The organism is Ottowia sp., assembly GCF_046348305.1.
Lineage (GTDB): Bacteria > Pseudomonadota > Gammaproteobacteria > Burkholderiales > Burkholderiaceae_C > Ottowia.
Genome location: NZ_JAXMEM010000011.1, coordinates 110,967 through 159,072 on the forward strand (window position 1 = coordinate 110,967; position 48,106 = coordinate 159,072).

Here is a 48,106-nt window from a genome sequence, read left to right on the forward strand (position 1 = left end):
CGGCGATGCCGACCGGCTGCAGATGGTGGACGCCCAAGGCCGCCTGTTCAACGGCGACGAACTGCTGTACGTGCTGGCCAACGACCGCTTGCCGCGCGCGGGTGCGGCGCGCGAGCCCGGCCTGGCCGGCGTGGTGGGCACCTTGATGACCAACCTGGCGGTCGAGCAGGCGCTGCGGCACCGCGGCTTCGACTTCGTGCGCGCCAAGGTCGGCGACCGCTATGTGCTGGAAGAGCTGATCCAGCGCCGCTGGCTGCTGGGCGGCGAGGGCTCGGGCCACCTGCTGATGCTGGACAAGCACACCACCGGCGACGGCCTGATCTCGGCCCTGCAGGTGCTGCAAGCCTGTGTGCAGCAGCAGCGCAGCCTGGCCGAACTGCTGGCCGACGTGACGCTGTGCCCGCAGGTGCTGATCAACGTGCGCACGCAGCCAGGCGCCGACTGGCAGGCCAATGCGCGCCTTGCGGCCGAGACCGCCGCCGTGCAGGCCGACTTGGGCGCGGGCGGCCGCGTGCTGATTCGCGCCAGCGGCACCGAGCCGCTGCTGCGCGTGATGGTGGAGGCGCAGGACGGCGAACTGGCCCGGCGCAGCGCCGAGCGCCTGGCCGCCGCCGTGGCTTGATCGCGGATCGAAACGCCGTCGATCAGCGGGCCGCCGCCGGTGCGCTGCGGTAGGCCACGGGCGTTTCCGGCACCGGGTAGCCGGCGTGGCCAAAGGTCTCGACGATGGCCTTTTGCGTGTCGAAGTAGACCTGCCAGTAGTGGTCGGTGTGGGTGTAGGGGCGCACGCACAGCTTGGGGCCTTCGGGCGTGAACTCCAGGATTTCGATGTCGGGCGCGGGGCTGGCGGCCACGTTGGGGATGGCGGCGATCACGGGCTTGAGACGCGCGATGGCGTCCAGCGGATTGACGCTGTTGGCCACCTTGGCCACGCAGTCGACGCGCCGCACCGGCAGGGCGCTGAAATTCTGGATGTTGTCGCCGAACACCTTGCCGTTGCCCACCACGGTCATCACGTTGTCGGGGGTGATGACGGTGGTGGCGAACAGGCCCAGCTCCTGCACCGTGCCGGTCACGCCGCCGGCGCTGATGAAGTCGCCCACCTTGTAGGGCCGCAGCACCTGCATGAAGATGCCGGCGGCAAAGTTGCCCAGCATGCCGCTCCAGGCCGCGCCAATGGCCAGGCCGGCGCCGGCCAGCAGGGCCGCGAACGAGGTGGTCTTGACGCCGAAGATGTCCAGGATCGCCAGGATCAGGACGACGTTGAGCAGCACCGACACGACCGACTTGAGGTAGTTCGCCAGCGTGGCGTCGATCTTGCCGCCGCGCTCGAACACCTTGCCCATCAGGCCGACGGCCAGTGCAATCAGCCAGCGCCCGACGATCCAGGCGACGATGGCCGTGAGCAGCTTGATGCCCAGGTCCGTGCCCTGGGTGGAGATGAAGTGCCAGATTTCTTGCGTGTTCATGATGGCTCGACAAATGCGGGGCCTGCAAGGATAGCGCGTGTCGTGTCCCCATTCGGCCCCGGCGGCGCGCCGGCCTGGGCAATCGTTCACGCCGGGCGGGCCGGTGGCAGCGGTCGCAGGTGATACGCTCGATCGATGGCCAAACGCAATGCACCCGCCCTGAGCGAAGTGAACCTGTCCGAATGGGACGGCGTGCGCCATTTGCACCTGGGCAGCGAATGGGTGCAGGGCTCCATGCGCATCGATGCGCCGTTCGAGCTGGAGCTGGAATACGTGCAGCGCATGATGGCCTGGCTGCTGTTTCGCCCCCTGGATGCAGTCGCCGGCCGTCACGCCATGCAACTGGGCCTGGGGGCCGGCGCCATCACCAAGTATTGCTACAAAAAGCTGAGGATGACCTGCACGGCCATCGAACTCAACCCGCGCGTGGCCGACGTGTGCCGGGCCTGGCTCAAGCTGCCGCCCGACGACGAGCGCCTGCGCGTGGTGATCGCCGATGCGGCGCAGGAGATCCGGCGCGATGAATGGCTGGGCACGGTGGACGCGCTGGCGGTGGACCTGTATGACGACGAGGCTGCCGCGCCCGTGCTCGACAGCGCCGACTTCTATGCCGACTGCCGCCGCCTCTTGAGCGAGGACGGCTGCATGACGGTGAATTTGTTTGGCCGCAGCGCCAGCTTCGAGCGCAGCCTGGCGCGCATCGCCGAGGCCTTCGGCGCGCGCGCCGTGTGGGCCTTCAAGCCCACGCGCGAGGGCAATGCGGTGGTGCTGGCGCAGCGCGCGCCCACGCGCCCGAAGCGCGCGGCGCTGCAGGCCCAGGCCGATGCCATCGAGGCGCGCTGGGGCCTGCCGGCCAGCAAATGGCTGCGTGTATTCAAGGCAATCGAGAAATGACCCGACACTCCCGCTCCGCGCCGCTGGCTGCGCTGACCCCGACCCACACCGGCCCCGTCTCGTGGCAGCGCCTGCTGAAGTGGCTGCACGAGGACGGCGTGATCAGTGCCGAGGAGTCCGAGCGCACGGCCCAGCGCTGCTCGCACGCCGAAAGCGCGCAGCCGGCGCTGGAGCGCCTGGCCTCGGTGGGCGTGGCGCGCGCCAGCGACGGGGCGGCGCTGGACGTGGAGGAGCTGACGCGCTTTCTGGCGCGCCGCGCGCAGCTGGAGTATTTGCGCATCGACCCGCTCAAGGTGGACGCGGGCAAGGTGGCCGACAGCATGAGCGCCAGCTATGCCGAGCGCCACAAGGTCCTGCCCGTGCAGGTGACGGCCGCCGAGCTGGTGGTGGCCACCAGCGAGCCCTTCGTCACCGACTGGGTGGCCGAGGTCGAGCGCCAGGCGCGCCGCTCGGTGCGCCGCGTGGTGGCCAGCCCGGCCGCCATCCGGCGCTACACGGCCGAGTTCTTCGCGCTGGCCCGCTCGGTGCGCGCGGCGCAGAAAAGCGGTGGTGCGGCGGGCACGGCCAGCTTCGAGCAACTGGTCGAGCTGGGCAAGTCGGGCCGCCAGCTGGACGCCAACGACCAGGGCGTGATCCAGGTGGTGGACTGGCTGTGGCAGTACGCCTTCAACCAGCGCGCCAGCGACATCCACCTGGAGCCGCGGCGCGAGCAGGGCGTGATCCGCTTTCGCATCGACGGCGTGCTGCACCCGGTCTACCAGGTGCCGCCGGGCGTGATGAACGCCATCACCGCGCGCGTCAAGCTGCTGGGCCGCATGGACGTGGTCGAGCGCCGGCGCCCGCAGGATGGGCGCATCAAGACGCGCAACCCGGCCGGCGAGGAGGTGGAGATGCGCCTGTCCACCTTGCCCACGGCGTTTGGCGAAAAGCTGGTGATGCGCATCTTCGACCCCGAGACCGCCGTCAAGGACCTGAAGCAACTGGGCTTTACCCCGCACGACGCCGAGCGCTGGCAGGCCCTGGTGGCGCGCCCGCACGGCATCATTTTGGTGACCGGTCCCACCGGCTCGGGCAAGACCACCACGCTGTACTCCACGCTGCGGCGCGTGGCCACCGAGGAGGTCAACGTCAGCACCATCGAGGACCCGATCGAGAACATCGACCCGCGCCTGAACCAGACGCAGGTGCAGCCGCAGCTCGACTTCGGCTTTGCCGAAGGCGTGCGCGCGCTGATGCGCCAGGACCCGGACATCATCATGATCGGCGAGATCCGCGACCTGGAGACCGCCGAGATGGCGGTGCAGGCCGCGCTGACGGGCCACCTGGTGTTCAGCACCCTGCACACCAACGACGCGCCCTCGGCCTTCACCCGCCTGATGGAGCTGGGCGTGCCCTCGTACCTGCTTGGCGCCACCATGCTGGGCGTGCTGGCGCAGCGCCTGGTGCGCACCCTGTGCCCGCAGTGCAGGCAGCCCGACGAGCAGGCCGGCACCGAGCTGCTGGCCGAGGCGGTGCGGCCCTGGAAGATCAACAAGGGCAACTACCGGCCGTTCAAGGCGGTGGGCTGCGTGGACTGCCGCATGACCGGCTATCGCGGGCGCATGGGCATCTACGAGCTGCTGACGGTGAGCGATGCGTTTCGCGCCGTGGTGCATGGCGACACCAGCATTGCCGCGCTGCGCAAGCAGGCTGTGCAGGACGGCATGCACCCGCTGCGCCTGGCCGGTGCCATGCGCGCGGCCGAGGGGCTGACCACGTTGGCCGAGATCATCGCGGCGACGCCGCCGCTCCAATGAAAAGAAGCCGCTTGACGAGGGCGCAAGACAAGGACGGGGATCCGGGAAATCCCTAGGTTGGGTAGGTGGAATCCACATGGCTTGGGCCCCAACCGCTGGGGACAATGCGCCCGTGTCTGGTTACTTGAGGAGAGGACTCGTGCGCATCAAGAGTCAGAAGGACTTTTTCGGCGGCCTGCTGTATGTCGTCATCGGCGGCGGCTTTGCCATCGGGTCCACCAACTACACCATTGGTGATTCGGCCCGCATGGGGCCGGGCTACTTCCCCTTGCTGGTCGGCATCCTGCTGGCGATCCTGGGGGCCGTCATCGTGTTCAAGTCGCTGGTGGTCGAAACGCCGGACGGCGACCCCATCGGCAAATGGGCCTGGAAGCCGCTGGTCTACATCATCCTGGCCAACTTCCTGTTCGGCATCCTGCTGGGCGGCATGCCCTCGCTGGGCATTCCGGCCATGGGCATGATCGTGGGCATCGTCGTGCTGACCATCATCGCGGCCATGGCGGGCCATGAATTCAAGCTGCACGAGGCCGTCATCCTGGCCATCATCCTGGCCATCGGCAGCTGGGTCACCTTCATCTGGGGCTTGAACCTGCAATTGCAGGTGTGGCCGAGCTTCATTTCGGGCTGAGCGCCAGGAGAGCGAGATCATGGAACTGTTCGAACACCTTGCCCTGGGCTTCAGCGTCGCCTTCACGCTGCAAAATCTGCTGTATGCCTTCATCGGCTGCGTGCTGGGCACGCTGATCGGCGTGCTGCCGGGCGTGGGCCCCGTGGCCACCATCGCCATGCTGCTGCCGGCCACCTACGCGCTGCCGCCGGTGTCGGCGCTGATCATGCTGGCGGGCATCTACTACGGCGCGCAGTACGGCGGCTCCACCACCGCCATCCTGGTCAACCTGCCGGGCGAGACCTCATCGGTGGTCACCGTGATCGACGGCTACCAGATGGCGCGCAAGGGGCGGGCGGGGCCGGCACTGGCCTCGGCAGCCATCGGCTCGTTCATTGCCGGCTGCTTTGGCACCCTGGTGCTGGCGGCGTTCTCGGGGCCGCTGACCGAGGTGGCCTTCAAGTTCGGCCCGGCCGAATACTTCTCGCTGATGGTGCTGGGCCTGATCGGCGCGGTGGTGCTGGCCTCGGGCTCGCTCATCAAGGCCATCGGCATGATCGTGCTGGGCGTCTTGCTGGGCCTGGTGGGCACCGATGTCAACTCGGGCGTGGCGCGCTACAGCTTCGACATCCCCGAACTCACCGACGGCCTGGGCTTCATCGCCATCGCCATGGGCGTGTTCGGCTACGGCGAGATCATCACCAACCTGGGCAACGCCGGCAGCGAAAAGCGCGAGGTGTTCGACGTCAAGGTGCAGCACTTGTATCCGAGCAAGGAAGACTGGAAGCTGATGACGCCGGCCATCATCCGCGGCACACTGCTGGGCTCGCTTTTGGGCATTTTGCCGGGCGGCGGTGCCGTGCTGTCGGCCTTCGCGGCCTACACCATCGAGAAGAAAACCAAGCTCAAGCCGGGTGAAGTGCCCTTCGGCCAGGGCAACATCCGCGGCGTGGCGGCGCCCGAGTCGGCCAACAACTCGGGCTCGCAAACGTCTTTCATCCCGCTGCTGACGCTGGGCATTCCGCCCAACGCCGTGATGGCGCTGATGGTGGGTGCCATGACCATCCACAACATCCAGCCGGGCCCGCAGGTGATGACCAGCAACCCGGACCTGTTCTGGGGCCTGATCGCCTCGATGTGGATCGGCAACGCGATGCTGGTGATCCTGAACCTGCCGCTGATCGGCATCTGGATCAAGCTGCTGACGGTGCCCTACCGCTGGCTGTTCCCGGCCATCGTGCTGTTCTGCGCCATCGGCGTGTACACCACCAACAACAGCACCTTCGACATCTGGCTGCTGGGCTGGTTCGGCATCATCGGCTACATCTTCAACAAGCTGGGCCTGGAGCCCGCGCCCCTGCTGCTGGGCGTGGTGCTGGGCCCGATGATGGAGGAAAACCTGCGCCGCGCGCTGCTGCTCTCGCGCGGCAGCTGGAGCGTGCTGGTCACGCGCCCGCTGTCGGCGGTGCTGCTGGCGCTGGCGTTGGTGCTGCTGATCATCGTGGTGCTGCCCTCGGTCAAGAAAGGCCGCGAGGAAGCGTTTGTCGAGGACTGACTTTCATGCACCCGCGAGACGGCGCCCCGACGGGCGCCGTTTTGCTTGGCGCGCGCACAATCCGCGGCTGTTGCCTTCTTGCCTCACTCCATGACCATGTCCGCTGCCGCCGACGTCCTGACCCCCGAACTGCGCCTGGCGCTGCACCAGGAGCTGCATGCGCGCCCGCCGCAGGCGCTGGTCGCGCCCCTGGCGGTGACGCACTGGGTGCAGTGGATCGACGAGGCCGAGCGCGCCGCCAGCCGCCAGTACCTGAGCGAGCTGATGACCGGCGCCGGCCTGCCCGCGCCGGCACCCGAGGCGGCCTTCGTGCAGGCCGACCTGGGCGCCTTCACGCTGCGCTGGGAGCTGCACACCGAATACGTGGCCTGGACCGTGACGCGCGTCCTGAGTGCCGAGGAGCTGGTCGCCTTCGTGCACGGCGAGCCGCCCACCGCCGCCGAGCGGGTGCCTGCCGCCTGGCGCCGGGGCATGCCCGGCACGCCCCTGACCGGCGTGCATCTGTGGGCCTTGCCGCGCCCGCGGGGCGACACCGCGCCGCTGGTGCGCCAGCTGTTTGGCGAGCAGGTGGTGGTTACCGGCTCGCGCGTGATCAGCCACAGCAGCGATTTGCACACCGACCTGCGCCTGCGCGATGACGGCTGCGTGCGCGTGCTGCTGCTGGCCGGCGCCAGCGGCGCCGACGCCGTCACGCCGCGGCGCCTGGGGCGGCTGGTGCAGCGCGTGCTGGAGATCGAAACCTATCGCATGGCCGCCCTGCTGGGCTTGCCGGTGGCGCGCCGCGTGTCGCGCTGGCTGGCCGAGGGCGAGGGCGAGCTGGCCGCGCTGGCGCAAGCCGTGGGCAGCGCCCGGCGCGCCGACGAACCGGCGCTGCTGGATCGCCTGACCCAGCTGGCCGCGCGCCTGGAGAGCCTGTACGCCGGCACGCACGCGCGCTTTTCGGCCACCGCCGCCTATGACGACCTGGTGCGCCAGCGCCTCGTGGACATCGCCGAGGTGCGCATCGAGGGCATGCAGTCGCTGCGCGACTTCATGGAGCGGCGCCTGACGCCGGCCATGGCCACCTGCCGCTCCACCGATCGGCGCCAGGCCGCGCTGTCGGCGCGCATCGCCCGCGTGGGCGAGCTGCTGCGCACCCGCGTGGAAGTCGAGCAGCAGCAAAGCAGCCGCGAGCTGCTGGCGGCCATGAACCGACGCCAAGGCTTGCAGCTCCAGTTGCAATCCACGGTGGAGGGCCTGTCGGTGGCAGCCATCACCTATTACGTGGTCGGGCTGATCGGCTACCTGGCCAAGGGCGCGCACGGCCTGGGCTGGCCGCTGGGCGTGGAAGTCAGCATGGCGGCGGCCGTGCCGGTGGTGGCCCTCATTGTCTGGAGCTCGCTGCGGCGGCTGCACCACCGCCTTGTGGACACCGACGCCGTGCCATCCGCGAAACCACAAGAAAAATAGGCCACAGCCAGCGCCCAGCAGGCGGCAGCCGCTATCAAAACAGTTGCATTGCTGAGCCGCGCCCGGCGCAGGTCTGGTCAACCGGGGCGTGGGTGCATCGGCCAGCGCCAACGCGCCGGCCAGCGCCGTCCGCTATGCTTGACCGGGTTTTCACCCAAGGATTTTTCCCTCATGTCCCTCAAGCTCCACGTCATCATCTGCAGCACTCGCCCCGGCCGTGTCGGCCCCGCCGTGGCGCGCTGGTTTCATGGTTTTGCGCGCCAGCACGGCGGCTTCGACGCCGAGCTGGTGGACCTGGCTGACTTCAAGCTGCCGCTGTACGACGAGCCGGTGCATCCGCGCATGCAGCAGTACGAGCACGAGCACACCAAGCGCTGGAGCGCCAGCGTGGCCGCGGCGGACGCCTACGTGTTCGTGATGCCCGAGTACAACTACATGCCCTCGCCGGCGCTGACCAACGCGCTGGACTACGTGTACCGCGAGTGGAACTACAAGCCCTGCGGCTTTGTCGGCTACGGCGGCGTGTCGGGCGGCCTGCGCGCCGTGCAGATGGCGCGCCTGCACGCCACCACCCTCAAGATGATGCCCATGGTCGAGGGCGTGGCCATCCCCATGGTCGCCAGCCTGCTGGACGACGGCGGCACCTTCGGCTCCAACGAGCTGATCGACGCGTCGGCGCGCAGCCTGCTTGACGAGCTGCGGCGCTGGGCCGACGCGCTGCGCCCCATGCGCGGCTGAGGCCTGGTGCCACCCCAGAGCAATTCAAGCCAAACATGCCTGAAGCGCCTGCGCTGCCTGCGCAACAAGCTATCAATAAAAGAGCAACCGGCATTGCCTTTGCCACCGTGGGCGCCATCGGCTTCAGCGGCAAGGCCATCATCGTCAAGCTGGCCTACCGCTACGGGGTGGACGCCATCACCCTGCTGATGTATCGCATGCTGATGGCCTTGCCCTTCTTTTTTCTGATGGCTTGGTGGGGCGGGCGCGGGCGGCCGGCGCTGAGCCGCAGCGAGCGCTGGGCAGTGCTGGGCTTGGGCTTTTGCGGCTACTACCTGGCCAGCATGCTCGACTTTGTCGGCCTGCAGTACATCACCGCCGGGCTGGAGCGGCTGATCTTGTATCTCACGCCCACCCTCGTGCTGGTCTATGGCTGGGCGTGGCGCGGGCGCGCCATCACCGCCGGCCATGTGCCGGCCACGCTGGTGAGCTATGGCGGCGCGCTGCTGGTGTTCGGCGTTGAGGCGCGCCAGGCGCCGGGCGGCGCCACGGCCTGGGGTGCGCTGTGGGTGCTGGGCTCGGCGGCGGCCTACGCGCTGTACCTGTTTTTCAGCGGCGAGTTCGTGCAACGCATCGGCAGCCTGCGCCTGGTGGGCCTGGCATCGACGGTGGCCAGCGTGTGCTGCATCGTGCATTTCGGAGTGGCCAACCCGCTTGGCGCGGCGCGCGTGGCCGAGCCCGTGCTGTGGCTGTCGCTGCTGAATGCCACGCTGTGCACCGCCGTGCCGGTGCTGCTGGTGATGCTGGGCGTGGAGCGCATCGGCGCCAGCCTGGCCGCGCAGGTGGGCATGATCGGGCCGCTGTCCACCATTGCCATGGGCATCGTGCTGCTGGGCGAGCCCTTCACGCCCGGACTGGCGGCGGGCACGGTGCTGGTGGTGGCGGGCATTGCGCTGTTCAGCCGCGCGGGCCGTACACGGCGTGGTCTTCGTGGGGATGTATCGGCGAGCGCGATCGAAAAATCGACGTGAAGCGCTGGCGCGAAATCCGCCTCTGATGTCGCGCCATCGAGAGCGCGGCGGGCGACCTAAATGGCAGTAGGGTTTCTTGCCCATGAGCCATTGCGGGATTCGGATCGGATTGATCTGGGCGCCCGCATTCGGCTGCGCCATGGCCCCGCCGGGGCCACTGCAACTGGGGCGTGGCGGCGGCCATTGCGACGCGCGAAAACGAGGAGACACACCATGCTGCCCTTGCTCGGACTGGTCACCATTGTCGTGCTCTTGGCAGTCATCCTCACCAAGCGCATGTCTCCGCTGGTGGCGTTGATCGTCGTGCCGGTGGCCGCGTCCCTGATCGGCGGCTTCGGCTTCGACACCGGCAAGTTCGTGGTTGCCGGGCTCAAGAGCCTGGCGCCGGTGATTGGCATGTTCGTGTTCGCGATCCTGTACTTCGGCGTGATCACCGACGCCGGCATGCTCGATCCGATCATCAACCGCATCCTGGCCACCGTCGGCACACGCCCCACACGCATCGTGACGGGTACCACATTGCTGGCGCTGCTCATCCATCTGGACGGCTCGGGCGCGGTGACCTTTCTCATCACCATTCCGGCCATGCTGCCGCTGTACGACCGCCTGGGCATGGACAGGCGCGTGCTGGCAGCGGCGGCGTCGTTGGCGGCTGGCGTCAATTTCTTGCCGTGGACAGGGCCGATGATCCGCGCCTCAGCCGCGCTGCACTTGCCGATCGGCGATATTTTCAAGCCCATCGTTCCGGTACAGGCGGTAGGCTTGGTCTTCATCTTTGCGGCTGCGTGGTGGCTCGGCCGGCGCGAGGAAAAACGGCTGGGCATCACCGGCGCGGCCAGCGTGGACGTGGTGGTCGAGCGCAAGCTGAGCGAGGCCGAGCTTGCATTGCGTCGTCCGAAGAACTTCTGGTTCAACATCATCCTTACGGTGATCGTGCTCGGCACCATGGTGGTCATGGGGGAGAAGGTTCCTCCGGCGCTGATGTTCATGGCCGGCACCTGCATCGCGTTGCTGGTGAACTACCCTGACGTTGACATGCAGCGCGCCCGCGTCGATGCGCATGCCAAGGCCGCATTGATGATGGCCGGAATCCTGCTGGCGGCCGGGGTTTTCACCGGCATCATGCAAAACAGCGGCATGCTCAAGGCCATGGCGCAGCAGGCCGTGCATTTCGTGCCGTCCGGCGCGGCCTCGCACATTCCGTTCGTGCTGGGGCTGATCGCCATGCCGCTCAGTTTGCTGTTCGATCCGGATTCGTTTTATTTCGGCATGCTCCCGGTCATTGCCGAAGTGGGCCAGCAACTGGGCGTGCCATCGCTGCAGATGGCGCAGGCCGCGCTGATGGGTCAAATGACCACGGGCTTTCCGGTCAGCCCGCTCACGCCGGCGACGTTCCTGGTGGTGGGGCTGGCCGGGATCGACTTGGCGGATCATCAAAAATTTTCCATCCCGCTGCTGTGGGGGGCATCCGTCGTGATGACGTTTGCCTGCGTGCTGTTTGGCGTGTTTCCGCTCTGACCTTGTTGCACTGGAGACGATCATGCGTTGCATTCGATTGGGCGCCGGCGCCGGATACGCCGGTGATCGCATTGAACCGGCCGCCGAGTTGGCCAGGGACGGTGACATTCAATATCTGATTTTTGAATGTCTGGCTGAGCGCACCATCGCATTGGCGCAACAGGCCCGACGGCGCGATCCGCAATCTGGCTTCGATCCGCTGCTGGAGGCACGCATGCGCGCCGTGTTGCCGACTTGCGCCGCCAAGGGAATACGGATCATCACCAACATGGGTGCGGCCAACCCGCTGGGCGCTGCACGCAAGACGGCAGCCATTGCGCACGAACTGGGACTGGCTGATCTCAAGATCGCAGCCGTGCAGGGCGACGACGTCCTCGATACCGTGCTGGCCGGCAACTATCGCTTCGAGGAAAGCGGCACACCCGTGGCGGAACTGGCCGGGCGCGTCATTTCGGCCAATGCGTACATGGGGGCTGGCGGGATGCGCGATGCGCTGGCGCAAGGCGCACAGGTGGTCATCACCGGGCGCGTGGCTGACCCGGCGCTTTTCATCGCGCCGCTGCTGCACGAGTTTGGCTGGTCGCTGGACGATTTCGAGCGGCTTGGGCAGGCCACGGTCGTCGGCCACCTGCTGGAGTGCGCGGGCCAGGTCACGGGCGGCTACTTCGCCGACCCCGGTCTCAAGGACGTGCCGCAGCTCGCGCGGCTGGGTTTTCCCATCGGCGAGGTGAGCGAGGACGGCAGCGTGATCATCACCAAGGTGGCGTCGGCCGGCGGCAAGGTCACGCCAGCCACCTGCAAGGAGCAATTGATCTACGAGATTCACGACCCCAAGCGCTACCTGCAGCCCGACGTGGTGGCGGACTTCAGCGAGGTGACCGTGGAATCCGTGGGCGACGACCGGGTGCGCGTGACCGGTGGGCGGGGCCATCCGCCCACCGGTTTGCTCAAGGTTTCGGTCGGCTACGTGGACAGCTACGTCGGCGAGGGCCAGATTTCCTACGGCGGCCCGGGCGCGGTGGCGCGCGCGCGGCTGGCGCTGGAGATCGTGCGTGAACGCCTGGCCAGCACCGGCGTGAAGACCAGCGAGCTGCGCCTTGACTTGATCGGCATCGATTCGCTCTACGGGCCGACGATCTCGCGACGCGCCGCCGAGCCCTACGAGGTGCGGTTGCGCGTAGCGGGCCGCTGCGACTCGATGGCCGAGGCGGTGCGCATCGGCAACGAGGTCGAGACCCTCTACACCAATGGGCCGGCCGGTGGTGGCGGCGCCACCAAGTCGGCGCGCGAAATCATCGCCGTGCAATCCGTTCTGCTGCCCAGCCATCTGGCGCAGGGCAGCGTGGTCATGCTGGGAGCCACATCATGAAGCTGCGTCAACTGGCCCACTCGCGCACCGGCGACAAGGGCAACACCTCCAACATCTCCGTCATTGCGCACGACCCCGCCGATTACGAGCGGCTGTTGCGCGAGGTGACCCCCGAGCGCGTCAAGCAGCACTTTGCCGACGTGGTGAAGGGCACGGTGGTGCGTTACGAGCTGCCGCGCCTGGGGGCATTCAATTTCGTCATGACCCTGGCGCTGGGCGGCGGCGTGACCCGTTCACTGGCGCTGGACGCGCATGGCAAGTCGCTCAGTTCGGCTTTGCTTGATCTGGAACTGCCGGATTCTTGAGTGGCAGCCGCCGAAGCTGCGCATGCGCTGGCCGGCGCGCTTGCGGACGAGACTGCATTGAAGTTGGCTTGCGGCGCCTCCTGGACGCGGTCTGGAGGGTTGCTTGACCAAGAATGCGGACGCGGAGCGCTGGCTCTCGCGTGTTGGATGCTTTCGATCAGGGCTGGCGCGCGACAGGTGCTCAAGCAGCGTGCAACCGATCCTCGAACGCGCCCCATGGACAATCCGGGTTGAATGCAATTTGGCATGAAACCAGAAGGACTTTGAATCATGGACTTGGGAATAGCCGGCAAATGGGCGCTGGTGTGCGGCGCCAGCAAGGGCCTTGGGCTGGGCTGCGTGCAGGCGCTGGCGGGCGAGGGCGCCAGCGTGCTGATGGTGGCGCGCGGGGCCGAGGCGCTGCAGGCGTCGGCCGCGGCCTTGCGCCAGCAGGTGGGCGCTGGCGTGCAGGTGCAGGCCGTGGCCGCCGACATCACCACGCCCGAGGGCCGCGCGGCGGTGTTTGCGCAGCGCGCCGATTTCGACATCGTCGTCACCAACGCTGGCGGCCCGCCCATGGGCAGCTTTCGCGACTGGGACCGCGCGGCCTGGATCAAGGCGGTGGACGCCAACATGCTCACCCCCATCGAGCTGATCAAGGCCACCATCGACGGCATGCTGGCGCGCGGCTTCGGTCGCATCGTCAACATCACCTCCAGCGCGGTCAAGGCGCCGATCGACGTGCTGGGCCTGTCCAACGGCGCGCGTTCGGGCCTGACGGGTTTCATCGCCGGGCTGGCGCGCAACCCGCAGATCGCGGCCCAGGGCGTGACCATCAACAACCTGCTGCCCGGCAAGTTCGACACCGACCGCCTGGCCGGGCTGATGCAGGGCATGGTCGACAAGAGCGGCAAGAGCCTCCAGGAGGTGCGCGCCGCGCAGGCCGCGCCCATTCCCGCCAAGCGCTTCGGCACGCCGTCCGAATTCGGCTCGGTGTGCGCCTTTTTGTGCAGCCAGCAGGCGGCCTATCTGACGGGGCAGAGCATCCTGCTGGACGGTGGGGCGTATCCAGGGACTTTTTGACCCCCCCAGTCTCCACTCGCGGCGCGATGTTTCGCCTCCCCCTCTAGTACTGCGACCCGAAAGTATCGAAACATGAAATCGCGCCTTCGCACGCATGGCGGCGTTGCAAATCCTCGCAATAGCTTCGGCTATTGCTGCGGTTTGCGCCTTGCCCTGCGCGCGAATTCATCGATTTCATCTTGTTCCTCTACTTCCGGGTCGCAGTACTAGGGGCATCGCCAGTGACCGGGGAAATCCGGGCCACGGCGATCACGGGTGTGGCCTGCTCCGCGGCCGTTGGGCCCTTTGCGTTTCATCGGCTGCGGGTGGCGCGCTGTGCCATGGATCACTGACCTGTGTTCAGCGCCGCGCCGCCACCCAGATGCCCGCCACGATCAGCGCGAACGCGAGGCCGTGATAGGGCTGGGGCGCCTCGCCCAGAAACAGCGCCGACAAAATGGCGGCAAAGACCGGCGTGAGGTTGGAGAAAAACCCGGCGACGGCCGGCCCCGCGTGCTGCACCCCCAGGCCCCAGCAGCGATAGGCCAGCACGGCGGGGCCCAGCGCCACGAAGAGCAGGGCCGCGGCGAGCGGCCAGGACGGGTGGATGAACGCATCGCCCGCGGCCCACTCGGCACCGGCAAACAGGCTTGACCAGCCCAGTCCGAAGACCACCTGGCCCAGCAGCAACGCGGCCCAGTTGGCGCGCAGCCGTGCCGGCTCGCCGGGGCGCGCGGGCAACAGCCACGAGTACCAGGCCCAGAAGAGCGTGGCCAGCACCATGTACAGGTCGCCCGGAACCAGATGCAGCTGCGCCAGCTGTTGCCAGCGCCCGCGTGCCAGCACCACCAGCACCCCGGCCATGGACAGGCCGACGCCGACCATCTGCATGCGGGTCACGCGCATGCCGAAGAACAGACGGCCCAGCGCCAGCATCCACAGCGGCATGGTGGATGCCACCAGCGTCACGTTGACGGGCGTGGACGTGCGCAGCGCCAGGTATTGCAGCGCGTTGTAGCTGCCCACGCCCAGCAGGCCCAGCAGTGCGTAGCGCCGCCACAGCGGCCACAAGCCGCTGTCGCGCCGCAACACCCAGGGCGCCAGCGGCAGCAGGATGCAAAACGCCAGGCACCAGCGGATGAAGTTGAGCGTGATCGGCGACACCAGGCCCACCACCGCGCGGCCCACCACGGCATTGCCCGCCCACAGCAGGGTCGAGGTGGTCAGCAGGGCGGCGGTGGCGGCGTTCAGGCGCATGGAGCAGAGCAAGGAGATGCCATGGCCCTGCGCAACACCGATGCCGCGCGCCGTGGCACCATCGGCGGATGTTTGGAGCTTAAACGAGGACAAGGACCCATGCCGTTTGCCGTTCAAATCGCCCGCCAGGGCGGCCCCGAGGAGATGAAGCTGGTCGAGCTGCCCGTGGGCGCGCCCGGCCCGGGCGAGGTGCGCATTCGCCATCACGCCATCGGCCTGAACTTCATCGACGTCTATCAGCGCAGCGGCCTGTATCCGCTGCCCGTGCCGCTGACGCTGGGCATGGAAGGCGCGGGCGTGATCGAGGCGGTGGGCGAGGGCGTGACGCACCTGCGTGCGGGCGACCGCGCCGCCTACGCCAGCAACCCGCCGGGCAGCTACAGCCAGGTGCGCGTGCTGCCCGCGCTGGCGGTGTGCAAGCTGCCCGACGGCATCGACTTCGACACCGGCGCGGCCATGATGCTCAAGGGCCTGACGGTGCAGTACCTGCTGCGCCGCACGCTGCCGGCCGAGGGCCTGCAGCCGGGCGACTTCGTGCTGTGGCACGCGGCGGCCGGCGGCGTGGGCCTGATTGCCTGCCAATGGGCCAGGGCCTTGGGCTACCGGCTCATCGCCACCGCGGGTTCAGAAAAAAAATGCGCGCTGGCGCTTGCCAATGGAGCGCAGGCAGCTATCAATTACAGAGCAGACGATTTTGTGGAGCGGGTGCAGGAGATCACCGGCGGCGCGGGCGTGAAGGTGGTGTACGACTCGGTCGGCAAGGACACCTGGGAGGGCTCGCTGCAGTGCCTGCGCCCCTTCGGCCTGATGGCCAGCTTCGGCAACGCCAGCGGCGCCGTGCCGCCGTTCGCGCCCGGGGTGCTGGCGGCCAAATGCCTGTACGTCACGCGCGCCACGCTGTTCACCCACATCGCCACGCGCGAGCGCTGCCAGGCCATGGCCGACGATCTGTTTGCCGTGGTGGAAAGCGGCCAGGTGAAGATCCACATCGACCAGCGCTTTGCCCTGGCCGACGTGCAGGCCGCGCACCGCGCGCTGGAGGCGCGGCAGACGACGGGCTCGACCATCTTGACCGTGTAGGCCACGCAGACCGTCGCCTGGGCGCGTCCAAACGGGATCACGCCGAGTTCATAGAATGAACCCGCACCAGCGGATTTGCAGCGATGGCGACCGGCTGCTGGTGCATGTTCGTCATCACGGGTCGTGTCGCGGAGCCCACCATGGCCAAGGCGCATTCCCTCGACCGTTTCATCGGCGCCGACCTGCCGCGCCTCGCCAGCGCCACCGATCTGGCGGCGTTTGAGTCCACGCCATATGCCGAGCGCATTGCCGCGCAAAGCACCTACGAGGCCCTGCAGATCGGCGCGGCCATCGACCCGCAGGCGCCGGCCATCCAGTTCCTGTCCAAGGCCGATCCGGACGAGCCGCCGGTCACGATCACGCATGCGCAGTTCATCGGCCGCGTCACGCAGGCGGCCAACCTGTTTGCCGGCCTGGGCGTGGGGCCCAGCGACGTGGTGAGCTTCTTGCTGCCGCTGGTGCCGCAGGCCTTCTTCACCTTGTTTGGCGCGCAGGCCGCCGGCATCGCCAACCCGGTCAACCCGCTGCTGTCGGCCGGGCAGATCGGCGAAATTCTGCGTGCGGCCGACACGCGGGTGCTGGTCACCCTGGGCCCCGTGCCCGGCTCCGACATCTGGGACAAGGTGCAGCAGATCAAGGACAGCCTGCCGCGGCTGAAAGCCATCCTGGTCGTGCATGGCGCGGCTGCTGCGGGCCCGGGCGTGCAGGACTTCGATGCGCTGATCGGTCAGTACCCGGCCGATCGGCTCACGAGCGGACGGCAGATCGCGGCCAGCGACATCGCGGGCTACTTTCACACCGGCGGCACCACCGGCACGCCCAAGCTGGTGCGCCATACGCACGCCAATCAGGTGTACCAGGCCTGGGGCATGGGCCTGCTGCTGCCCACCGGGGCCGGGCGCAGCGTGCTGTTTGGCCTGCCGCTGTTTCACGTCGGCGGCGCGCTCACGCAGGGCCTGGCGGCGCTGGCCGCGGGCAGCACGCTGGTGGTCGTCTCGCCCGCGGGCTGGCGCGATCCGGCGGCCATCCGCAACGTGTGGCGCCTGGTGCAGCGCTATCGGCCCGCAGTGTTCGGCGGCGTGCCCACGGTGCTGGCGGCAGCCCTGGGCGTGCCGGTGGAAGGCGCCGATCTGTCCAGCATCCGCACCGTGTCGGGCGGCGGTTCGGCCATTCCGGTGGCGGTGGGGCGCGTGTATGAAGAGCGGCTGAAGGTGCCCGTGCTCGAGGTCTACGGCATGACCGAAACCGCCAGCGTGCACGTGATGAGCCACGCTGACCGGCCGGTGCGGCTGGGCTCGGTCGGCCATCCGGTGCCCTACAGCAAGGTGCGCGTGGTGCGCGTCGACGCCGAGGGCCGCTGCGCCGGCGACTGCGCGCCGGGCGAGATCGGCGTGGTGGCCATGGCCGGGCCCGGCGTGTTCTCGGGCTACGTCAGCGCGGCGCACAACGCCGGCGCCTTCATCGAGCCGGGCTGGGTCAACTCGGGCGACTTGGGCCGGCTGGACGAGGACGGCTATCTGTGGATCACCGGCCGCGCCAAGGACCTGATCATCCGCGGCGGGCACAACATCGACCCGATGGCGATCGAGGAAGTGTTCTTTCGCCACCCCGACGTCGCCCTGGCGGCGGTGGTGGGTCAGCCCGATGCGTATGCGGGCGAGCTGCCGGTGGCCTTCGTGCAGCTCAAGCCCGGCGCCAGCGTCAGCGCCGACGCGCTGCTCGAGCACGTGCGCGCACACACGCCCGAGCGCGCCGCCGTGCCGGTGCGGCTGTACCTGGTGGACGCGATCCCGCTGACCGCGGTCGGCAAAGTCTTCAAGCCCGCGCTGCGCTGGCAGGCCGCCGAGCGTGCCGTTGCCGCGATGCTGGCCGACCTGACGCCGGCCGGCGTGAGCCTGGCGGTCGAGGTCGGCGCCCATGCAGCGCACGGCAGCCTGATCACCGTGGCATGGAGCGGCGTGCCCGAGCCCGAGCGCGCGCGACTGGCACGGCAGGTGGACGAGCGGCTGGACCCGCTGACCATGCGTCACGTGCTGGTGTGGCACTGAGGCGCCTTGCGACGGCACAATCCGTGCGTGAAGAACACATCCAAGGAGTCGCCAATGCCCACTGAACGCCGCACGCTGGCCCAACTCGTGGCGGCCGCGTGCCTGCTGGCGGTGCTGGCCTTGGGCGCCGCGCCGCCGGCGCACGCCGCCCAGCTTGCCATCACCCAACCGGCCAACGAAGAGACCATCCACAGCAACCCGGGCGAGGTGCTGGTGCGCGTGCAGGCCACCGGCGCCACCCCGGGCAGCCGCGTGCGCCTGTTCGTCGATGGGGCGCAGCAGTCCCAGGACCAGGGCGGTGGCGTGTTTGTCCTGCGCGGCGTCGAGCGCGGGGCGCACGTCCTGCGGGCCGAGTTGATCGACGCCCAGGGCAACCTGGTGGCGGCGGCGCAGCCCGTGACCTTCTATCTGTGGCAGGCCTCGAGGCTCAATCGGCATCGGGGAAGATGAGGGGGAGCATGGTGATGCGAGTTCCGGTTCCCGTCCCCAAGGCCGCGCGCCAAGCGCTGCGCCGGCACGCCGGGCAAGAGCTTGCCCTCATTCCGAAAGGCAAGGGTGTGCGCGTCGTGCCCGTGCCTGAATGGGCCCAGTTGCAGGGTGTCGCCAAGGGTGCACGCAGGGGTGGCTATCGCGATCGCAAGGACTGATCGGGATGCTTGCTGGCTTGCGCGCAATCGGTGTCTCGCACCGGGGCAGCCGCCCGATGCGCGTTGGACGGGCGTCAATCGTCGTGGTAGCGCCGGGCAATGATCGTCGGCGCGAACGGCGTCAGCTCATTTGCCGCGCCGCACCCGCAGCAACTCATCCAGGATCATCCCCACTGCCCCCGCCGTGATGGCGGCATCGGCCAGGTTGAAGGCGGGAAAGTGCCCACGGTAGAACAGGCCGTCCAGAAAAGGCCAGTGAAAGTCCAGAAAGTCCACCACGTAGCCGTGCTGCAGCCGGTCGATGACGTTGCCGACGGCGCCGCCCAGGATCATGGCCAGCGAGAATGAAAACAGCTTCTGCCCCGCATGCTGGCGCAGCAGCCAGACGATGAAGCCCGACGCGGCCAGCGCCAGCGCGACGAAGAACCAGCGCTGCCAGCCGCTGCCGCCGGCCAGAAACGAAAACGCCGCGCCGGTGTTGTGGGCGCGCACGATGTTGAAAAACCCGGTGATGCGGGTGGCGTCGCCCAGTTGATAGGCGCCCAGGATCAGCCACTTGCTGAGTTGATCCAGCAGCACGACCAGAGCGGCCAGCGCCAGCCACAGGGCCAGGCTGGCGCCTGTTGATTTGCCGCGTGCCATGTCAGGCGAAATGCCGGCTCTCGCCGTTGCCATACAGGTTGCTCACGCAGCGACCGCACAGGGTGGGGTGTTCGGCATCATGGCCGACGTCGGCGCGGTAGTGCCAGCAGCGTTCGCATTTTTGATGTTTTGAGGCGCTGGCGCTTGCCTGGAGCGCGCTGCCAGCAATCAAATCAATAGCGGATGTGATGAACACGAAGCGCAACTCGTCGCCCAGGCTTGTCAGCAGCGCCTGGTCTTCGGGCGGCACGGTGAGTTGCAGCTCGGCCTGCAGGGACGAGCCGACTTCGCCTTTTTCGCGCACCGCCTCGATCTCCTTGTTGGCCGCTTCGCGCACGGCGCGGATGCGCGCCCACTTGGCCAGCAGCGCGGCGTCGGGCGCGTCGAAGGTCCAGAATTCTTCGAGAAAGATCGACTCGCTCTTGCCCACCAGCTTCCACGCCTCCTCGGCGGTGAAGCTGAGAAAGGGCGCCATCCAGCGCAGCAGGGCCTGCGTCAATTGCCACAGCGCGGTCTGCGCGCTGCGCCGCGCCAGGCTCTTGGGCTGCGTGGTGTAGAGGCGGTCTTTCAGCACGTCCAGATAAAAGCCGCCCAGGTCTTCGGAGCAGAACAATTGCAGCTTGGCGACGACCGGGTGGAACTCGTACACCTCGTAGTGCGCCAGCACCTCGGCCTGGAACTGCGCCGCGCGCGCCAGCAGCCAGCGGTCGATCTCCAGCATCTGCGCGGCCGGCACGGCGTCCTTGGCGGGATCGAAGTCGCTGGTGTTGGCCAGCAGAAAGCGCAGGGTGTTGCGGATGCGGCGGTAGGTGTCCACCACGCGCGCCATGATCTTGTCGTCGCCGGCGATGTCGCCCGAGTAGTCGCTGGAGGCCGTCCACAGGCGCAGCAGCTCGGCGCCCCATTTCTTGTTGGCCTCCTGCAGGTCGATGCCGTTGCCCAGGCTCTTGCTCATCTTGCGGCCCTGCGCGTCGACCGTGAAGCCGTGCGTCAGCAGGCTGCGGTAGGGCGCGCGGCCGCGGATGGCGCTGGCCAGCAGCAGCGACGAATGAAACCACCCGCGGTGCTGGTCGTGGCCCTCCAGGTACATGTCGGCCTCGGGGCCGCTGGCGTGGTGTTCGTTGGGGTGCGAGCCGCACAGCACGTGCTCGAAGGTCGAGCCCGAGTCGAACCACACCTCCAGGATGTCGTTGAACTTGCGGTAGTGCTGCGCGTCTTCCGTGCCCAGGATCTCCTCGGCTGTGACGCGGCTCCAGGCCTCGATGCCGCCCTGGTCGATGATGTCGGCCGCCTGGTCCAGGATTTCGAGCGTGCGCGGGTGCAGCTCGTCCGTCTCCTTGTGCAAGAAGAAGGCGATCGGCACGCCCCAGGCGCGCTGGCGGCTGATGACCCAGTCGGGTCGGCCGGCGATCATGTCGCGCAGGCGGGCCTTGCCGGAGGGCGGGTAGAACGCCGTTTGCTCGATGGCGCGCAGCGCGGTGGTGCGCAGGGTCTCGGCGGCCTTGTCCTTGGTGAACACGCCTTCGCCTTCGTCCATGCGCACGAACCATTGCGAGGCGGCGCGGTAGATCACGGGCGACTTGTGGCGCCAGCAGTGCGGATAGCTGTGCTGCAGGCTGCTGGTGGCCAGCAGGCGCCCGGCCTCATCCAGCGTCTTGATGATGACGGGCACGGCCTTCCAGATGTTCAGGCCGCCAAACAGCGGGAAGTCATCGGCGTAGCTGCCGCCGCCTTGCACGGGGTTGAGGATGTCCTCATGCGCCAGGCCGTGGGCGACGCAGGAGTTGAAGTCTTCCACGCCATAGGCGGGCGATGAATGCACGATGCCGGTGCCGTCGGTGTCGGTGGCATAGTCGGCCAGATACACGGGCGAGAGACGCCGGTAGCCGGCATCGACGTCGTACAGGGGGTGCTTGAATTCGAGGCCGGCCAGCTTCTCGCCTTTGGCGGTGGCGAGGACTTTGCCATCGATTCCATAGCGCTTCAGGCAGTCTTCGACGCGCGCCGTGGCCAGCACCAGCAGGCCCTTGGGGGTGTCGACCAGCGCGTATTCGATCTCGGGGCCCAGGTTGAGTGCCTGGTTGGCCGGGATGGTCCAGGCCGTCGTCGTCCAGATGACGACGAAGGCGGGCTTGTCCAGTTGGGGCAGGCCAAAGGCGGCGGCCAGCTTGTCCGGCTGGGCCGCTTCAAACGCGACATCGACGGTGTTGCTCTTCTTGTCCTGATACTCGATCTCGGCCTCGGCCAGGGCCGATCCGCAGTCGAAGCACCAATAAACCGGCTTGAGCCCCCGATAGACGAAGCCGCGCTCGATCAGGCGCTTGAACACGCGCAGCTCGCCCGCCTCGTTGCCGAAGTTCATCGTCTTGTACGGGTTGTCCCACTCGCCCAGCACGCCCAGGCGCTTGAAGTCGGCCATCTGCAGGGCGATCTGCTCGGTGGCGTAGGCGCGGCCCCTGGCCTGCATCTCATCGCGGCTGAGTTTGCGGCCGTACAGCTTTTCGATCTGGTTTTCGATCGGCAGGCCGTGGCAGTCCCAGCCGGGCACGTAGTGCGCGTCCATGCCCGAGAGTTGCTGGGCCTTGACGATCATGTCCTTCAGGATCTTGTTGACCGCGTGGCCGGCGTGCAGCGTGCCGTTGGCATACGGCGGGCCGTCGTGCAGGATGAATTTCTCGCGCCCCGCGCGGGCGGCGCGCAGCCGCTTGTACAGGCCCTGGTCTTCCCAGTCCTTGACCCAGCCGGGCTCGCGCTTGGGCAGGTCGCCGCGCATGGGGAAGGGCGTGTCGGGCAGGTTGAGCGTGGCGCGGTAGTCGGTCTGGGTGTCGGTGGTCATGGCGGGGGGCAAAGCGGAATATGAGTCAAATCAGCCGTTTGCGCTTGACTGGTGTGCGCAGGCAGCTACCAAAGCAGGAGTGGGGCGCAGGGCGGCGTGCGGGGCGCCGCGGCCCCTTCAAATTCGCGCCGGGTGTGCGGCCAGCCAGGCGCGCGCGTCGGCCAGGTCGCGCGCAATGCCTTCGGCGAGCGCCGCCAGGCTGTGATAGCGCAACTCGTCGTGCAGTTTGTGCAGCAGTTCCACGCGGATGATTTTACCGTAGGCCCCTTCGGCACCCAGGTGCGCGGGCCACTGCAGGCAATGGGTTTCCAGCAGCACGCGCCCGCCGTTGATGTCGTGCGGATCGAGCGAGGGGCGCACGCCCAGGTTGGCCACGCCGGGCAGCGGCGCATCCCCCAGCCCGTGCACGCGCACCACGAAGATGCCGCTGGCGGCGGGCTTCCAGGCATGCGAGCGGCGCGAAAAGCGCAGGTTCAGCGTGCGAAAGCCGTCGCCGAGGCCGGCCGCGCTCTCGCCCAGCGCCCGGCCCAAATGGCGCCCATGCACCACGTGGCCGCTGATGGCGTAGGGCCGCCCCAGCAGCGCGGCGGCCTCATCCATGCGCCCGGCGGCCAGGGCGTTGCGCACCGCCGTGCTGGACACGCGCTCGCCATGCACCTCGTAGCTTTGCATGCGCGCCACGTCAAAACCCTGCTGCTGGCCGGCCGCGTCCAGCATGGCGTAGTCGCCCGCGCGCTTGGCGCCAAAGCGAAAGTCGTCGCCCACCAGCACGTAGCGCACGCCCAGGGCCCGCACCAGCATGTCGTCGATGAAGGCCTGGGGCGGCTGCGCCGCCAACCGCGCGTTGAACGGCAGCACGATGGCCTGGTCGATGCCGCAACGCGCCAACTCGGCCAGCTTGTCGCGGAAGGTGACGATGCGCGCGGGCGCCAGCTCGGGCTTGTTCAGCAGCGCGGCGAAGTGGTCGCGCGGGTGCGGCTCGAAGCTCATCACGCAGCTGGGCACGCCGCGTTGCGCCGCCTCGGCGCGCAGCAGCGCCAGCATGGCCTGGTGGCCGCGATGCACGCCGTCGAAGTTGCCGATGGTGAGCGCGCAACCCGGGGCGATGCCGGGGTGGTGCAGGCCGCGAAAGATTTTCATGATCCTAAAAGCGGTGGTTGGATGCGCTTGCCGGTGCCGCTATCGGCGTGCCAGGCAAGGCGCGACAACGCTGCGGGCTGGTGCCCGCAAGGTGGAGCAACGCCGCATGGCGCGCTGAGAGCGGTGCTGGCAAGCGCATAGTGCGGTTCCCCGAGAGGTGAAGGTGATCGGAGCCAGTGAAGTTGGGCATGATGTGGCTTGCAGGAGCATGGCAAACGGTCAACCGCCGCTTTTGGGATTATTGAATTGATAGCGCCTCGCGCAAGCCACGTCCGCGCCAGACGGTCAAATCCTTTTGAAAAAAAGAGTATATTGCCAAGGCGCCTGCCGGTTTGCCGCAGGCGCGGCGCGGTCGGCGCTGGCAACGCCGGTCACACAGGGGTTCCGCATCAGGAGTCGTTTTGTGAAGGTGCTCAAGCTGTCGGCCCAAGGGCTGCCGCAATCGTGGATTTCGCTGGAACAGGCGGTCATCCATTACGCCGCCGAAGAGGTGCGCTGGGAGGCGGGCGGGCGCATCGCGGTGTTTCACGGCGGGCACAACGCCGTCACCGGCGCGCAGTCGATCATCGAGGTCAACAGCATCATCGGCACGCGCGGCGTGCCCGGCATCAACCCCTTCGAGCTGCGCCCCGGCCTGACCAACGCCAAGCTGTTTGCGCGCGACCGCAACGTGTGCGCCTACTGTGGCGGGCATTTCCACGAAACCGAGCTCACGCGCGAGCACATCACGCCGCTGGCCCAGCGCGGACGCGACCACTGGATGAACGTGGTCACCGCCTGCCGCGCCTGCAACCACCGCAAGAGCGACCGCACGCCCGAACAGGCGCGCATGCCCCTGTTGTACGCCCCCTACGTGCCCAGCCTGTGGGAAGACTTCATCCTGCGCAACCGCCGCATCCTGGCCGACCAGATGGAGTTCCTGATGGCGCACCTGCCGCGCACGTCGCGCCTGCACAGTTGAGGGCCACGATCGCCGGTGCGGCTATCCTTGCCGCATGCCCCGCCTGATCTTTTTTTGCGGCCACGCCGGCACCGGCAAGACCACGCTGGCCAAGCGCGCCCTGCCGGCCTTGCATGCGCGCAGCGGCCAATCGTTTTGCCTGCTCGACAAGGACACCCTGTATGGCGACTACAGCAGCGCCGTGATGGGCGTGCTCACGGGCGACCCCAACGACCGCGACAGCCCCTTGTATCTGCAACACCTGCGTGCGCCCGAGTACGCGGGGCTGCTGAACACGGCGCGCGAGAACCTGTCTCTGGACGTCAACTGCATTGTCGTCGGCCCCCTGTCGCGCGAAGTGCGGGCGCACCACCTGGCCGACCGCGCCTGGCTGGGCGTGGCCGACGACGTGGCCGTGCATGTGGTGTGGGTGCATCTGCAAGAGGCCGAAGCGCGCCGGCGCATCCAGGCGCGCGGCAACCCCAACGATGTCTGGAAGCTGGCGCACTGGGACGCGTATCGAACGCGGCTGTTCATGCCCGATGCGGCGCAATACCCCGAGCTGCTGCTGCATGACAACACGCAGGCGTCGAACGAGTCCTTCGAAGCCTTGCTGGATGCCTTGAGCCGGGCTTGAGTGTCGTTGCGATCCTGCTCCCTCGCCTCTTTGGGGAGAGGGTTGGGGGTGAGGGGCTTTCGGCGATCGATCCGTTGTCGCCGCTTGTTCCGTGGTTGATTCTGCATATTCTCGCTGGCCGGGATGTGCGCCCGGCGGCGCACCTACTTTCTTTTGCGTCGCCAAAAGAAAGTAGGCAAAGAAAAGGCGACCCCACTGGCCGTGTCCCTTCGCTTCGCTGCGGGCAACCTGCGATGCTCGGTCATGGGGCGGTGCTGCGGAACTCGCTTTGTTCGCTGCGCTCACGCCGCTCAGACAACCGCAGCAAGTCAGTCCACGATGCATGGGCATGCTGCGCTGCCCATGCCCGCCCCACGCCCTGCGCTTCTCGGCACGGCCAGAGGGGACTTGAACTCCAACACGGGCCATCGCTGCGCTCGGCCCCGCCAACAGCCAAACCTGGGGCCGAGCGCAGCGATGGCCCGAATGGGTTTTCCACCCCCTTGAGGCTGCGCCTGCGGCGCGGCGCTTGCGGGGTGGCGCGTGCAGCGCAGCATGCACGCGCTTCGTGGACTGACTCGCCGCGGTTGTTTGAGCGCAGTGAGCGAAGTGAACGCAGCGAGTTCTGCGGCGCACCCCGCAAGCGCTGTGACGCAGGTTTGCCCCGCAGCGAAGCGCAGGGGTCGCAGACGTGGGGTCGCCTTTCTTTGGTTCCTTTCTTTGGCGAAGCAAAGAAAGGGACTGCGCCGCCGGGCGCATATCCCGGCCAGCGGAAAAAAGCAGCGCCACCCAAGCATCGAACAACGGCCAACAAATCCAACGCCAGCGGCCCCTCACCCCACCCTCTCCCCATAGGGGCGAGAGAGCAAGGCAACGCCAGCGCGGCGCGCTATAAAACCACCGGCACCTCGGTTGCGGGCGGCGTGTTGCGGCTGCGGCCGCAGCGCACCAGGCCGTCGATCACGACCATGCCGATGCCGGGGATGTCGCCCAGCTGCACGCTGTCCAGCAGGTCGCGGCCGGCACTGTGCTGGGCCTTGTCCATGAAGACGAAATCGGCCGCGCGGCCCACCTCGATCAAGCCGCAGTTGAGCTGGCGCATGCGCGCGGTGTTGCCGGTGGCAAAGCCGAACACCACCTCGGCCGGGATGCCGGCGAAGCTGGAGATCAGCGCGATCATGCGCAAGATGCCCAGCGGCTGCACGCCCGAGCCGGCGGGGCCGTCGGTGCCCAGGATCACGCGGTGCGGGCACTTCAGGTCGATGGCCGCGCGCGCCGCCTCGATGGCGATCTTCTCGTTGCCGTTGTGCACCAGCTCGATGGCGCGGCTGGACTTTTCGCACAGCTCGCACACGTGCTTCCACGGCAGGGCGGTGTGGCCGCCGTTGATGTGGCCGATGATGTCGGCGTCGGCGGCCAGCACCACGTCCTTGTCGATCAGGCCCGAGCCGGGAATGGACGGGCCGCCGGTGTGGATGGTGCTCTGGATGCCGTACTTGCGCGCCCAGGCCACCATCTGCTGCGCCTCCTCGCCGGCCTTGACCGAACCCAGGCCCACCTCGCCCAGCAGCTTGACGCCCGCATCGGCCAGGTCCTTGAAGTCCTGCTCGATCATGCCCTTTTCGATCACCGGCGCGCCGGCCAGCACCTTCACGCCGCCGGGGCGGAAGTTGTCGAACGCGCGCTGCGCCGTGATCGCCAGCGCCTTCAGGCCGACGATGTCCTTGGGCCGGCCCGGCAAGTGCACCTCGCCGGCCGAGATCATGGTGGTCACGCCGCCGTTCATGGTCGATTCGATCCAGCCCAGTTGGCCCTGGCGCGGTGTCCAGTCGCCAAAAACGGGGTGGACGTGGCTGTCGATCAGGCCGGGCGCCACGGCGGTGCGGCGCGCGTCGATGGTGTGTTTGGCGCCTTCGGTGTCGCAGTCCGCGCGCTTGCCCACGGCGGTGATCAGGCCGTCATGCACCACGATGGTGTCGGCGTCCAGGATGGGTCGGTCGATGTCGCCCGAGAGCAGCAGGCCGATGTTCTGGATGACGAGCTTGCCGGATTTTTCGGTGGCGGTGGCTTCGGCCATGACGGGGCTCCTTGACGTGGGTGGATGGATCAGGCGCGCACGGCGCGCAAGACGGTATCGATGACCTGCTGGTGCCAGTGCGCGAGCGCCTCGGGGCTTTCGAGCCGGGCACCGAAAAAAGCCGACAGCGTGTGGCGGTTGGACAGGTAGAAGTAGTTCAGGCTGGCGATCATCAGGTACACGTCGCGCGCCGACAAGCCGGCGCGAAACACGCCCTGCGCCACGCCGGCGGCCAGCACCGTGTCGATGATCTGCGTGGCGGGCGAGGAATAGTCGTGCGCGCGCAGCGACTTGGTGATGTGCTTGCCGCGATGCAGGTTCTCGTCGTTCAGCAGGGTGATGAACTCGGGGTTGCGCTGGTAGTAGTTCCAGATGAAGCCGATCACCGCGACCAGGGCCTGCTCGGGCTCGTCGGCATTCAGCTTGAGCGCCGCCTCGGCCTCGTTGAAGCGCCGGTACAGGTCTTCAAGCACGGCGATGTACAAGCCTTCCTTGCTGCCAAAATAATAGTAGATCATGCGGTCATGCGACTTGGCCGCCCTGGAGATCTGCTCCACCCGCCCGCCCGAAAAACCGTGCTTGGCAAAGATGCGCGTGGCCGCGCGCAGGATGGCCTCCTGCGTCTCCTGCGCCGCCTGCTCGCGCACGCCCGGCTTGCGCCCGGGCTTGGCCAGGCCGCGCGGCGCGGCACGGGCGGGGGCGGAAGCGGGGGCGAGGGCCAGGTTGGTTTTCATGACTCGGCAAACGCCCGCTCGATCACGAAGTCGCCCGGGCGGGAGGTGCTGCCTTCCTTGAAACCGCGCGATTCCAGCAGATGTCGCAGGTCCTTGAGCATGGCTGGGCTGCCGCAGATCATGGCGCGGTCGTGCGCGGCGTCCAGCGCGGGCACGTCCAGGTCGGCAAACAGCTTGCCCGTTCCGATCAGGTCGGGGATGCGGCCGACGTTGCGAAAGTCCTGGCGCGTGACGGTGGGGTAGTACAGCAACTGGGTGGCGATCATGTCGCCCAGGAACTCATGGCTGGGCAGGTGCTGCAAGATGACGTCGTGATACGCCAGCTCATCGACCGTGCGCACGCCGTGCACCAGGATGATCTGCTCGAACTTCTCGTAGCTCTCCGGGTCGCGGATGATGCTCATGAAGGGCGCCAGGCCCGTGCCGGTGGAGAACAGGTACAGGCGCTTGCCCGGCAGCAGGTAGTCCACCACCAGGGTGCCCGTGGGCTTGCGCCCGACGACGATGCTGTCACCCACCTGGATGTGCTGCAGGCGCGAGGTGAGGGGCCCGTCCTCGATCTTGATGCTGAGGAATTCGAGGTGATCCTCGTAGTTGGGCGAGGCGATGGAGTAGGCGCGCAGCAGCGGCTTTTCGTCCACGCGCAGACCGATCATGGTGAAGTGGCCGTTGGAAAAGCGCAGCGCCGCGTCGCGCGTGGTGGTGAAGCTGAACAGGCGGTCGGTCCAGTGGCGCACGCTCAGCACGCGCTCTTCGATGAAGGCACTCATGATGGTCGAAGGGATTCAGGCCGTCAGCGTGGCGTACTTGTTCGTCAGGTCTTTCCACTGCTCGGCGTCGGGCAGCGGCTCGTGGCTTTTGGAGATGACCGGCCATTGCGGGGACGGATCCCGGTTGATCGCGGTGAAGTGGCGCTGGTCGGCGGGCAGGTCTTCTTCGGCATAGATGGCGTTGACGGGGCACTCGGGGATGCACACGGCGCAGTCGATGCACTCGTCGGGGTCGATCACCAGGAAGTGCGGTCCCTCCTTGAAGCAGTCGACCGGGCACACGTCCACGCAGTCGGTGTACTTGCAGCGCACGCAGGCGTCGGTGACGACATGGGTCATGAATGCTCCTGGACGCGGCATGCCGGTGGGGCGCCAGCGCGTGCGGGTCGCGCGTTGTTTTTCATCCGGAAAAGACTACACCAGAATTTTCCACTTCGGTTCAGGGTTTACTCCATGTTGATTCAGTGGCTACTCCATTAAATTGACAAGGCCACGCCATGCGCGCGGCCCACCGACTCCGCTGCCCGATGACCGAACACACCCGAACCGATGGCTTGCCCGAGCTGGCCGAACCCCAGGTGCTCGAGCGCGCCCGCCCGCGCAACGAGCGCATGGCGGCCACCAAGGTCGAGTGCAACGCCTGCCCCATCCTGTGCCAGATCGCCGAGGGCCGCGCCGGCGCGTGCGACCGCTACGCCAACCAGGGCGGCGTGCTGATCCGCGTCGATCCGGTCGTGCTGTTGCGCAAGACCGTGGACGAAGGGCGCGCGCCCCTGGTGCAGTTCAGCGGCCGGGTGGTGCAGGACACGGGCGAGCCGGCGCAGGACGTGTCGCAGGCGCCCGACTGGGATGGCGATCTGCTGCGCGCCGACGAGGTTTTCGTCACCGGCATCGGCTCGTCCACCACCTACCCCGACTACAAGCCCGCGCCCTTCATCGTCGGCTCCAGCGCGCAGGGCGTGGACATGGTGACGGTGGTGACCGAAGGCATCTTCAGCTATTGCAGCCTGAAGGTGAAGATCGACACCGACCGCTACCTGGGACCCGAACAGGCCAACGTGCGCTGCAAGGGCGAGGTGGTGGGCCACGTCACCACGGCCGAATACGGCTCGCAGATGCTGTCGCTGGGCGGGGTGCATCACCTCACGGGCGGCAGCAAGAAGGAAGGCCGCGTCACGCTGGAGGTGATGGAGCAGCTGGGCAACAAGCACGCGGTGGAGCTGGCCATCGACGGCGGCTCGCAGATCGTGATTGCGGCCGGCCAGGCGCCCATCGTCAACGGCGTGACGGAGCAGCGCATGCGGGTGGGCTGCGGCTCGGCCACGGTGGGCATCTTTGCCAAGCAGCTGTACGGTCAGGTCGACGAGGTGGTGGTGGTGGACGACCACATCACCGGTGTGCTGACCGAGCACCAGGCCGGTCGCTGCCTGGACATGCGGCCCTCGGGGATCGTCATGCGTGGGCGCAAATCCACCCCGGGGCGCTACTTTCAGGTGGCCAGTCCCGGCACCGGCTGGGGCGGCACCGACATCGCCGATCCGCTGTCGGTCATCGAGGGCTGGGATGTGAAGCTGGCCTGGCCCGGCCTGCGCCTGCTGATGACCTCGACCACCGGCGAGCACGCCGCGTGGTACGTGCTGGACGAACAACTCGTGCCGCGCGAGCAGCCCATGCCCGTGGGTGCACAGGCGGTGGTGGCGCGCATCGGCGAGAACTGCGAGCCCTCGCTCACCACGGTGCTGTTTCTGGGCGGCGCGGGCGGCAGCCTGCGCGCGGGCGCCACCGAAAATCCGGTGCTGCTCACGCGCGCCATCAAGAACGCGCTGGTCAACGTCACCTGCGGCGGCGCGCCGGCCTATGTGTGGCCGGGCGGCGGCATCACCGTGATGGTCGATGTGATGCGCATGCCCGATCGCAGCTTCGGCACCGTGCCCACGCCCGCCATCGTGGCGCCCATCGAGTTTTCCATGCGCCGTGCCGATTACGCCGTCTTGGGTGGGCACGTCAAGGCTGTGCGCCCACTGGAGGAGGTGCTGCGCACGGGTGCCTGGCACAACGACGGCGCGCCCACGCGGCGCTTCTGGGCGGGCGCCAATCCCGCCAACCCCTGGCCCATCGGCCACAAGCCGCAACTGGGCTGAACCATGGCTGCGCAGCGCATGCTCCTGGCCGATGGCCGGCTGCACCTGCAGCACGGGCCGATGGACATCGTCATCGGCGCCGAGGGCGACGGTCAGGCCGTGCGCCAGTCCCATGCCGCCGCCTGGCAGCGCTTTCGCGGTCTGCTGGACGAGCTGGTGGCCGAGCTGCCCGCGTTGCGCGCGCCGATGGCTGGCCGCTGCCCGGTGCAGGGGCCGGTGGCGCGGCGCATGTGGCAGGCGGTGCGACCGTACCGCGCGGTGTACATCACGCCCATGGCAGCGGTGGCCGGTGCGGTGGCGCAAGAATTGGTGGCGTTCTACCAGCGCCCCGGCGTGCACCGCGCCTGGGTCAACAACGGCGGCGACATCGCCCTGCACCTGACGGCGAGCGAGCGCTTTCGTGTCGGCCTGTTTGCCGACCTGGACCAGTGGCCGCGCGCGCTGGCCACGGCAGGGCTGGCGGTGGATGGTGTGTTCGACATCACGCACGACAGCCCGGTGCGCGGCGTGGCCACCAGCGGCTGGAAGGGGCGCAGCTTTTCACTGGGCATTGCCGACAGCGTGACCGTGCTGGCCGCCACCGCCGCCCAAGCCGACGCGGCGGCCACCCTCATTGGCAACGCTGTGGATGTGGCGCACCCGGGCATCGTGCGCCGCCCGGCCAACACCCTGCGCGACGACAGCGATTTGGGCGCGATCGAGGTGACGGTGGATGTACCCGCGCTCACGCCCGCGCAGGCACAGCTCGCGCTGGCGGCGGGCCGGGCGCGGGCGCTGGATTTGCAGCATGCGGGCCTGATCGTTTCGTGTGTAATCACCTGCCAGGGCCAGGCGACGTCAACGGATGACGCGGCCGGTCGTTTTGTGTTCCTTGACGGCGCGCCGGCGTCGGACGCGCTGCAGGAGACGGAGACCGCATGATCGAGATTCGACGCACCCATACCCATGTGGAAGACATCTTCCACGAGTTCGGCCCTGTGGCCGCCCAGCCGCTCAAGCGCGGTTTCATCGCCGCCGTGCTGACCAACCCCTTTGCCGGCCGCTACGTTGCCGACATCCTGCCCATGATGGAGGCGCTGAACGCCGTCGGCACGCAGATGGCGCACCAACTGCTGGCGGCCATGGCGGTGCCGGCCGAGCGCATCGAGAGCTACGGCAAGGGCGCCATCGTGGGGGCCGCTGGCGAGCTGGAGCACGGCGCGCTGTGGCACGTTCCCGGCGGCTACGCCATGCGCGAGCTGCTGGGCTGGAGCGGCGACCGCGCCGCCTACATGGCGGGCAAGGGCGAGGCCAAGACCGGGCAACCAGGAAACGCGCTGTCCATCGTGCCGTCCACCAAGAAGGTCGGCCCGCCCGGCTGCGCGCTGGACGTGCCGCTGACCCACATCAACGCCAGCTACGTGCGCAGCCACTTCGACGCCATCGAGGCGCGCGTGCCCGGCGGCCCGCTGGCCGACGAGGTGGTCTACCTGCTGGCCATGTCCTGCGGCCCGCGGGTGCATGCGCGGGTGGGGGGCTTGAAGGCAAACGAAATTTCCAAGTGGGATGGCCTGCGCTGAAATGAAGCACACCCCCAGTCTCCACTCGCTGCGCGATGTTTCGCCTGGTGCTCGCCGCCAGAGGCGGCGGCCCTTCGGTCTGTCCAGACCTGCGCAGGCAGGTCTGGAGCCGCAGACCTCAGCCCCCTTGCAGGGGGCCGAGCCTGCGCACAAAAGGTCCGGTGGACCTTTTGTTGGCTGGCGAGGGGCCGGGCCACTGGCCCGGTGCGGCCTGCAAGGCTCGCCAGTGGGCGGGCCAAGCCCTTCCACGGCGATCGCTGGCCTGGCCTGCTCCACGGCCGTTTGGCTCGTTGGGGTTGAGAGGCTGCGGCGAACAATCAACGTCTGAAAGAGATACACCATGGCTGCCAAGATTCGCAAACTGCTGGTTCAGGTCGATGAAACCCGCATCGAGATGGGCCAGACCATCAACCCGCCCACGCGCCGCGCCGTGGCGATGGCGGTGATTGAAAACCCCTGCGCCGGGCGCTATGTGCCCGCGCTCGACGAGCTGATCGACATCGGCGAGGAACTGGGCGCGCTGCTGGGTCAGAAATGCGTGGCCGCGCTGGGCATTGCACCGGGCCAGGCGCAAAGCTACGGCAAGGCCGCCATCGTGGGCGAGGCCGGGGAGATCGAGCACGCCGCTGCGGTTCTGCATCCCAAGCTGGGCGCGCCGCTGCGCAAGGCGGTTGAAAAGGGCGCGGCGCTGGTGCCATCGGCCAAGAAGCGCGGCGGCCTGGGCACGGCCATCGACGTGCCGCTGGGCCACAAGGACGCGGCCTTCGTGCGCAGCCATTTCGACGCGGTGGAGGCGCGCGTGTCCGACGCGCCGCGCGCCAATGAGATCGTCGTGGCCGTGGCCGTGACCGACAGCGGGCGCCCGCTGGCGCGCATCGGCGGCTTGCAGGTGAGCGAGATCAAGGGTGAAGATGGTTTGAGGTGAGCAGGGGCAATCCCTGAATGTTTGACAACAGACTCCATCAAGGAAGGAAAACGACCATGTCGAAGATCACGATGAACGCCATGCGCCGCAGTCTGCTGGCCGGCGCCGCGGGCCTGGTTCTGGCCGCCGGCGCGCAGGCGCAGGGCACGCTCAAGATCGGCGAGATCAACAGCTACAAGGCGCAGCCCGCCTTTCTGGAGCCCTACAAGAAGGGCATGGAGCTGGCGGTCGACGAGATCAACGCCAGCGGCGGCCTGCTGGGCCGCAAGGTGGAGCTGCTGACGCGCGACGACAACGCCAATCCGGGCGACGCGGTGCGCGCCGCCGAGGAGCTGCTCACGCGCGAGAAGGTGGACGTGCTGACGGGCTCCTTCCTGTCCAACATCGGCCTGGCGCTGACCGACTTTGCCAAGCAGAAGAAGACCTTCTTTCTGGCCGGCGAGCCGCTGACCGACAAGATCGTCTGGGCCGACGGCAACCGCTACACCTTCCGCCTGCGCCCCTCCACCTACATGCAGGTGGCCATGCTGACGCCGGGCATGGCGGCCATGAAGAAAAAGCGCTGGGCGCTGGTCTATCCCAACTACGAATACGGCCAGTCGGCCGCCGAGACGTTCAAGAAGCTGCTCAAGGCGGCGCAACCGGATGTCGAGTTCGTCGCCGAGCAGGCCACCCCCTTGGGCAAGGTCGATGCCGGCAGCGTGGTGCAGGCGCTGGCCGACGCCAAACCCGACGCCATCTTCAACGTGCTGTTCGGGGCCGACTTGGCCAAATTCGTGCGCGAGGGCAACACGCGCGGGCTGTTCAAGTCGATCAGCGTGGCCAGCTTGCTGACCGGTGAGCCCGAGTACATGGACCCGCTCAAGGACGACGCGCCCAACGGCTGGCTGGTGACGGGCTATCCCTGGTACGGCATCAAGACCCCCGCGCACGATGCCTTTTTGAAGGCCTACGAGGCCAAGTTCAAGGACTATCCGCGCCTGGGCTCGGTGGTGGGCTACTCGGCCATCAAGTCCATCGCCGCCGGCGTCAAGAAGGCCGGCTCCACCGACACCGACAAGATGGTGGCGGCCTTCAGCGGCCTGCAGGTGGATTCGCCCTTCGGCCCCATCAGCTACCGGCCCGAGGACCACCAGTCCACCATGGGCGCCTACGTGGGCCTGACCAAGAACGAAGGCGGCAAGGGCGTGATGGTGGACTTTCAGTACATGGACGGGGCCAAGTACCTGCCCAATGCAGCGGAAGTGAAAAAGCTGCGCCCCGCGGATTGACGCGCGGTGATTCACGATGAAGCGCCCCTTGTCCGCCCAAATAAGAGTTGAGCCCCTGGCATGAATTTCTCCGGCCTCCTGGTTCAGCTGCTCAACGGGCTGGCGGGCGCTTCCTCGCTGTTTCTGGTCTCCGCGGGCCTGTCGCTGATCTTTGGCGTCACCCGCATCGTCAACTTCGCGCACGGCTCGTTCTACATGCTGGGCGTGTACGTGGCCTACACGCTGGTCGAGCGCCTGCAGTGGCTGGGCTTCTGGCTGGCAGTCCCGATTGCCGCGCTGGTGGTCGGCCTGCTGGGCGTGATCGTCGAGATGGTGGTGCTTCGGCGCATCTATCGCGCCCCCGAGCTGTTTCAGCTGCTGGCCACCTTCGCCCTGGTGCTGGTGATCAAGGACGCCGCGCTGTGGCTGTTCGGCCCCGACGAGCTGCTGGGCCCGCGCGCGCCGGGGCTCAAGGGTTCGGTGGACATTCTGGGGCGCAATTTTCCCAGCTATGACCTGTTTCTGGTCGTCATCGGCCCGCTGGTGCTGGGCCTGCTGTGGCTGCTGTTCACGCGCACGCGCTGGGGCACGCTGGTGCGCGCGGCCACGCAGGACCGCGAGATGGTCGGCGCCCTGGGCGTCAACCAGGCCTGGCTGTTCACGGCGGTGTTCGGCCTGGGCGCGCTGCTGGCGGGCCTGGGCGGCGCGCTGCAACTGCCGCGCGAGCCGGCCAATCTGGAGATGGATCTCAACATCATCGGCTCGGCCTTTGTCGTGGTGGTGGTGGGGGGCATGGGCTCGATCCCCGGCGCCTTCGTGGCGGCGCTGCTGGTGTCCGAGATCAAGGCCGTGTGCATCTGGCTGGGCCTGGTCAACGTCTTCGGCATCGAGATTTCGTTTTCCAAGCTCACCCTGGTGGCCGAGTTCGTGGTGATGGCCGTGGTGCTGGTGGTGCGCCCCTGGGGCCTGATGGGACGTGCGCAAGGCGCCGTGCGCGCCCTGGGCGAGGCCGAGCTGCCGATTCGCCCAGCCGACAAGCCTTACCTCACGGCGGTGGCCGTGGTGGTGCTGGGCCTGCTGGCGCTGCCGACCCTCAGCAGTGGCTCGCCCTATGCAGTGGTGCTGACCATCGACCTGCTGGTGGCGGCGCTGTTTGCGGCCAGCCTGCACTTCATCATGGGGCCGGCGGGCATGCACTCGTTCGGTCACGCCGCCTACTTCGGCCTGGGTGCCTATGCGGCGGCCCTGGGCGTGCGCAAGCTGGGCCTGCCGATGGAGGCGGCGCTGGTGGCCGCGCCGCTGGTGGGGGCCGCGGGCGCGCTCATCGTGGGTTGGTTTTGCGTGCGCCTGTCGGGCGTGTACCTGGCCATGCTGACGCTGGCTTTTGCACAGATCGTCTGGGCCGGGGTCTATCAGTGGGACGACTTCACCGGCGGCAGCAACGGCATGACGGGGGTGTGGCCCGCGCCCTGGCTGACCGAGAAGAACGCCTACTACTTCCTCACCCTGGCTTTGGTGCTGGCCTCGCTGTGGGTTTTGCGGCGCGTACTGTTTTCGCCCTTCGGCTACGCCATGCGGGCCGGGCGCGATTCACCCCTGCGGGCTGACGCCATCGGCCTGAACGTCAAGTCCAACCAGTGGGTGGCTTTCATCGTCGCCGGCGCGTTTGCGGGCGTGGCCGGCGCGCTGTTTGCCTTTTCCAAGGGCAGCATCTCGCCCGAATCACTCAGTGTCAGCCGCTCGGTCGACGGGCTGGTGATGGTGCTGCTGGGCGGCATCCAGACCCTGACCGGGCCGGTGGTGGGCGCCGTCAGCTACACCTGGCTGCACGACGTGATGGCGCGCAGCACCGACTACTGGCGCGCGCTGCTGGGCGCGGTGATTCTGGTGCTGGTGCTGCTGTTTCCGCAGGGCATCGCGGGTTTTGCGCGGCAGTTGCTGGAGCTGCGGCGCACATCCGAGGAACCGGTGCGGTGAAACACCCCCAGTCTCCACTCGCTGCGCGATGTTTCGCCCACCCCCTGGCAGGGGGCGCACCCAGTGACCGGGGAGACCCCGGCCACGGGTGCCATTGGCTGGCCTGCTCCGCGGCCTCTCGGCTCTTCGGGTTTCATGCCCTGCGGGTGGCGCTCAGTGCTATGGATTACTGACATGAGTCTGCTGGTCGTCAAGAACCTGGGCAAGTCCTTCGGCGGCGTCAAGGCCGTCGATGGCGTGAGCTTCGATCTGAAGGCCGGCGAGCTGCTGGCGCTGATCGGCCCCAACGGGGCGGGCAAGTCCACCACGTTCAACATGGTCAATGGCCAGTTGCGCGCCGACCGCGGCTCGATCCGGCTGGACGGTGTCGAGCTGATTGGCCTGGCACCGCGCGCCATCTGGCGCCTGGGGGTGGGGCGCACCTTCCAGATCGCGGCCACGTTTTCCTCGCTCACTGTGGTCGAGAACGTGCAGATGGCCCTGCTCTCGCAAGACCGCAAGCTGTTTTCAATGTGGGCGCCGGCGGCGCGCCACCGCCGCAGCGACGCGCTGGATTTGCTGGACCGGGTGGGCATGGCCGCGCAGGCCGACCGCCCATGCAGCGTGCTGGCCTATGGCGATGTCAAGCGCGTGGAGCTGGCCATCGCCATGGCCAACAACCCCAAGCTGCTGCTGATGGACGAGCCCACCGCCGGCATGGCGCCCAAGGAGCGCAACGAGCTGATGGCGCTGACCAAGAAGCTGGTGGTCGAGCGCGGCATCGCCGTGCTGTTCACCGAGCACAGCATGGACGTGGTGTTTGCCTACGCCGACCGCATGGTGGTGCTGGCGCGCGGGCGCTTGATCGCCGAAGGCCAGGCCGAGGCCATCCGCAACGATCCCAAGGTGCAGGAAGTCTATTTCGGCACCGGCAAGACTTTTGAACGGCGCGGCGCGCGGGCCAGGCAGGAGCAGGCGGCATGACGGCGGTGCACCCCGATCACGCCGACGTGCTGCTGGACGTGCACGGCCTGTGCGCCTGGTACGGCGCCGCGCAAATCCTGTTTGATTTGAATCTGCAGGTGCGCCGCGGCGAGGTGGTGGCCCTGATGGGGCGCAACGGCGCGGGCAAGTCCACCACGCTCAAGACGCTGATGGGCCTGATGGACAAGCGCAAGGGCACGGTGCGTTTCATGGATCACGACGTTTCGCAGCGGCAGCCCCACCAGATCGCCGCGCTGGGCATGGGCTTCGTGCCCGAGGACCGGCGCATCTTCGTCGATCTGACGGTGACCGAGAACCTGGAGGTGGGCCGCCAGGCGCCGCGCCGCTGGCCGGACGGATCGGTCGCGCCGGTGTGGACGCCGCAGGCGCTCTATCAGCTCTTTCCCAACCTGGGCGAGATGCCCGACCGCCTCGGCGGGCGCATGAGCGGCGGCGAGCAGCAGATGCTGACCGTGGGCCGCACGCTGATGGGCAACCCCTTTCTGGTGCTGCTCGATGAGCCGTCCGAGGGTGTGGCCCCCGTCATCGTCGAGCAAATGGCCAACATGATCGTCGAGCTCAAGGCCAAGGGCGTGAGCATCCTGCTGTCCGAGCAGAATCTGCACTTCGCCGAATGGGTGTCGGACCGGGCCTACGTGCTGGAAAAAGGCCAGATCCGATTCGAGGGGACGATGGACGAGCTGGCGCAGGCCGAACTCGTTCGTCGCACCTATCTGAGTGTCTGACCTGTTTTGGGGGTGTCCATCATGCAACGCAGAAGTCTCTTGATTCATTTCGCCGCCACCGCCCTGGCCGGCCTGTCGGTGCCCGCGTGGGCCGCCGCCGGGATCAAGCCCGGCGCCAAGGCCGCGCTGATCGTGGTCGACGTGCAAAACTGTTTCATCGACGGTGGCACCCTGCCCGTCAAGGGGGGTGCCGACGTGGTGCCCGTCATCAACAAGCTGGCCGGCGCGTTCGACAACATCGTCGTCACGCAGGACTGGCACACGGCGGGTCACACTTCGTTTGCCAGCGCGCACCCGGGGCAAAAGCCGTTCTCCAGCATCAAGCTGGGCTATGGCCAGCAAGTGCTGTGGCCCGACCACTGCGTGCAAGGCACCGAAGACGCGGCGCTGAACAAGGGCCTGAAGCTGCCCACTGCCCAGCTCATCATCCGCAAGGGCTTTCACAAGGACATGGACAGCTACTCGGCCTTCGAGGAAGCCGATCACAAGACCACCACGGGCCTGGCGGGCTACCTCAAGGCGCGTGGCATCAAGACCGTGTTCGTCACCGGCCTGGCCACCGATTTTTGCGTGGCCTGGACGGCCATGGACGCGCGCCGGCTGGGCTTCGAGACCTATGTGATCGAGGACGCCACGCGCGCCATCGACCTGAACGGCTCGCTCGCCGCCGCCTGGAAGCAAATGGCGGCCAAGGGCGTCAAGCGCATCCAGTCCGGCGACATCGTGCAGGCGTGATCGCGCGTCAGCGGTCGGCTTTCTTCATTGCACATGCGAGGCACCTCATGAGCACTTCGGCATCTCCCGGCGAATACCGCGTGACGGACCAGGTCGGCCACTTACTGCGCCGGGCGTATCAACGGCACACGGCGATCTTCCAGGCGGTGGTGCCGGCCAGCCAGCTCAGCGCCTCGCAGTTCGTCGTGCTGTGCGCCGTGCGCGACCACCCCGACGCCACCATCGGCCAGATCGTGAGCGTCACGGCGATGGACGAGCCGGCCGTGCGCGGCATCGTCGAGCGTCTGAAGTGGAGCGGCAAGGTCGCCGTCGCGCACGAGCCCGGCGACAAGCGCCACGCCACCGTCGCGCTGACCGAGCAGGGCCAGCGCACCGTGGCCGAGACCTTGCCGCACGCCCAGCAGATCACCGAGCTGACCTTTGGCGACCTGAACGCCGACGAGCGCCGGCAGCTCACCCATTTGCTGCGTCGCATCAGCGGCGCCGAAGCCGGTTGAAGGGGAGTTTGAGCAGCCCATGGCATCGGTGTCCGGCGATTCCATTGACATCACGCTGATCGTCAACGGCGCCGAGCACGCGCTGAGGGTCGGGCGCCGCGCCACCCTGCTGCAGGTGCTGCGCCACGACCTGCATCTGAACGGGCCCAAATACGGCTGCGGCCTGGGCCAGTGCGGCGCTTGCACCGTGCACGTGGATGGCGTGGCGGCGCGCGCCTGCGTGATCCCGGCGGCCAAGGTGCAGGGCCGCGCCATCACCACGCTGGAGGGCCTGGGCGATCGCGCCCGCCCGCACCCGGTGCAAAGCGCCTTCATCGCCGCGCAGGCGGCGCAGTGCGGCTATTGCCTGAACGGCATGATCATGAGCGCGGCGGCCTTGCTGGCGCATGAGCCGCGCTCCAGCGCGCAGGCGGTGCGCGACGCGCTGGCCGGCAACCTGTGCCGCTGCGGCACGCACCTCGAAATTCTGGCGGCGGTCGAACGCGCCACACGGGCGCTGGCCGATACCGCCCGCACGCCGGGCGAGCCGCCATGAACCGCGCCGAGCGCCTGAGCCAGCTGCGCACGCGCGGCGATTTCCTGAACGCCACGGGTGTGCTGCTCATCACGCGCGAGCCGCCGCCACCCCCGCCGCCCACGCCGGGCCAGCCGCCCTTCATCGCCAGCAACCCGGCCGAGGGCGTGGAGGTGCTGCTGGCCGTGTGGGACGACGGCACCGCCCTGGGCCTGAACGGCCACGTGGACCTGGGCACGGGCATCCGCACCGCGCTGGGCCAGATCGTCGCCGAGGAGCTGGACCTGCGCCTGGACCAGGTGGACATGGTGCTGGGCGACACCGGCCGCGCGCCCAACCAGGGGCCCACCATCGCCAGCGCCTCCATCCAGATCAGCGCCGTGCCGCTGCGCCAGGCGGCGGCCCAGGCGCGCGCCTGGCTGCTGGGCGAGGCGGCCGCGCGCCTGCAGGTGACGCCCGAGCAATTGAGCGTGGATGCCGGCCGCGTCAGCGTGCGGGGCGACGCGGCGCGCGGCGTGGGCTATGGCGAGTTGCTGCACGGCCGCCGCGTGGTGCTGGCGCTGGATGTGGACGCGCCCGTCAAGCCCGTGGCCGAGCACCGCGTGGTGGGCCAGAGCGCGCCGCGCGTGGACATTGCCGCCAAGGCCTTTGGCGAGGCGGTGTTTGTGCACGACGTGCGCCTGCCCGGCATGCTGCACGGCCGCGTGCTGCGCCCGCCCTACGCGGGGGCCGACCACGGCGAGTTCATCGGCAACACGCTCGAATCGGTGGACGAGCGCTCCATCGCCCACATCCCCGGCGTGCGTGCCGTGGTGGTCATCCGCGACTTTGTCGGCGTGGTGGCCGAGCGCGAGGAGCAGGCCGAGCAGGCCGCCGCGCAGCTGGCCGTGCGCTGGAAGCCCTGGCCCGGCATGCCCCCGCTGGGCGACCTGGCCCAGGCGCTGCGCGACAACCCCGCTACCGCGCGCCAGGTGGTCGACGAGGGCGACGTCAACCAGGCCCTGGCCGGCGCCAGCCAGGTGCTGGAGCGCAGCTACGTCTGGCCCTACCAGCTGCACGGCTCGATCGGCCCCTCGTGCGCCGTGGCCGACTGGCGCGGGCCGGATCAGCAGCCCGCGCTGCGCGTGTACGCCGGCAGCCAGCACCCGCACGCGCTGCGCGCCGACCTGTCGCGCTTGCTGGACCTGCCCGACGTGGCCATCGACGTGGTGCGGCTGGAGGCTTCGGGTTGCTACGGCCGCAACGGCGCCGACGACGTGGCGGCCGACGCCGCGTTGCTGGCGCGCGCCGTGGGCGCGCCCGTGCGCGTGCAACTCACGCGCGAGCAGGAAAACCTGTGGGAGCCCAAGGGCGCCGCGCAACTGATGGAGGTGCGCGGCGGCGTCACGGCGGCAGGGGGCATCGCTGGCTATGACTTTCGCAGCAGCTATCCCTCCAACGCCGCGCCCACGCTGGCGCTGCTGCTCACGCGCACGATCGAGCCCGGTGCGCATGCCTTCGCCATGGGCGACCGCACCGCGCGCCCGCCCTACGACATCGCCGACTTGCGCGTCACCATCAACGACATGCCGCCCATCCTGCGCGCGGCCTGGCTGCGCGGCGTGTCGGCCCTGCCCAACAGCTTTGCGCACGAGAGCTACATCGACGAGCTGGCCCACGCCGCCGGCCAGGACCCGGTGGCGTATCGCCTGCGCTACCTGAAGGACGAGCGTGCCCACGAACTGCTGCAAGCCACCGCCGCGCGCGCCGGCTGGCAGCCACACACCGCGCCGCAGCAGCAGGGCGCCAGCGGCGACTGGCTGCACGGCCAGGGCGTGGCCTATGCGCGCTACGTGCACAGCAAGTGGCCGGGCTTTGGCGCGGCCTGGTCGGCCTGGGTGGCCGACGTAGACGTCAACCCAAAGACGGGCGAAGTGCACGTCAGGCGCGTGGTGGTGGGGCATGACGCGGGCCTGGTCGTCAACCCCGCCGGCGTCGAGCACCAGGTGCACGGCAACGTGCTGCAAACCACCAGCCGCGCGCTCAAGGAGCAGCTGCGCATCGACGTCGACACCCACCTGCCGGCCAGCCGCGAATGGGGCAGCTACCCTATCCTGAGCTTTCGCGAGGTGCCGGTGATCGAGGTCATGCAAATGCCCCGGCCCGACCAGCCGCCGCTGGGCGTGGGCGAATCGTCCTCGGTGCCCGGCACGGCGGCCATTGCCAACGCGATTTTTGATGCGACGGGCGTGCGCCTGCGCCAGCCCCCCTTCACGCCCGAGGTGGTGCGCGCCGCGCTCAACACCGCGGGTCTGCCGCCACCGCCGCCGGCTGCGGCCTCCGCGCCGGCCTTGCCCCAGCCGCCGGCCAGCGCCCCCTGGCCGCGCCGGCGCAGCGCCTGGCTCAAGGCCGGCTCGCTGGCCGTGGGGGCTTTCGGCGTGCTGCTGGGCCTGCTGGGCTGGCGCTCCACCATCGCGCCCGTGGTCCCGGCGTCGGCCGCGGTCTACACAGCGCAGACCATTGAAAAAGGCCGCCAGTTGGCGGCGCTGGGCAACTGCGTGCAATGCCACACCGCCAGCGACGGCGCGCCGTTGGCCGGCGGCCTGGCCATGGACACGCCCTTTGGCACCGTCTACAGCACCAACATCACGCCCGACGTGGACACCGGGATCGGCGCGTGGTCCTTCAGCGCCTTCCAGCGCGCCATGCGCGAGGGCGTCGCGCGCGACGGGCATCACCTGTATCCGGCCTTTCCGTACACGGCCTACACGCGCATGACCGATGAAGACCTGACGGCGCTCTACGCCTGGCTGATGAGCCAGCCACCGGTGCGCGCCGAGGCTTCGTCCACCCAGCTCAAATTCCCCTTCAGCCTGCGCCCGCTGCTGGCCGGTTGGAACGCGCTGTATCTGGACGCCGGCCCGCGCCTGAGCACCGAAACCACGCGCAGTGAGCTGTGGCAGCGCGGCGAATACCTGGTGAACGGCGTGGGCCACTGCGGCGCCTGCCACACGCCGCGCAATGCGCTGGGGGCGGAGCAAGGTGGTGCAGCCTTTTTGAGCGGTGCCATGGTCAAGGGTTGGGAGGCCCCGTCATTGACGGCGCGCCACCCGGGGCCCGTACCCTGGACCGAGCAGGCCTTCTACGACTACCTGCGCCAAGGCCACAGCCCGCAGCACGGCGCGGTGGGCGGCCCCATGGCCGAGGTGGTGCGCAATCTGCAAGACGTGCCCGAGTCCGACGTACGCGCCATGGCGCACTACCTGGCTTCGTTTGGCACGGGCGCCACGGCGCAGCAGGCCGAGCAGGCCGCACAAACCGCCATCGCCCAGGGCGCGCAGGCCGCGCCCGCGCTGCTGGGCCCGGCGCAGCGGATGTTCGAGCAGGCCTGCGCCGCCTGCCACCACGACGGCGCCGGCCCGCGCCTGCTGGGCGTGAACGTGCCGCTGGCGCTGAACAGCAACCTGCACAGCGACCGGCCCGACAACCTGCTGCGCACCATTCTGGAGGGTGTGCAGGACCCGGCGACGCGGGCCATCGGCTTCATGCCGGCGTTCAACCAGGCCTTCGACGATCGCCAGCTCGCCGAGCTGGCCGGCTACCTGCGCGCGCGCTTTGCGCCGCAGCGCCCGGCGTGGACGGATTTGCCCGCGGCGGTGGCGCGCGTGCGGGCGGCCAGCGGCGCCTGACTAAACTTCATCGACCACATGTGAGTGCACCGGCGCGCCGGGCCGGCCCCGATCGAGCTGCCAGAAGATCGCGGCCGAGCCCATGGTCATCACGCCGATGGCGACGAAGGCGGCGCGAAACACCGGCAGCCCGTGGCCGCCGCCTTCGGGAAACCAGGCGCTGAAAGCCACCACCAGCGCGGCGGCGCAGGTCACGCCCAGGCTCATGCCCAGCATCTGCACCATCGAAAACAGGCTGTTGCCGCTGGCGGCCTGCTGCGGCGCCAGATCCTTGAGCGTGACCGCGTTCATGGCGGTGAACTGGAACGAGTTGACGGCACCGAACACCGCCAGTTGCACGATGCGCAGCGCAAGCGGCTGATCGGACCCCATCAGGGCAAAGGCGGCAATCAGGGCGCCCAGCAAAAAGGTGTTGCCCACCAACACCCGTTGGTAGCCCAGCTGCGTGATGATGGCCGTGGCCGCGCGCTTGCTGATCATGCCGGCAATGGCCACGGGCAGCATCAGCATGCCGGCCTGCGCGGGCGAATAGCCAAGCGCCAGTTGCAGCAGCAGCGGCAGCAGGTAAGGCATGGCGCCCGAGCCGATGCGCGCGAACAGGTTGCCCAGCAGGCCCACGCGATAGCTCTGCATGGCAAACAGCGTGGGCGAGAAGATCGGCGCCGGGCTGCGCAGCGCGTGCAGCCAGTAGGCCGCCAGCGATGCCAGGCCCAGCACCATCAGCAGCACCAAAAGGGTGTGCGCCCAGCCCAGGCCCGACAGCCCGTCCAGCGCCAGCGAGGTGGCGACCATGGCCACGGCCAGCAGCAGGTAGCCGCCCAGATCGAAACGCCCCGGCACGGCGGCCACAAAGTTGGGGATGTAGCGCAGCGTGGCAGCGATGCCGATCAGCCCGACCGGCACGTTGATCAAAAAGATCCAGTGCCAGGTGGCCACCTCCACCAGCCAGCCGCCCAGCGTGGGGCCGATCAGCGGGCCGATCAGCGCGGGGATGGCGACGAAGCTGATGGCCTCCAGGAACTGGTCCTTGGGGAAGGCGCGCAGCACCACCAGGCGCCCCACGGGCATCAGCATGGCGCCGCCCACGCCCTGCAGCACGCGCGCGGCGATCAGCTGGTTCAGGCTGGCCGAGGCGGCGCAGGCAATGGAGCCGGCGGTGAACAGGGCGATGGCCAGCGAGAAGATGCGCTGCGTGCCGAAGCGGTCGGCCAGCCAGCCGGTGCAGGGGATGACGACCGCCATGGTCAGCGCGTAGGACACCACCACCGCCTGCATGCGCAGCGGGCGCTCGCCCAGGCTGCGCGCCATCGCCGGCAAGGCCGTGTTGACGATGGTCGAGTCCAGCAGCTGCATGAACATGCCGATGGCGATGATCCACAGAAGCAGGCGTGGATTGGCGGGGCCGTTGGCCGGGGCGGGCTGCGTGGACATGTGAAAACAAAAACGGCGCCGCGTGAGGCGGCGCCGTGGGAGATGATAAGCCCGCGCGGGAAAATCGGTGCGCGGGCCGACGGGCCTCAGGCAAACACGCCGGCGGTGTCCTGCATGTGCTCGCTCACCTGGCCCAGGTGGTGCAAGGTGTCGCCCCAGCAGAGCTCCAGTTGCGTCAGGTACTTGAAGTAGTGGCTGCCGATGTATTCGTCGGTCACGCCGATGCCGCCATGCAACTGCACCGACTGCTGGCCGACGAAGCGCAGCGCCTGGCCCAGCTGCACCTTGGCGCGCGACAGCGCCTGGCGACGCTCGGCCTCGGGCGCGCCCAGCTTGAGGGTGGCGTAATAGCTCATCGAGCGCGCCAATTCAAGCTGCATCTTCATGTCGGCCACGCGGTGGCGCAGCGCCTGAAAGCTGGCGATCGGCACGCCGAACTGCTTGCGCTGGTTCATGTACTCGGTGGTGAGTTTGAGCGTTTGATCCATCGCGCCCACGCCCAGCGCGCAGGCGCAGGCGATGCCGATGTCCGCCGCGTGCGTCAGCGCCGTCAGGCCTTCGGGGGTGATGAGCTGCGCGGGGGCGCCATCCAGCTTGACATCGGCGGCGCGCGCCTCGTCCTGCGTCGGGTAGCCGCGGGTGGCGACGCCCTTGGCCGAGCGCTCGACCAGGAACAGCGCCAGCTTGCCGTCCAGCATGGCGGGCACCACGAAGGCGTCGGCCTTGTCACCCGCGAGAACTATGTTTTTGATAGCTGTCAGCGCATACCGTGTGCCGGATTTGACCGCTTTTGCTTCGCAGACATCGAGCCGGTAGCGGGCCTTGCGTTCTTGCTGCGCCAGCACCACCAGGGCCTCGCCGCTGGCGATCTTGGGCAGCCAGGCGCTCTTGACCTCGCTGTTGCCGTGGGCCTGGATGATGGCGCTGGTGACAAAGGCCTGCGCCAGCGGCTCGCACACGATGCCGCGGCCCAGTTCTTCGAGCACCACCATCGCCTCCACCGGGCCCATGCCCAAGCCGCCGTGCTCCTCGCCGACGTAGATGCCGGTCAGGCCCAGCTCGGCCAGCGCGTTGTAGGCGCCGCGGTCAAAGCCGCCCGCCGCCACGATGGCCTTGCGGCGCTCCACGTCGTAGCTCTTGTCAACCCACTTGGCGACGGCGTCGCGCAAGGCCAGTTGGTCGTCGGAAAAATCAAAGTCCATGATGGGGATCCTTGGAAACTGTCAATGCAAAACAGCCGGACGCAGAGGACGCAAAAATGACGCAAAGGACGCAAAAGAAATCCAAAAAATGATTTCGAATTTTTTGCGTCCTTTGCGAATCCTTCGCGTCCTCTGCGTCCGGTATTCAGGCCTTCTAACCGTCGCTCAGCCCAGCACCGTCTGCGCGACGATGTTGCGCTGCACCTCGTTGCTGCCGCCGTAGATGGTGGTCTTGCGCATGTTGAAGTAGCTGGCCGCCAGCGGCGCGTTGTCGACGTTGCCGCCCGGAAAGCCCTGCAGGCCCGCGGCGGCGGCCTGGTCGCCCTGCCAGCCGGCGGCCATGGCCTCGTGGATGAAGGGCAGGGCGTAGGGCCCGGCGGCCAGCATCATCAGCTCGGTGTAGCGCTGCTGGATCTCGCTGCCCTTGATCTTGAGCAGGCCGGCGATGTCCAGCGCGTTGCGCCCAGACTTTTCGGCCGACAGCACGCGCAGCACCAGCATCTCGAGTGCCACGATGTCCACCTCCAGCAGGGCGATCTGGTCGCGAAAACGCATATCGTCCCACACGCCCTCGGCCTTGGCGATGCGCTTGAGCCGCTCCAGCTCGCGCTTGGCACGGTTCACGTCGGCGATGTTGGTGCGCTCGTGGCTGAGCAGGTGCTTGGCGTAGGTCCAGCCCTTGTTCTCCTCGCCGATCAGGTTCTCGGCCGGCACCTCGACGTTGTCGAAGAACACGTCGTTGACCTCGCACTCGCCGTCCAGCAGCTTGATCGGGCGCACGCTGACGCCGGGCGACTTCATGTCCAGCAGCAAGAAGCTGATGCCGGTTTGCGGCTTGCCCTCGTTGCTGGTGCGCACCAGGTTGAACATCCACTCGCCGTACTGGCCCAGCGTGGTCCAGGTCTTCTGGCCGTTGACGATGTACTTGTCGCCCTTGCGCTCGGCCTTGGTGCGCACCGAGGCCAGATCGGACCCCGAACCCGGCTCGCTGTAGCCCTGGCTCCACCACACGGAGCCGTCAGCGATGCCGGGCAGAAAGCGCTTTTGCTGCTCGGGCGAGCCGTAGGCCATGATGACGGGCGCCACCATCACCGGGCCGAAGGGCACGATGCGCGGCGCGCCGGCCATGGCGCATTCCTCTTCGAACAAATGCTTTTGCACCGCGCTCCAGCCCGGGCCGCCGAACTGCTTGGGCCAGCCGTAGCCCAGCCAGCCCTGCTTGCCCAGGATCTTGGCCCAGGTCTGCTGGTCGTCGCGCGTCAGCGTTTGCGCCTTGTGCACCTTGGCGGCGATCGCCGGTGGCAGGTTTGCCTTGACCCAGGCGCGGATCTCGTCGCGAAATGTCAGCTCGTCGGGGGTGAATGCCAAATCCATGGGGGGATCTCCTTGTCAGCCCGCGGTTGTAGCATGCGCCGGCGGGTTTGTCGGTCCGTCAGGCGACACGCCCAGCTCGGCGCACAGGCGGGCCACTGTGACGCTCAGGGCCGCCAGTTCCGACTCGAGCCGGGCGATGCGCTCGGATTGAGCGTCGAATGTGCCTGAAGCGCTTGATGGATGCGCGCCGGCAGCTATCGATTCGGTAGTGACGGGCCCGCACAGCAGCTGCGCCCAGCGCGCTTCGCGCTCACCCGGCGCGCGCGGCAGCAGCACGGCCAGGGGCCCGCCCTTGTCCTCGGTGCGTTCGGCCAGCTCGTTCAGGAAGCCCTCGACCGAGGAGATGTCGGCAAAGCGGTACCAGCGCTCGGCGTTCAGGCGCAGCTCGGCGGCGGTCTGCGGCCCGCGCAGCATCAGCAGGCCCAGCAGCACGGCCGACTGCTCGGGCACGCCCAGGCAGCGCTGCAGGTTGTGTTCGTACTTGGCCACCCGCCCGCCCTGCGACTCGATGACGAGCGACAGGCGCCTGAGATCGTCGAGCGCCTCCAGCACCTGGGCCTCGTCCAGGCTCATCACCGGGTCGCGG

Annotated in this window: 43 protein-coding genes (1 of these 43 running past the window's edge); 30 read left to right on the forward strand and 13 right to left on the reverse strand. The window is 68.3% G+C overall.

Annotated elements, in window-relative coordinates:
• Positions 1 to 622, forward strand: partial view of a phosphoglucosamine mutase gene (gene glmM / locus U1F38_RS14310; RefSeq protein ID WP_409987744.1) — the final stretch only. 722 nt of this gene lie to the left of the window's left edge; only the last 622 of its 1,344 coding nucleotides appear in the window; its start codon lies off the left edge, out of view; the stop codon is at positions 620 to 622.
• A gap of 22 nt (positions 623 to 644) precedes the next feature.
• Here glmM and U1F38_RS14315 read toward each other — a convergent pair whose 3' ends face one another.
• Positions 645 to 1,469, reverse strand: a complete 825-nt coding sequence (locus U1F38_RS14315) for a mechanosensitive ion channel family protein (RefSeq protein WP_409987745.1) — start codon at positions 1,467 to 1,469, stop codon at positions 645 to 647.
• 135 nt (positions 1,470 to 1,604) lie between these two features.
• On the opposite strand from U1F38_RS14315, the gene U1F38_RS14320 reads away from it, so the two are divergent.
• The 11 genes from U1F38_RS14320 (at position 1,605) to U1F38_RS14370 (ending at position 13,772) form a co-directional block, all read left to right on the forward strand.
• Complete coding sequence (locus U1F38_RS14320) at positions 1,605 to 2,363, forward strand: spermidine synthase (RefSeq protein WP_409987746.1); 759 nt, start codon at positions 1,605 to 1,607, stop codon at positions 2,361 to 2,363.
• The gene (locus U1F38_RS14325) at positions 2,360 to 4,159 is read left to right on the forward strand and encodes a GspE/PulE family protein (RefSeq protein ID WP_409987747.1); all 1,800 of its coding nucleotides are present in this window, start codon (positions 2,360 to 2,362) and stop codon (positions 4,157 to 4,159) included. Before U1F38_RS14320 ends, U1F38_RS14325 begins: the two co-directional genes overlap by 4 nt.
• A 139-nt stretch (positions 4,160 to 4,298) precedes the next feature.
• Positions 4,299 to 4,787, forward strand: a complete 489-nt coding sequence (locus U1F38_RS14330) for a tripartite tricarboxylate transporter TctB family protein (protein WP_409987748.1) — start codon at positions 4,299 to 4,301, stop codon at positions 4,785 to 4,787.
• Positions 4,788 to 4,806: 19 nt separating this feature from the next.
• Positions 4,807 to 6,321 (forward strand): tripartite tricarboxylate transporter permease, encoded by a 1,515-nt coding sequence (locus tag U1F38_RS14335; RefSeq protein ID WP_409987749.1) that lies wholly within the window; start codon positions 4,807 to 4,809, stop codon positions 6,319 to 6,321.
• Positions 6,322 to 6,411: 90 nt separating this feature from the next.
• Positions 6,412 to 7,770, forward strand: a complete 1,359-nt coding sequence (locus tag U1F38_RS14340) for a DUF3422 family protein (RefSeq protein WP_409987750.1) — start codon at positions 6,412 to 6,414, stop codon at positions 7,768 to 7,770.
• A 171-nt stretch (positions 7,771 to 7,941) separates the two neighbouring features.
• A complete protein-coding gene (locus tag U1F38_RS14345; protein ID WP_409987751.1) occupies positions 7,942 to 8,508 on the forward strand; it encodes an NADPH-dependent FMN reductase in 567 nt (188 codons plus the stop codon).
• Positions 8,509 to 8,543: 35 nt separating this feature from the next.
• Positions 8,544 to 9,518, forward strand: coding sequence for a DMT family transporter (locus U1F38_RS14350; protein ID WP_409987752.1), 975 nt, complete (start codon positions 8,544 to 8,546; stop codon positions 9,516 to 9,518).
• Between the two features lie 213 nt (positions 9,519 to 9,731).
• The gene (locus U1F38_RS14355) at positions 9,732 to 11,036 is read left to right on the forward strand and encodes a CitMHS family transporter (RefSeq protein ID WP_409987788.1); all 1,305 of its coding nucleotides are present in this window, start codon (positions 9,732 to 9,734) and stop codon (positions 11,034 to 11,036) included.
• Between the two features lie 22 nt (positions 11,037 to 11,058).
• A complete protein-coding gene (locus tag U1F38_RS14360; RefSeq protein ID WP_409987753.1) occupies positions 11,059 to 12,405 on the forward strand; it encodes an acyclic terpene utilization AtuA family protein in 1,347 nt (448 codons plus the stop codon).
• Positions 12,402 to 12,710 carry a hypothetical protein gene (locus U1F38_RS14365; protein WP_409987754.1) on the forward strand — a complete coding sequence of 103 codons (309 nt, stop codon included), beginning with the start codon at positions 12,402 to 12,404 and terminating at the stop codon, positions 12,708 to 12,710. Before U1F38_RS14360 ends, U1F38_RS14365 begins: the two co-directional genes overlap by 4 nt.
• 270 nt (positions 12,711 to 12,980) lie before the next feature.
• Positions 12,981 to 13,772, forward strand: a complete 792-nt coding sequence (locus U1F38_RS14370; protein ID WP_409987755.1) for an SDR family oxidoreductase — start codon at positions 12,981 to 12,983, stop codon at positions 13,770 to 13,772.
• 339 nt (positions 13,773 to 14,111) lie between these two features.
• Here U1F38_RS14370 and U1F38_RS14375 read toward each other — a convergent pair whose 3' ends face one another.
• Positions 14,112 to 15,008: a DMT family transporter gene (locus U1F38_RS14375; protein ID WP_409987756.1), complete on the reverse strand. Its 897-nt coding sequence runs from the start codon at positions 15,006 to 15,008 to the stop codon at positions 14,112 to 14,114.
• A 99-nt stretch (positions 15,009 to 15,107) separates the two neighbouring features.
• Here U1F38_RS14375 and U1F38_RS14380 point away from each other — a divergent pair, with 99 nt between their 5' ends.
• The 4 genes from U1F38_RS14380 to U1F38_RS14395 all read left to right on the forward strand — a co-directional run bounded on the left by U1F38_RS14380 (position 15,108) and on the right by U1F38_RS14395 (position 18,783).
• Positions 15,108 to 16,088, forward strand: coding sequence for a quinone oxidoreductase family protein (locus tag U1F38_RS14380; RefSeq protein ID WP_409987757.1), 981 nt, complete (start codon positions 15,108 to 15,110; stop codon positions 16,086 to 16,088).
• 140 nt (positions 16,089 to 16,228) lie between these two features.
• Positions 16,229 to 18,136 carry an acyl-CoA synthetase gene (locus U1F38_RS14385; protein WP_409987758.1) on the forward strand — a complete coding sequence of 636 codons (1,908 nt, stop codon included), beginning with the start codon at positions 16,229 to 16,231 and terminating at the stop codon, positions 18,134 to 18,136.
• A gap of 54 nt (positions 18,137 to 18,190) precedes the next feature.
• Positions 18,191 to 18,586, forward strand: a complete 396-nt coding sequence (locus U1F38_RS14390; protein ID WP_409987759.1) for a hypothetical protein — start codon at positions 18,191 to 18,193, stop codon at positions 18,584 to 18,586.
• 8 nt (positions 18,587 to 18,594) lie between these two features.
• Positions 18,595 to 18,783: an AbrB/MazE/SpoVT family DNA-binding domain-containing protein gene (locus U1F38_RS14395; protein ID WP_409987760.1), complete on the forward strand. Its 189-nt coding sequence runs from the start codon at positions 18,595 to 18,597 to the stop codon at positions 18,781 to 18,783.
• A 126-nt stretch (positions 18,784 to 18,909) separates the two neighbouring features.
• On the opposite strand, the gene lspA is transcribed toward U1F38_RS14395, so the two are convergent.
• The 3 genes from lspA to U1F38_RS14410 all read right to left on the reverse strand — a co-directional run bounded on the left by lspA (position 18,910) and on the right by U1F38_RS14410 (position 23,401).
• On the reverse strand, positions 18,910 to 19,425 hold the full coding sequence (lspA, locus tag U1F38_RS14400; protein ID WP_409987761.1) for a signal peptidase II: 516 nt from the start codon (positions 19,423 to 19,425) through the stop codon (positions 18,910 to 18,912).
• Position 19,426: 1 nt separating this feature from the next.
• Entirely contained in the window at positions 19,427 to 22,261 is a 2,835-nt protein-coding gene (ileS, locus tag U1F38_RS14405) for an isoleucine--tRNA ligase (RefSeq protein ID WP_409987762.1), read from the reverse strand.
• A gap of 117 nt (positions 22,262 to 22,378) precedes the next feature.
• The gene (locus U1F38_RS14410; protein WP_409987763.1) at positions 22,379 to 23,401 is read right to left on the reverse strand and encodes a bifunctional riboflavin kinase/FAD synthetase; all 1,023 of its coding nucleotides are present in this window, start codon (positions 23,399 to 23,401) and stop codon (positions 22,379 to 22,381) included.
• Positions 23,402 to 23,804: 403 nt separating this feature from the next.
• Between U1F38_RS14410 and U1F38_RS14415 the strand changes: the two genes are divergently transcribed.
• Together U1F38_RS14415 and U1F38_RS14420 are read left to right on the forward strand one after the other, a co-directional pair.
• On the forward strand, positions 23,805 to 24,362 hold the full coding sequence (locus tag U1F38_RS14415; protein WP_409987764.1) for an HNH endonuclease: 558 nt from the start codon (positions 23,805 to 23,807) through the stop codon (positions 24,360 to 24,362).
• Positions 24,363 to 24,396: 34 nt separating this feature from the next.
• Entirely contained in the window at positions 24,397 to 24,978 is a 582-nt protein-coding gene (locus U1F38_RS14420; RefSeq protein WP_409987765.1) for an AAA family ATPase, read from the forward strand.
• A gap of 868 nt (positions 24,979 to 25,846) precedes the next feature.
• Here U1F38_RS14420 and U1F38_RS14425 read toward each other — a convergent pair.
• From U1F38_RS14425 to fdxA, 4 genes are read right to left on the reverse strand one after another with little or no spacing between them, the layout of a single operon-like run.
• A complete protein-coding gene (locus U1F38_RS14425; RefSeq protein ID WP_409987766.1) occupies positions 25,847 to 27,034 on the reverse strand; it encodes an amidohydrolase family protein in 1,188 nt (395 codons plus the stop codon).
• A 29-nt stretch (positions 27,035 to 27,063) separates the two neighbouring features.
• Positions 27,064 to 27,768: a TetR family transcriptional regulator gene (locus U1F38_RS14430; RefSeq protein WP_409987767.1), complete on the reverse strand. Its 705-nt coding sequence runs from the start codon at positions 27,766 to 27,768 to the stop codon at positions 27,064 to 27,066.
• Positions 27,765 to 28,538, reverse strand: a complete 774-nt coding sequence (locus U1F38_RS14435) for a ferredoxin--NADP reductase (RefSeq protein WP_409987768.1) — start codon at positions 28,536 to 28,538, stop codon at positions 27,765 to 27,767. The genes U1F38_RS14430 and U1F38_RS14435 overlap by 4 nt, the downstream gene beginning before the upstream one ends.
• Before the next feature lie 15 nt (positions 28,539 to 28,553).
• Positions 28,554 to 28,877: a ferredoxin FdxA gene (fdxA, locus tag U1F38_RS14440; RefSeq protein WP_409987769.1), complete on the reverse strand. Its 324-nt coding sequence runs from the start codon at positions 28,875 to 28,877 to the stop codon at positions 28,554 to 28,556.
• 188 nt (positions 28,878 to 29,065) lie between these two features.
• Between fdxA and U1F38_RS14445 the strand changes: the two genes are divergently transcribed.
• From U1F38_RS14445 to U1F38_RS14500, 12 genes are all read left to right on the forward strand, one after another.
• Complete coding sequence (locus U1F38_RS14445; protein ID WP_409987770.1) at positions 29,066 to 30,679, forward strand: 6-hydroxynicotinate reductase; 1,614 nt, start codon at positions 29,066 to 29,068, stop codon at positions 30,677 to 30,679.
• 3 nt (positions 30,680 to 30,682) lie between these two features.
• On the forward strand, positions 30,683 to 31,600 hold the full coding sequence (locus U1F38_RS14450; protein ID WP_409987771.1) for a UPF0280 family protein: 918 nt from the start codon (positions 30,683 to 30,685) through the stop codon (positions 31,598 to 31,600).
• Complete coding sequence (locus tag U1F38_RS14455; RefSeq protein ID WP_409987772.1) at positions 31,597 to 32,238, forward strand: amino acid synthesis family protein; 642 nt, start codon at positions 31,597 to 31,599, stop codon at positions 32,236 to 32,238. The genes U1F38_RS14450 and U1F38_RS14455 overlap by 4 nt, the downstream gene beginning before the upstream one ends.
• A 340-nt stretch (positions 32,239 to 32,578) precedes the next feature.
• Positions 32,579 to 33,163, forward strand: a complete 585-nt coding sequence (locus U1F38_RS14460; RefSeq protein WP_409987773.1) for an amino acid synthesis family protein — start codon at positions 32,579 to 32,581, stop codon at positions 33,161 to 33,163.
• An 80-nt stretch (positions 33,164 to 33,243) separates the two neighbouring features.
• Positions 33,244 to 34,434, forward strand: coding sequence for an ABC transporter substrate-binding protein (locus tag U1F38_RS14465; RefSeq protein ID WP_409987789.1), 1,191 nt, complete (start codon positions 33,244 to 33,246; stop codon positions 34,432 to 34,434).
• Between the two features lie 60 nt (positions 34,435 to 34,494).
• Positions 34,495 to 36,390, forward strand: coding sequence for an ABC transporter permease (locus tag U1F38_RS14470; RefSeq protein ID WP_409987774.1), 1,896 nt, complete (start codon positions 34,495 to 34,497; stop codon positions 36,388 to 36,390).
• Between the two features lie 174 nt (positions 36,391 to 36,564).
• Complete coding sequence (locus U1F38_RS14475) at positions 36,565 to 37,353, forward strand: ABC transporter ATP-binding protein (protein ID WP_409987775.1); 789 nt, start codon at positions 36,565 to 36,567, stop codon at positions 37,351 to 37,353.
• Positions 37,350 to 38,099, forward strand: coding sequence for an ABC transporter ATP-binding protein (locus U1F38_RS14480; protein WP_409987776.1), 750 nt, complete (start codon positions 37,350 to 37,352; stop codon positions 38,097 to 38,099). Before U1F38_RS14475 ends, U1F38_RS14480 begins: the two co-directional genes overlap by 4 nt.
• Positions 38,100 to 38,120: 21 nt before the next feature.
• Positions 38,121 to 38,834: a bifunctional nicotinamidase/pyrazinamidase gene (pncA, locus tag U1F38_RS14485; RefSeq protein ID WP_409987777.1), complete on the forward strand. Its 714-nt coding sequence runs from the start codon at positions 38,121 to 38,123 to the stop codon at positions 38,832 to 38,834.
• Between the two features lie 47 nt (positions 38,835 to 38,881).
• On the forward strand, positions 38,882 to 39,331 hold the full coding sequence (locus tag U1F38_RS14490; protein ID WP_409987778.1) for a MarR family winged helix-turn-helix transcriptional regulator: 450 nt from the start codon (positions 38,882 to 38,884) through the stop codon (positions 39,329 to 39,331).
• A gap of 19 nt (positions 39,332 to 39,350) precedes the next feature.
• Positions 39,351 to 39,866 (forward strand): (2Fe-2S)-binding protein, encoded by a 516-nt coding sequence (locus tag U1F38_RS14495; RefSeq protein WP_409987779.1) that lies wholly within the window; start codon positions 39,351 to 39,353, stop codon positions 39,864 to 39,866.
• The gene (locus tag U1F38_RS14500; protein WP_409987780.1) at positions 39,863 to 43,513 is read left to right on the forward strand and encodes a molybdopterin cofactor-binding domain-containing protein; all 3,651 of its coding nucleotides are present in this window, start codon (positions 39,863 to 39,865) and stop codon (positions 43,511 to 43,513) included. The genes U1F38_RS14495 and U1F38_RS14500 overlap by 4 nt, the downstream gene beginning before the upstream one ends.
• Here the strand turns inward: U1F38_RS14500 and mdtD are convergent, their stop codons facing one another.
• The 4 genes from mdtD to U1F38_RS14520 all read right to left on the reverse strand — a co-directional run.
• Positions 43,514 to 44,944 carry a multidrug transporter subunit MdtD gene (mdtD, locus tag U1F38_RS14505; protein WP_409987781.1) on the reverse strand — a complete coding sequence of 477 codons (1,431 nt, stop codon included), beginning with the start codon at positions 44,942 to 44,944 and terminating at the stop codon, positions 43,514 to 43,516.
• Between the two features lie 86 nt (positions 44,945 to 45,030).
• Positions 45,031 to 46,146 (reverse strand): acyl-CoA dehydrogenase family protein, encoded by a 1,116-nt coding sequence (locus U1F38_RS14510; RefSeq protein WP_409987782.1) that lies wholly within the window; start codon positions 46,144 to 46,146, stop codon positions 45,031 to 45,033.
• A gap of 165 nt (positions 46,147 to 46,311) precedes the next feature.
• Positions 46,312 to 47,520 (reverse strand): acyl-CoA dehydrogenase family protein, encoded by a 1,209-nt coding sequence (locus U1F38_RS14515; protein ID WP_409987783.1) that lies wholly within the window; start codon positions 47,518 to 47,520, stop codon positions 46,312 to 46,314.
• Positions 47,521 to 47,535: 15 nt separating this feature from the next.
• A partial coding sequence (locus U1F38_RS14520) for a YceH family protein (protein ID WP_409987784.1) occupies positions 47,536 to 48,106 on the reverse strand: 571 nt, incomplete at its 5' end.

What these genes read in the sequence shown, in the direction of transcription:
- U1F38_RS14315 (WP_409987745.1), bottom strand. Translation starts at nt 1,469, where the DNA reads ATGAACACGCAAGAAATCTGGCACTTCATCTCCACCCAGGGCACGGAC.
- U1F38_RS14320 (WP_409987746.1), top strand. Translation starts at nt 1,605, where the DNA reads ATGGCCAAACGCAATGCACCCGCCCTGAGCGAAGTGAACCTGTCCGAA.
- U1F38_RS14325 (WP_409987747.1), top strand. Translation starts at nt 2,360, where the DNA reads ATGACCCGACACTCCCGCTCCGCGCCGCTGGCTGCGCTGACCCCGACC.
- U1F38_RS14335 (WP_409987749.1), top strand. Translation starts at nt 4,807, where the DNA reads ATGGAACTGTTCGAACACCTTGCCCTGGGCTTCAGCGTCGCCTTCACG.
- U1F38_RS14340 (WP_409987750.1), top strand. Translation starts at nt 6,412, where the DNA reads ATGACCATGTCCGCTGCCGCCGACGTCCTGACCCCCGAACTGCGCCTG.
- U1F38_RS14345 (WP_409987751.1), top strand. Translation starts at nt 7,942, where the DNA reads ATGTCCCTCAAGCTCCACGTCATCATCTGCAGCACTCGCCCCGGCCGT.
- U1F38_RS14350 (WP_409987752.1), top strand. Translation starts at nt 8,544, where the DNA reads ATGCCTGAAGCGCCTGCGCTGCCTGCGCAACAAGCTATCAATAAAAGA.
- U1F38_RS14355 (WP_409987788.1), top strand. Translation starts at nt 9,732, where the DNA reads ATGCTGCCCTTGCTCGGACTGGTCACCATTGTCGTGCTCTTGGCAGTC.
- U1F38_RS14360 (WP_409987753.1), top strand. Translation starts at nt 11,059, where the DNA reads ATGCGTTGCATTCGATTGGGCGCCGGCGCCGGATACGCCGGTGATCGC.
- U1F38_RS14365 (WP_409987754.1), top strand. Translation starts at nt 12,402, where the DNA reads ATGAAGCTGCGTCAACTGGCCCACTCGCGCACCGGCGACAAGGGCAAC.
- U1F38_RS14370 (WP_409987755.1), top strand. Translation starts at nt 12,981, where the DNA reads ATGGACTTGGGAATAGCCGGCAAATGGGCGCTGGTGTGCGGCGCCAGC.
- U1F38_RS14375 (WP_409987756.1), bottom strand. Translation starts at nt 15,008, where the DNA reads ATGCGCCTGAACGCCGCCACCGCCGCCCTGCTGACCACCTCGACCCTG.
- U1F38_RS14380 (WP_409987757.1), top strand. Translation starts at nt 15,108, where the DNA reads ATGCCGTTTGCCGTTCAAATCGCCCGCCAGGGCGGCCCCGAGGAGATG.
- U1F38_RS14385 (WP_409987758.1), top strand. Translation starts at nt 16,229, where the DNA reads ATGGCCAAGGCGCATTCCCTCGACCGTTTCATCGGCGCCGACCTGCCG.
- U1F38_RS14390 (WP_409987759.1), top strand. Translation starts at nt 18,191, where the DNA reads ATGCCCACTGAACGCCGCACGCTGGCCCAACTCGTGGCGGCCGCGTGC.
- U1F38_RS14395 (WP_409987760.1), top strand. Translation starts at nt 18,595, where the DNA reads ATGGTGATGCGAGTTCCGGTTCCCGTCCCCAAGGCCGCGCGCCAAGCG.
- lspA (WP_409987761.1), bottom strand. Translation starts at nt 19,425, where the DNA reads ATGGCACGCGGCAAATCAACAGGCGCCAGCCTGGCCCTGTGGCTGGCG.
- ileS (WP_409987762.1), bottom strand. Translation starts at nt 22,261, where the DNA reads ATGACCACCGACACCCAGACCGACTACCGCGCCACGCTCAACCTGCCC.
- U1F38_RS14410 (WP_409987763.1), bottom strand. Translation starts at nt 23,401, where the DNA reads ATGAAAATCTTTCGCGGCCTGCACCACCCCGGCATCGCCCCGGGTTGC.
- U1F38_RS14420 (WP_409987765.1), top strand. Translation starts at nt 24,397, where the DNA reads ATGCCCCGCCTGATCTTTTTTTGCGGCCACGCCGGCACCGGCAAGACC.
- U1F38_RS14425 (WP_409987766.1), bottom strand. Translation starts at nt 27,034, where the DNA reads ATGGCCGAAGCCACCGCCACCGAAAAATCCGGCAAGCTCGTCATCCAG.
- U1F38_RS14430 (WP_409987767.1), bottom strand. Translation starts at nt 27,768, where the DNA reads ATGAAAACCAACCTGGCCCTCGCCCCCGCTTCCGCCCCCGCCCGTGCC.
- U1F38_RS14435 (WP_409987768.1), bottom strand. Translation starts at nt 28,538, where the DNA reads ATGAGTGCCTTCATCGAAGAGCGCGTGCTGAGCGTGCGCCACTGGACC.
- fdxA (WP_409987769.1), bottom strand. Translation starts at nt 28,877, where the DNA reads ATGACCCATGTCGTCACCGACGCCTGCGTGCGCTGCAAGTACACCGAC.
- U1F38_RS14445 (WP_409987770.1), top strand. Translation starts at nt 29,066, where the DNA reads ATGACCGAACACACCCGAACCGATGGCTTGCCCGAGCTGGCCGAACCC.
- U1F38_RS14450 (WP_409987771.1), top strand. Translation starts at nt 30,683, where the DNA reads ATGGCTGCGCAGCGCATGCTCCTGGCCGATGGCCGGCTGCACCTGCAG.
- U1F38_RS14455 (WP_409987772.1), top strand. Translation starts at nt 31,597, where the DNA reads ATGATCGAGATTCGACGCACCCATACCCATGTGGAAGACATCTTCCAC.
- U1F38_RS14460 (WP_409987773.1), top strand. Translation starts at nt 32,579, where the DNA reads ATGGCTGCCAAGATTCGCAAACTGCTGGTTCAGGTCGATGAAACCCGC.
- U1F38_RS14465 (WP_409987789.1), top strand. Translation starts at nt 33,244, where the DNA reads ATGCGCCGCAGTCTGCTGGCCGGCGCCGCGGGCCTGGTTCTGGCCGCC.
- U1F38_RS14470 (WP_409987774.1), top strand. Translation starts at nt 34,495, where the DNA reads ATGAATTTCTCCGGCCTCCTGGTTCAGCTGCTCAACGGGCTGGCGGGC.
- U1F38_RS14475 (WP_409987775.1), top strand. Translation starts at nt 36,565, where the DNA reads ATGAGTCTGCTGGTCGTCAAGAACCTGGGCAAGTCCTTCGGCGGCGTC.
- U1F38_RS14480 (WP_409987776.1), top strand. Translation starts at nt 37,350, where the DNA reads ATGACGGCGGTGCACCCCGATCACGCCGACGTGCTGCTGGACGTGCAC.
- pncA (WP_409987777.1), top strand. Translation starts at nt 38,121, where the DNA reads ATGCAACGCAGAAGTCTCTTGATTCATTTCGCCGCCACCGCCCTGGCC.
- U1F38_RS14490 (WP_409987778.1), top strand. Translation starts at nt 38,882, where the DNA reads ATGAGCACTTCGGCATCTCCCGGCGAATACCGCGTGACGGACCAGGTC.
- U1F38_RS14495 (WP_409987779.1), top strand. Translation starts at nt 39,351, where the DNA reads ATGGCATCGGTGTCCGGCGATTCCATTGACATCACGCTGATCGTCAAC.
- U1F38_RS14500 (WP_409987780.1), top strand. Translation starts at nt 39,863, where the DNA reads ATGAACCGCGCCGAGCGCCTGAGCCAGCTGCGCACGCGCGGCGATTTC.
- mdtD (WP_409987781.1), bottom strand. Translation starts at nt 44,944, where the DNA reads ATGTCCACGCAGCCCGCCCCGGCCAACGGCCCCGCCAATCCACGCCTG.
- U1F38_RS14510 (WP_409987782.1), bottom strand. Translation starts at nt 46,146, where the DNA reads ATGGACTTTGATTTTTCCGACGACCAACTGGCCTTGCGCGACGCCGTC.
- U1F38_RS14515 (WP_409987783.1), bottom strand. Translation starts at nt 47,520, where the DNA reads ATGGATTTGGCATTCACCCCCGACGAGCTGACATTTCGCGACGAGATC.